We start from the raw sequence: 42,376 nt of genomic DNA on the forward strand, positions 1-42,376 counted from the left end.
GGCGGCTGCCATAACTCATGTCCTGCCACTGGCGAACCATACCCAGTACACCGTTATTCAGAATGACGATCTTCACCGGCAAACCGTATTGCAGGCAGGTCGACAGCTCCTGAATGTTCATCTGGATGCTGCCCTCGCCCGTTACGCAGGCGACGTCGTCATCCGGGAAGCTCAGCTTGATGCCCATGGCCGCCGGAAAACCGAAGCCCATGGTGCCCAGGCCACCGGAATTGATCCAGCGGTTTGGCTTGTTGAACGTGTAGTACTGAGCGGCGAACATTTGGTGCTGACCCACGTCGGAGGTCACAAAGGCGTCGCCCTTGGTCACTTCGCACAGGGTTTCGATCACGGTCTGTGGCTTGATGACGCTGCCGTCGCCCTTGTCGTAAGGGAACAGGCCACGGTCACCGCGCCACTCATCGACTTGCTTCCACCAGCTGGCAACGGACTCCTTGTTCGGGGTCTCGCCGATTTCCTTGAGGATCGCGACCATTTCGGTCAGGACACTCTCGACCGGACCGACGATAGGCACGTCTGCCTTGATGGTCTTGGAGATCGAAGCCGGGTCGATGTCGATGTGAATGATCTTGGCATTCGGACAGAACTTGGCCGGGCCGTTGATCACGCGATCGTCGAAACGTGCGCCGACTGCAAGGATGACATCGGCATGGTGCATCGCCAGGTTGGCGGTGTAGCTGCCGTGCATGCCGAGCATGCCAATGAACTGACGGTCGGTGCCAGGGTAGGCACCCAGGCCCATCAGGGTATTGGTCACTGGCAGGTTGAGCATCTTTGCCAGTTCGGTCAGCGGCGCGGAGCCACCACCGAGAATCACCCCGCCGCCTGCATAAAGCACAGGACGCTTGGCCGCCAGGAGCATTTCGGCTGCCTTGCGGATTTGCCCGGAGTGACCGCGAACGGCCGGGCTGTAGGAACGCAGCTTGGCTTTTTTCGGGAAGATGTATTCGAACTTCTCGGCCGGGTTGGTCATGTCTTTCGGGATATCGACAACGACCGGACCAGGACGACCGGATTGCGCCAGGTAGAACGCCTTCTTCATGACTTCCGGGATTTCCGACGCATGCTTGATCATGAAGCTGTGCTTCACGATCGGCCGGGAGATACCAATCATGTCGGTTTCCTGGAATGCGTCGGTGCCTACCATGGTGCTAGGCACCTGGCCGGAAATGATCACCATCGGAATGGAGTCCATGTAGGCCGTGGCAATACCGGTGATGGCGTTGGTTGCGCCCGGACCGGAAGTCACCAGTACCACGCCGGCTTTACCGGTGGCACGGGCATAACCGTCGGCCATATGGGTCGCAGCCTGCTCGTGACGAACCAGGATGTGGGTCACTTCCGGTTCTTTGAACAGGGCATCGTAGACATGAAGAAGAGCACCGCCCGGGTACCCGTAGATATATTTGACGCCTTCGTCACGCAAAAAGCGGACGAGCATCTCACCGCCAGATAAAAGCTCCACGTTGTTCACCTCTAAAACGCCAGAATACCGTCCACATACATGAGGACGGGTCTTAATAGGTTTACTTCTCGGCAGAGCATGAGCGACGGTGGTCGCCGACTACGTCAGCACTGACTGAGCAAGTATTGGGAACGTCCCAAGTGTTGCGGGCCTTTCCCACCCAGCGCGAGGTAACGCGTTGCGGGTGTAACAGGTCGGCGCGGATGTGCGCCTCATGATCTACCGAGTGGGTCTGCTTCTGGCAGTCCCTCTACAGCGGACTTTGGATTCTTCTGTTTCGCCCATCGCAAGTCAAGCCGTCAATGTGCTTTATTCGAACTAAGCGCATGAGAACGCAAGAAAAAACCTTTAAACCGCAACTGTGTTAGCTTCGATTGCGCACCCATGACAAGGAAATGGCATGCGAACGTTCTTCTTCACCGCCGGCTTGCTGATCAGCCTGAGCCCTTTGTGCATGGCGGGTCAGATCTATAAATGGGTCGATGCCCAGGGCGTCACTCATTTCGATGCGCAACCACCCCCAGGCCAGGAGCCCACCCTCGTGGTGACGCCCGCCCCGCCCGTCGGCAAACCGAGCGCGCCGCCGCGCAGCAACGTCATAGGCGATCAACGGGCTATCGACAACAAAGTGAAAAAGCAGGTCGCCGAGCAGCAAGACCAGCTAAAAGTATTCTGCGAACAGGCCCGAACGAACCTGGCTCAACTGCAGAATAATCCGCGACTACGGGAGGATGTCGAGGGTGAGATGCGCCGCCTGACCGACCAACAACGTCAGGAGCGCATCACCGAAGCACAGAAACAGATTGCGAAAAACTGCCAATAGAAGGAGTCAGCGGGAGGCGGTGATCAACAGATCGAACTCTTTGAGCAAGACCTGAAGCTGCCGGTCCTTGCCCTGGACGTTGCGGGCGGCGAAGACCATTTCGGCCATCTCCTGAATACCCGACGCGTTCGGCAAGGGCAGATCCTGCTCCAGGATCGCTTTCATGCGCGGCAGGAAAATCCATTGCAGCCATTGCTCGAAATCCAGCGTATCCACCGAAAATGGCTCGACACTGGATAGCGCGTCAGCAGACGGCGCGACTTCGTCCCACCAGCCCTGGACACGCAGTTCGCGCTCGATCAACAGCAACTGCTCGGCAATCTTCGGGAAGCGTGCATCCATCACAGCGAGACCTTGGCCTTCTGACGAGCCAACGCTGCACCGGCGGAGTCACCCTGCTTCTCACGAGCCTGGGCGATCAATTCCCACAGGCTGGCCTGAAGGGCCGGACGACCACTGGCGAACGTCAAACCACGACGAGCGAATTGCTCGGCCTGTGCCGCATCGCCTTGGGCCATACGCACCTGGGCCAGGCGATAAAGCACTTGCGGCTCACGCGGCGCGACACGTTGGGCGCGTTCCAGACTCGAAGACGCACCATTAAGGTCGCCGCTGGCCTGTTGCTGCTGGGCAGTGGTCAACAACGCCAGGACCGGGCCGTCCAGTTGCTCATCGGCAGACAGGCCGCCGGAACTCGAAGGAATCCCGCTCGGCGTCGACGGCATGCTGTAGCTGCCCTGATTGATCGGTGCAGACTGAACCGGCGAGGTATCGATCGGCCCCGGAGTGATCGGGCCTGGGGTAATCGGCGAAGTGCTGATCGGCGCCGAGGAAACCGCGCCACCACCCGGTACCATCACGACAACGCCAGTGTCACCTTGCGGGATCGCCTGAGTCTGGGCTTGTGCAGGACGTTTTACCGTCGTCTGACGGTAACCGCCATTCGCCTGTATCCGTTCACTGTTCGAAACGGCGCTGCCGGCATCCACAACCGGAATTGAACCACGCTGTACGGTGGAGCAGCCGCTGAGCAAAGCCACGACGGTCACCGCTGGAATCAACCACTTGTTCACTTGAAACCCTCTTCGCTTAATTCATCCAGCCCTTGACCCAATCCATCACCGATTCAGCAGGGCTTTCGCCACCGCAAGCAGCACCGGGAGGCGGTTCGCTGCCGCGAATATACGGCATCTGCACCGCGCCTGGGCAGCTGCCTTCAGAACCTTGCCCGGTCCGCGAATCGACCCAGGCCTGAACAATGTTGTCCGGCTGCGGCATGTCCAGCGGCAGCGGATCGGCCTTGCGCATGAAACTGGTCCAGACCTGCAACGCACCGGTGGCACCGGTGAACGGCGTCTTGCCGTTATCATCGCGCCCCAGCCAGACCACTGCCAGCAGATCCTGACTGAAACCGGCGAACCAGCTGTCCCGCGAATCGTTACTGGTACCGGTCTTGCCGGCCAGGGTCAGGGTTTTTGGTAACACGTTGTAAACCGAACTGCCCGTACCTTCACGCATGACCCGTTGCATGGCGCTCTGGATCAGGTAAATGGACGCCGGATCGAATTGCTGCTGAATCTGGAACGGATAACGCTTGAGCGGTTCGCCCTCGGCAGTCAGCACGCTGCGAATCCCGCGCATCGGCGTATTGAACCCACCATTGGCGAGCGTCTGGTACATGGTCGCCACTTCGATCGGGGTCATACCGCCGGCACCCAGCAACATCGACGGGAACGCCGGGAATTCCCGCGTCACACCCAGGCGCGCCAGGGTCTTCAAGACATTCGGTACGCCCACCGCCAAGCCAAGGCGCGCGGTCGACAGGTTGTAGGAATGCGCCAACCCTTGATACAGGAACACCGTACCGTGGGAACGGCGATCATAGTTCTGCGGTTTCCAGACCTGACCGTCCGCGCCTTTGACCGAGAAGTAGTCGTCCGACAGCCAACTGGTCAGCGTGTACTGGCTCGGCTTCTCAAGGGCTGTCAGATAAACCGCAGGTTTGATCAACGAGCCGATCGGTCGTACCGCGTCCAGCGCCCGGTTGAAGCCGGCAAAACTCGCCTGACGACTACCGATCATGGCCTGGACTTCGCCGGTTTCCGGGTTGGTCACGACCATGGCCGCCTCAACCTCATCGGAACCCTTGCGCCCGGACAGACGCTTGAACGTGTCATTGACCGATGCTTCGGCCTTCATCTGCAGGATCGGGTCGAAACTGGTGAAGATCCGCAGACCTTCTTCGGTCAAGTCTTCGTCGCGGTAGTCTTCGCGCAACTGACGTTTAACCAGGTCGAGGAAGCCCGGGAACGAGCTGTCGGCCAACTTGCCGCGAGTGGTCACACCCAGTGGCATTTTCTTCGCCGCCTCAACCTGCTCGGCGCTGGCAACGCCTTGTTCCGCTAGAACATCGAGCACCAGATTGCGCCGTTCCAGCGCCCGCTCCGGATTGCGACGCGGGTTGTAATAGGATGGCCCCTTGACCATACCCACCAGCAAAGCGACTTGATGCAGTTTCAGCTCGGACAATGGCTGCCCGAAGAAGAATTGGCTGGCCAGGCCGAAACCGTGCACCGCGCGCTGACCATCCTGGCCGACGAACACTTCATTGAGGTAAGCCTCAAGAATTTCGCGCTTGTCGTAATGCAATTCAAGCAACAACGCCATCATGGCTTCGGTGAGCTTACGGGTCAGGCTGCGTTCGCTGGTGAGGTAGAAGTTCTTGACCAACTGTTGCGTCAGTGTACTGCCGCCCTGGGTCATCTTGCCGCCCGAGGTGTTGACGTAGATGGCTCGGGCAATCGACTTCGGCGACACGCCCCAGTGGCTGTAGAAATCCCGGTCTTCTACGGCAACCAGGGTTTCGAGCAGGTACGGCGGAACCTGATCGATCTTGATCAGGATGCGGTCTTCAAGGTTTTTCGGGTAAATCCCGCCGATCAGCAGCGGCTCCAGTCGCACCACAGAAAGCTTCGAACCGTTGGTCGCCGAGAGCTCGGCCACATAATCGCCGGAGAACCGCACGCGCACGGGCTGAGCCGTCTCCATGCCTTCATAGAACTGGAAGCCCCGGGTATTCAAGTCGACGGTATTGCCATTGACCGCCGCCGCACCGGGGCCGTTGCTGACGGCTTCGCGTCGGTAGCCCAAGGCATCGAGCTCGGTGAGGAAGTCTTCCTTGCTCAGCTTTTGGCCAGTGAACAGTTCAAGCGGGCGCGCGTACACCTTGGCCGGAATGGTCCAGCGCTTGCCGGAGAACTTCTCCTGGACCACTGCGTCGAGGTAAACCGCGAACCCGGCAAGCACCACAAGGCCGACCAGGCTGAGTTTAAGGGCCCAGCCCAGCCAGGGGCGCATGCCTCTGGAAGGTGGTTTTTTTGGGGTGCGGGGGGATCGAGTTCGAGTCATGGCGGCGGATTATACGCACTTTATTCATACTCAACAGAAGCCCGCCGAGGTTTGCGTCGGGCGGACTTGCGGCCATAATGGCGGCCTTGAAATTTCCCCAGACTCTGAAGGATCGCCTGTGAGCCAGTCCCTGATCGCTGCCCTGCAAAACCCGGCCCTCTACCCGCATCCCGTAGAAGGGTTCCAGGTCATCGAGACCCATATTTCCTGGGTGCTGCTCACCGGCCCCTATGCTTATAAAGTGAAGAAGCCAGTGAATTTCGGTTTCCTCGATTTCACCAGCCTCCAGGCGCGCGAGCATTTCTGCGCTGAAGAGCTGCGCCTGAACCAACGCCTGACCCATGATTTGTATCTTGAAGTGTTACCGATTACTGGCAGCGCCGAGGCGCCACAACTGGGTGGCGAGGGCCCGGTTGTCGATTACGCCCTGAAAATGCGTCAGTTCCCACAAAGCCAATTGCTCAGCACCTTGCAAGCCAACGGCGAATTGACCACCACGCACATCGACGAGATGGCCGCGCAGATCGCCCAATTCCACCTCAGTGCGCCGAAAGTGCCTGCCGAACACGAAGCCGGCACGCCGGACAGCGTGATGGCACCGGTACGGCAGAACTTCGAACAGATCCGCCCGTTCCTCAGCGATAAGGCCGACCTGCTGCAACTCGATGCATTGCAAGCCTGGGCCGAAAGCAGCTTCGAACGCCTCAAGCCACTGTTCGCCCAGCGCAAGGCCGACGGTTTCATTCGTGAATGCCACGGTGACATTCACTTGGGCAACGCTACCGTGATCGACGGCAACGTGGTGATCTTCGACTGCATCGAGTTCAACGAACCGTTCCGCTTCACTGACGTTTACGCCGACACCGGCTTCCTGGCCATGGACCTGGAAGACCGTGGCCTCAAGAGCCTGGCCCGCCGTTTCATCAGCCAATACCTGGAGCTGACCGGCGACTATCAGGGCCTGGAGCTACTGAACTTCTATAAAGCCTACCGCGCACTGGTTCGCGCCAAGGTCAGCCTGTTCAGCATGCCCGCCGAGGCCGATCCGGTGCAGCGCGCCACTACTCTGCGTCAGTACCGCAACTACGCCAACCTGGCGGAAAGCTACAGCACCATTCCTTCGCGCTTCCTGGCAATTACCCACGGTATTTCCGCCGTCGGCAAGAGTCACGTGGCCATGCGCCTGGTGGAAGCCCTTGGCGCCATTCGCCTGCGTTCCGACGTCGAGCGCAAGCGTATGTTCGGCGAGCAAACCGTACCGAACGACCCGCAGGCCGGCATTTATAGTGCTGACGCCAGCGCTGCCACCTACAGCCGCCTGCATGAAGTTGCCGATGTCATTCTGCGTGCCGGTTTCCCGGTGGTGGTCGATGCCACGTACCTCAAGCGCGACCAACGCGACGGCGCGGCAAAAATCGCCGAAGCCACGGGTGCGCCGTTCCTCATCCTCGACTGCGAAGCACCGCAAGCGGTGATCGAGAGCTGGCTGAAGCAACGTCAGGCAGACAATAACGATCCGTCCGACGCTAATCTGGCCGTTATCGCCGCCCAGCAAGCCAGCCGCGAGGCCCTGACGCCTGCAGAAATCCTGTGCAGCAAACGCGTCCAGACCAATGAAAGTGGCACGCTCGATACCGTCGTTGCGCAGATTCGCCAACGTCTGCCAGGTCTGTAAGAAACTATTTCAACCGTGAAGCCTTCATCGGCTTCACGGCTGTCAAATAGTGGCACTATACTGGCGCCATAAAACCATCAGGTGATGTGACATGAGCCAGCCGAAACTTCTCGACACCCCGCTTTATGCCTTGCTGCACAAAGACGACATCACAGGCTTTAACAACGAACGCCCGAAAGACGGACCTATCGACATGGTCGGTGGCGACTTCCGTGGTCTCGATCTGCGTGAACTGAACGCCGACGGCGTCGACTTCACCGATGCCTATTTCCGCTCTGCCGACTTGCGCGGCATCGACTTTCGCAACGCTTCCCTGGAAGGTGCGAGCCTGGCCCACGCGCAGATCTCCGGCGCCTACTTCCCGCCAGAGCTGAGTGCCGATGAGATTCTGATGTCGATGAATTTCGGTACGCGACTGCGTTATCGCACCCGCTAAAAGCGACGTTCTACCAGGTCCGGCGCCCCTGCTTTGCGCTGGACTCTGTACTTTTTTTCTACCCTGAAACTCAATCCTCCGCCCTTCTTCCGACTGCACTCGCAGCATTTTCACGCCCCTTCTTGAGCCTGTTTCTTAGAAGCTTTTGCGTCGAAACCGACCAAACAATCACGCTTTTCCTACTGATGGCTACACTGCTGAGAGGCTCGCCCACGCACCGTTCGGCTGTCGCAAGGAGGCTTGATGAATGATGAACTGCAACACCTGAAAAATCTTGGCAAGACGTCGGCGCAATGGCTGCACGCCGTGGGCATCCACAGTGCCTCGGACTTGCGTCGGCTGGGAGCTGTGGATGCTTATCGGGCCGTGCGCACGCGCGGTTTTCGGGCTTCCAAGGTGTTGTTGTATGCGATCGAAGGCGCACTGATGGATGTTCACTGGAACGACATTCCCGCCGAACGCAAGGAAGCCCTGAACAAACAGCTGGACGCTATCTCGTCACGCCACAAGATTTGAACGGGTAATTACGCTTACGCACACAGCCTGAAGACCAATGATTGCAGGGCCTTCACCAAGGGAACTGGTGAGATCCACAGAAATTGAAAATCAGCGGTTGACTTGGTAATGAGAATCGCTATGATTATCACAACTGGTCGCGAGACTGGTCGATATTCTGAAAAGCCCTTGGTTCGGACTCTCAGATTATCTCCTCATCAGGCTAATCACGGTTATTTGACCCGGCTCTTGCCGGGTCTTTTTTTGCCTGTGGAAAACTCGACAGGTTTTACTGCCCTGACTGCTTGCCGAACTGTTTACGCATTTGCGCGCAGTAATCCTGCGGTGGCGTGGCGGGCGTATACCAGACGTAATCGGCCATGGCCGGAGTGACCTCAGCGCCCTGCTCCGCCAGCATCAATACCATCGGCGCTTCGGGCTCATCCAGATCCAGCACATGGATCGGCACCCCCACATCCTTACGCGCGTGGTACGCGCCGGCAAACAGCAGTGAAGGCGTTGGTGCGGCCAGTAATCGCTCGGCCATCCGCCTATCACGCTGCTGCTGGACGGCCAGCATCGCGGGCATTTGCGATGTGGGCAGCAAGCCACAATGGGAATCGCTGATTTGTGCCAGCAACGTCTCTTTGACCATCGGGGCGTTGGAACGCGAACCGCTCAATGTCGGCGGTTTGGCATAGACAGTACGGATTTCAAGCGTATCCAGATTGGCCGCCAGCAACGGGTACGGCTGAGTCAGGGCAAAACCAACGATCGGCCCGTACAGACTCCACTCCCAACCCGGTTGCCAGGCCAATGCATTGGGCAAGTCAGCGGGTAGCGGTGAAGAGTGCTTAACGTGATCGACTCGCATTTGTTGATCCGGCGTGAGCATTTCCAGCAGTAGACTGCCTTGGGGCCGCCGCTCACCCAGCGCCTGTAATAACCACAATTGCAGTTGATGGTGATCACGATTGTCATGCTGCTCGCCGACGATCAACCGTGAAGGCTGGGCTAACCGTGCAAGCAGTTCCTGTGCTGTCAGTGTTTGACCGCTGCGCAAGTCCCGGATCTCGCCGCTGACCGGTGGTGGCACCGGCACATGCTGGCAGGCACTCAGTAACAGCACAGCCAGGATCACCATCACACGCATGTTCTCACCTCGATGAAATGCTCAGCGGGCGATGATCAGCGGATGCCCACGCTCCGGGTGCGGCTGCACCAGTACTTCCAACCCGAACACAGCCTTGAGCGGTTCCGGGCGCAGCACCTGCTCCGGCGTATCCAGCGCCACGGGACGCCCACCTTCGAGCAGTAACAGACGATCACAATAGCGTGCCGCCAGGTTCAGATCATGCAGGATCACCAGCACCGCAGCGCCACGATCGGCGAATTCGCGCACCGCTTGCAGCGTGGTGTGTTGATGCAGCGGGTCGAGCATCGATGTCGGCTCATCGAGCAACAATGTTTGCCCCGCCTCCCCCGGCCAGAGCTGCGCCAACACCCGCGCCAGATGCACCCTCTGACGCTCACCGCCAGACAACGCCAGATAGCTGCGTCCACTCAGGTGCCGCGCATCAGCCGCGTGCAGCGCGGCGGCGACGATTTCGTCATCCCGGACCCGGCCGCTTTGATAAGGCAAACGGCCCATGCCGACCACTTCTTCGACGCGAAAGGCAAAATCCAGGGTCGACACCTGCGGCAACACCGCCAAACGCTGGGCTCGCTGCGCCCCGGCCCAATGACTCAGCTCGCGCTCATCGAGCCAGACACTGCCGTGGTCCGCAGGCAATTCGCCGCAGAGGGCACCGAGCAATGTGCTTTTGCCAGCCCCGTTGGGGCCCAGCACGCCGAGGACTTCGCCCGGTTTAAGCTCAAGGGTGATGTCGGTGAGAACAATCTTTCGACCGCGGCGGATTTGCAGGTTCTGCGTTCGTAACATCAGGCACGCCCTCTGAGCAGTAGATACAGAAAGAACGGTGCGCCGATGAAGGCCGTGACGATCCCGATCGGCAACTCGGCCGGCGCCAGGGCCAGTCGCGCAACCAGATCAGCAAACAATAAGAGACTGGCGCCCGCCAATACCGACGCCGGCAACAGCACCCGATGATCGGGGCCGGCCAGCAACCGCACCAGATGCGGCACCACCAGGCCGACAAACCCGATCATCCCCGCTGCCGCTACCGCCGCGCCGACGCCCAGTGCCGTGCAGAACACCAGTTCGCGCTTAAGCCTTTCGACATCGATGCCCAGGTGTCCGGCCTCCGACTCCCCGAGCAACAATGCATTCAAGGCCTTGGCCCGACGCGGCAACCACAGCGCCACACCGATGCTCACCAGTAGCAACGGCCAAAGTCGCGAATAACTGGCGCCGTTAAGGCTGCCCAGGTTCCAGAACGTCAAGGTGCGCAGGGTCGCGTCATCCGCCAGATAGGTGAACAACCCTACCGCCGAGCCGGCCAGGGCAGTCAATGCAATACCGGCCAGCAGCATGGTGGCGACGTTGGTCTGGCCATTGCTCCGCCCCAGTCGATAGACCAGCGCCGTTACACCCAGCCCACCGAGAAACGCGCACACCGACAACAGATAAGGCCCGAAGGATTCAGGCAGACCGCCGAACACCGAACCGCCGACAATCGCGATCGCAGCGCCCAATGCCGCGCCACTGGAGACCCCCACCAATCCCGGATCGGCCAGCGGATTGCGAAACAGGCCCTGCATCGCCACGCCGGACAGCGCCAGTACGCCCCCCACTGCCAAGCCCAGCAAGGTTCGTGGCAAGCGAATCTGCCCAAGGATCAGCTCGGCCTGCTCCAGCCCATCGGGAGCGATCGGTACACCGATCAGCCGCAACGCCGCACGCAAGGTATCGAACAACGGCAAACTCACCGGCCCCAGCGCCAAAGACAACCAGATCGCCAGCAAACACAACAGGCTCAGGCCAATGAATAGCGCACGGGGTTTAACCAGAAAAGTCATTGGCCGGTCGTACCGGGATAGAACTCGTCAGACAGCCTGATCAGACTTTCCGGCAACCGTGGCCCCAGCCCCCCCACCAACAACGTCGGGTCCAGCTCCATGACTCGCCCGTCCTTGGCCGCGCGGGTGGACGAGAGGATCGGATTCTCCTTGAACAGCGCCGCCCGCGCCGCATCGCCCGTCAGCGCACGGTCGGCAAACACCAGCACTTCGGGATTGAGACTGGCCAGGGACTCTACGGAAAACGGTTTGTAGCCAGTATGGGTTGCCAGATTGTGGCCACCGGCCTGTTGCAGCAACCAATCGGCGGCGGTGTCTTTACCGGCAATCAAGGGTTTGCCGCCCGCGTGGCCCAACAGCAGCAATACGCCCGGTGCTTTATGTTTGAGTTGCGCCTGACTGACCCGCGCTTGTTGCTGATCGAGTTGCTGTTGATAAGTCAAAAACACTTGCGAAGCCCGATCTTCAGCCCCCAGCAATTTGCCCAAATGCTGCAAGTTACCCTGCAATGTGGGCAAATCTGGCTGGGTCGAGAACAGTTCGACCTGAACGCCCGCGCTGCGAATCTGTGAAAGTACCGGTGGCGGGCCCATTTCTTCGGTGCCCACCAGAATCTGCGGGCGCAGACTCAGGATGCCTTCTGCCGAGAGTTGCCGTTGATAGCCGATGCTCGGCAGTGCCTTCAACGAATCGGGATGCTGACTGGTGGTATCGACACCCACCAGTTTCGACTCACCGCCCAGTGCGCTGACCCATTCCGACAAGGCACCACCAGCACTGACCCAACGTTGTGGCAACTCGGTTGCCAAAGCCTGGTGGCTGACGAGCAGTCCGACACAGAGCGCAGCAACGCGGGTACTCAGGCGCATAAACAGCTTCCTTTAAAGGGTTTCCCGGGCATCGAGATGACAAGCCAAGTATCCTCGGCATCCGGCAATCGCCCCGTGGGTGAGCGGCCATTTGATAATTGTTTGCATTTGAACGTCAAGCTCGGACATATCTGGTCACGAGCTGTGGGATTTGAGGATAGACATGAAGCTTCTTTGCACAGGCGTCGAATTGGCTGACGCCAGCAGTCGCGGTTTCGACGTCGACGGTCAGAAGCTCCTGGCCGTGCGCCGGGGTGGCCGGGTGTATGTGTATGAAAATCGCTGCCCGCACCGGGGTGTCGGACTGGAATGGAAGCCCGACCAGTTTCTCGACCCCAGCAACAGCCTGATCCAGTGCGCCACCCACGGCGCATTGTTTCTGATCGAAGACGGCGAATGCGTCGCCGGCCCGTGCGCCGGGCAATCCCTTACAACCATCCCCTGCCACGAAGACGAGCAAGGGATCTGGGTCACGCTCTAACCGTTTAACAGCACTTCCAGCCGCCGATCGACCACCATCTCTTCGTGGGTCAAGTGCACGCCATACGCCAGCACTTCGACCCCGCACGCCACCGCTTCGCGTAACGCCGCCGCGTAGGCCGAATCGATTTCTTCGGCAGGACGCACGGAGTCGATGCCGGTCAGATTCACGCAATACAACTGCACGGCACGAACCCCGTCCCGGGCCAAATGCGCCAACTCCCGCAAATGCTTGGCCCCGCGCTGGGTCACCGCATCGGGAAACGCCGCCACCAACGAGCCATCGAAGCCCAGGGTGACGCTTTTGACTTCCACATACGCTGGCCCGCTCGGGTAGTCGAGACGGAAATCGATGCGACTGTTTTCCTGACCGTAGGCCACTTCGCGCTTCAGTTCGGTAAAGCCGTTCAGCTCGGTGATGACATTGGCCCGCAACGCCTCCTCGATCAAACCGTTGGCACGCCCGGTGTTTACGCAGAACAACCGCCCTTGCGGGGTTTCCCCGACTTCCCAGGTGCCGGGCAATTTACGTTTGGGGTCGTTGGAACGACTGAACCAGACCTGCCCGCCTTCAACCTGGCAATTGAGCATCGAACCAGTATTGGGGCAGTGGATGGTCAGCAACTCGCCGCTAACGGTTTCGATATCGGCGAGAAAACGTTTGTAGCGACGAATCAAGCGACCTTCTTCGAGGGGAGGATGAAAGCGCATCAGCCTTGCCAGCTCTTCAAACCGCGAGCGATCCGTTCGACCGCTTCTTGCAAGCGTGGAAGACTCTGGGTGTAGGCAAACCGCACATGATGCCCGGCCTGATAACGACCGAAGTCCAGGCCCGGCGTAATCGCCACGTGCTCGGTTTCGAGGAAATGTCGGCAAAACGCGAAGGCATCGCCGCCGAACTTGCTGATATCAGCGTACAAGTAGAAAGCGCCTTCCGGCTCTACGGCAATACCGAAGCCCAATTCACGCAGGGCTGGCAGCAGGAAATCACGACGTCGTCCGAACTCGGCGCGGCGCTCCTCGAAAATTTGAATAGTGGCGGGTTCGAAGCAAGCCAATGCAGCGTGCTGGGCCATGCTCGGCGCGCTGATGTAGAGGTTCTGGGCGAGTTTTTCCAGCTCACCGACCGCCGCTTCTGGCGCTACCAGCCAACCGAGGCGCCAGCCGGTCATGCCGAAATACTTGGAAAAACTATTGAGGACGAAGGCGCTGTCGTCGACTTCCAGCACGCTGGCCGCGTCCGTGCCGTAAGTCAGGCCATGGTAGATCTCGTCGACCACCAAGTGGCCGTGGCGGGCCTTGATCGCTGCAGAGAGCCCGGCCAACTCGTCGCGGGTCAGGATAGTCCCGGTCGGGTTGGCCGGCGATGCCACCAGGGCGCCGACGCTATCGTGGTCCCAATGACGCGCAACCAGGTCCGGGGTCAGCTGATAACGCACGTCCGGGCCGACCGGCACCAATTGCGCCGCGCCTTCCACCAACCGCAGGAAGTGCCGGTTGCACGGGTAACCCGGGTCTGCCAGCAGCCAATGCTTGCCTGGGTCTACCAGCAAGGCACTGGCCAGCAGCAATGCGCCTGAACCGCCGGGCGTGATGAGAATTCGTTGCGGATCGATGTTCAGCCCGTAACGTTGCTGATAAAAGCCCGAAATGGCTTCACGCAGCTCAGGGATGCCGCGAGCGGCGGTGTAACGAGTCTTCCCCGCCGTCAGCGCGGCCTGGCCGGCCTGGATGATCGGCTCGGCGGTGGTGAAGTCCGGCTCGCCGATTTCCAGGTGAATCACGTCGTGGCCGGCTGCTTGCAGCTCGTTGGCCCGCGCCAGCAGGGCCATAACGTGAAATGGTTCGATAGCGCGACTGCGCGCACTGTAGGACAGAGCCATTAGCCTTCCTTACAACGGGGAAAAGAATCGATTCTACCCAAGCGCAGGAACGAGCGAGAACCTAAAGCGGTCAGAGCCCATATAACGCTGGTCTCAAACGGTTCAAGCGTATGCTCCAGGTTTGACTAAAATCAATAATTGATCAGGTCTCCAGAGCCACCAGGCAAGGCTTTGCAATCTTTTGCAAGCGCCACGGGCCGCGGGCTCGACATCCGGGAGTAGCGCGGTCCGATTTGATCTGGTAAGTTCGCCCGCTTGCAGCCGCAGGGCCGGCAGGTGTCGGTGATGGAGCAATCCTGCGCAATGGATTACAAGAGTAGAGGCGGTCCATTTCATGCCCACCCAAGCAAAGCAGCAAAATCAGTCGATCAGCGGCTTCGAACCCTACAAAGAAGTGAAGGGCGAAGAGTACATGGGCAAGCCCATGCGCGCTCACTTCACCAAGATCCTGAACAAGTGGAAACAGGACTTGATGCAGGAAGTCGACCGTACTGTTGATCACATGAAAGACGAAGCGGCCAACTTTCCTGACCCGGCAGACCGTGCCAGCCAGGAAGAGGAATTCAGCCTCGAATTGCGCGCCCGCGACCGCGAGCGCAAGCTGATCAAGAAAATCGACAAAACACTGCAATTGATCGAAGACGAAGAATACGGCTGGTGCGAGTCCTGCGGCGTCGAAATCGGCGTCAAGCGACTGGAAGCCCGCCCTACCGCCGACATGTGCGTTGACTGCAAGACCCTGGCGGAAATCAAGGAAAAGCAAGTCGGCAAGTAATTTTTGCGACTTGAACGAAGAACGGAGCGTGCGAACGCTCCGTTTTTTGTTTCTGACATTTGCTGATTTGTTGCGTCTTTAAAATTGCCTTCGCGAGCAAGCTTCGCTCCTACAAAGGCAGCGCAATTTCCTGTAGGAGCTGAGCTTGCTCGCGAAGGCGGCTTCAAGCCATGCTCAAAACGATTGAACAGCCTGACATCGCCCTTATGACCGTCATCGCCTCCCCCGCCTACATCGGGCGTTTCGCCCCCACACCCAGTGGGCATCTGCACTTCGGTTCGCTGGTCGCAGCGTTGGCCTCGTACCTCGACGCCCGTTCGGTCGGCGGCCACTGGCTGGTGCGCATGGAAGATCTCGATCCGCCACGGGAAGAGCCTGGCGCTCAGGCGGCGATTCTCAAGGCGCTGGAAAGCTACGGGTTCGAGTGGGATGGCGACATGGTCCGACAGAGTGACCGGCACGCGGCCTATGACGAAGTCATCAATCGCCTGTTCAATCAGGGCCTGGCCTACGCTTGCACCTGTTCGCGCAAGCAATTGGAGCCGTATCACGGCATCTATCCCGGGTTCTGCCGCAACGCGGGGCACGGCACCGAGAACGCGGCGATCCGCCTGCGTGTACCGGAGCTGGAATACCACTTCATCGACCGGGTGCAGGGCGAATTCCGTCAACACCTGGGCCGGGAAGTCGGTGATTTCGTGATCCGCCGTCGCGACGGGCTCTACGCCTATCAATTGGCGGTGGTGCTGGACGACGCCTGGCAAGGCATCACCGATATCGTGCGCGGCGCCGATCTGCTGGATTCCACGCCGCGCCAGCTCTATCTGCAAGAACTGCTGGGCCTGCCGCAACCGCGCTACCTGCACATCCCGCTGATTACCCAGCCGGACGGCCACAAACTCGGCAAATCCTATCGCTCGCCGCCGCTGACTGAAGATCAGGCCACGCCGCTGTTGCTGCGCGCATTGCGGGCGCTGGGGCACAAACCCGCGACCGAACTGAATGACGCCACGCCACGGGAAGTGCTGAACTGGGGGATTACCCACTGGGATGCATCGCTGATCCCGCGCACACTGACGTTGCCTGAAGCGCAACTGCAGTGATGCCACTTGCAGTGGCGCGCCCATCCGTTACCATCGCCGCACGTTTTCGGGCACGCGCATAAAAAAGAGAGGCCGGGATGTACATCTATCGCTTGGTCCTGCTCCTGGTAGTGGGGATTTATCTGTTCTCCCCGGCCATCATGGATTGGTGGATCGACGCCACGGGCGCTTGGTATCGCCCTTATTTGCTCTGGCTGATTCTGATTGTCGTGACCTTCATCCTGCAGAGCCAAAAAGATGCCGATGAGCTTTAGCCTGACCCAGATGATCCTGATCAGCGCCGCGTACCTGGCGGTGCTGTTCGGCGTGGCCTGGATCAGCGAACGGGGGATGATCCCGCGGGCGATCATTCGCCACCCGCTGACGTACACCCTGTCGCTGGGCGTCTACGCCAGTGCCTGGGCGTTTTACGGCACGGTGGGCCTGGCCTATCAGTACGGCTACGGTTTTCTGTCCAGCTACCTCGGGGTTTCCGGGGCCTTTCTGCTGGCGCCAGTGCTTTTGTACCCGATCCTGAAAATCACCCGCACTTATCAACTCTCGTCCCTGGCCGACTTGTTCGCGTTTCGCTTCCGCAGCACCTGGGCCGGCGCACTGACGACAATTTTCATGCTGATCGGCGTGCTGCCGTTGCTGGCGTTGCAGATTCAGGCAGTGGCCGACTCCATCAGCATCCTCACCCGCGAGCCGGTGCAGCATCGCGTGGCCCTGAGCTTCTGCGCACTGATTACCCTGTTCACGATTTTCTTCGGCTCACGCCACATCGCTACCCGCGAGAAACATGAAGGCCTGGTGTTCGCGATTGCCTTCGAGTCGGTGATCAAACTGATCGCGATTGGCGGCGTCGGTCTGTATGCGCTGTATGGCGTGTTTGATGGCCCGCAGCAGCTGGAACTGTGGCTGCTGCAAAACCAGACCGCCCTCGCCGCCCTGCACACGCCATTGCAGGAAGGCCCGTGGCGCACGCTGCTGCTGGTGTTCTTCGCCTCGGCGATTGTGATGCCGCACATGTACCACATGACGTTTACCGAGAACCTCAACCCGCGCTCGCTGGTCAGTGCGAGCTGGGGTCTGCCGCTGTTTCTGCTGTTGATGAGCCTCGCGGTGCCGCTGATTCTCTGGGCCGGGCTGAAACTCGGCGCCACGACCAATCCGGAATACTTCACCCTGGGCATCGGCATCGCCGCCAACAACAAAGCCCTGGCGCTATTGGCCTATGTCGGCGGATTGTCAGCGGCCAGCGGTTTGATCATCGTCACCACGCTGGCGCTCTCCGGGATGGCGCTGAACCATCTGGTGCTGCCGCTCTATCAGCCGCCGGCTGAAGGCAATATTTACCGTTGGCTGAAATGGACCCGCCGGGCGCTGATCGTCGCGATCATTATGGCCGGTTACGGTTTCTACCTGATGCTGGGTGCCGAGCAGGACCTGGCCAACCTCGGCATCGTCGCCTTCGTCGCCACGTTGCAGTTCCTGCCGGGGGTGTTGTCGGTACTGTACTGGCCGACCGCCAACCGTCGCGGCTTCATCGCAGGCCTGCTGGCGGGGATTCTGGTGTGGATGGTGACTATGCTGCTGCCGCTGGTCGGCAATCTGCAAGGCTTCTACATTCCACTGCTGAACATGATTTATGTGCTGGACGACACCAGCTGGCACATGGCAGCAATCGCCTCGCTGGCCGCCAACGTGCTGATGTTCACGCTGATTTCGTTGTTCACCAATGCCAGCCCCGAAGAGGCCAGCGCCGCCGAAGCCTGCGCGGTGGACAACGTTCGCCGCCCGCAACGCCGCGAACTGCACGCGGCCTCGCCCCAGGAATTCGCCACGCAGCTTGCAAAACCATTGGGTGCCAAGGCTGCACAGAAGGAAGTCGAACAGGCCCTGCGTGACCTCTATCTGCCGTTCGACGAGCGCCGGCCGTATGCCTTGCGTCGTTTGCGTGACCGTATCGAAGCCAACCTTTCCGGCCTGATGGGCCCGAGCGTGGCGCAGGACATGGTCGAAACCTTCCTGCCCTACAAGGCCGGTGGCGAAAACTACGTCACCGAAGACATCCACTTCATCGAAAGCCGTCTTGAGGATTACCACTCGCGCCTCACCGGTCTTGCCGCCGAACTCGATGCCCTGCGCCGCTACCACCGCCAGACCTTGCAGGAACTGCCGATGGGCGTGTGCTCGCTGGCCAAGGATCAGGAAATCCTCATGTGGAACAAAGCCATGGAGGAGCTGACCGGGATTGCCGCGCAGCGTGTGGTCGGTTCACGCCTGAGCACCATTGCCGACCCTTGGAAAGAGCTGCTGCAAGGCTTCATCAATCTGCCGGACGAGCATTTGCACAAACAGCACCTGGCCCTCGACGGTCAGACGCGCTGGCTGAACCTGCACAAAGCGGCAATCGACGAGCCGCTGGCGCCGGGTAACAGCGGCCTGGTGCTGCTGGTGGAAGATTTGACCGAAACCCAGATGCTCGAAGACAAACTGGTGCACTCCGAGCGCCTGGCCAGTATCGGTCGACTGGCGGCCGGCGTGGCCCATGAAATCGGCAACCCGATCACCGGCATTGCCTGTCTCGCGCAAAACTTGCGCGAAGAGCGTGAAGAAGACGCCGAACTCACGGAAATCAGTGGGCAGATCCTCGAGCAGACCAAACGCGTGTCACGCATCGTTCAGTCGCTGATGAGCTTCGCCCATGCCGGCAGTTATCAGCACAGTGACGAGCCCGTCTGTCTGGCGGAAGTGGCCCAGGATGCCATCGGCCTGCTGGCCTTGAACCGGCGCAATTTCGAAGTACAGTTCTATAATCTGTGCGATCCCGACCACTGGGTCGAAGGTGACCCGCAGCGGCTCGCCCAGGTATTGATCAACCTGCTCTCAAACGCCCGCGACGCCTCGCCTCCGGGCAGTGCGGTACGAGTCAAGAGCGAAGCCGGCGAACACACGGTCGATCTGATCGTCGAAGACGAAGGCAGCGGTATCCCCTCGAGCATCATGGACCGATTGTTCGAACCTTTCTTCACCACCAAAGACCCTGGCGAAGGCACCGGTCTGGGCCTTGCACTGGTCTATTCCATCGTTGAAGAGCATTATGGACAAATCACCATCGACAGCCCGGCTGATGTTCAAAGCCAACGCGGCACCCGTATCCGGGTAACTTTGCCGCGTCATGTCGAAGCGACGTCCGCTGTGAACTGAGACCGTCGAGAGTATCGAATCAATGCCGCACATTTTGATCGTCGAAGACGAAACAATTATCCGCTCCGCCTTGCGCCGTCTGCTGGAACGTAACCAGTACCAGGTCAGCGAAGCCGGATCCGTGCAGGAAGCACAAGAGCGTTTCAGCATCCCCACATTTGACCTGATCGTCAGCGACCTGCGTCTGCCGGGCGCGCCTGGTACCGAGTTGATCAAACTTGGCCAGGGCACTCCGGTGCTGATCATGACCAGTTACGCCAGCCTGCGTTCGGCCGTCGACTCCATGAAGATGGGCGCGGTGGATTACATCGCCAAGCCTTTCGATCACGACGAAATGCTCCAGGCCGTCGCGCGAATCCTGCGTGACCGGCAATCGGCGCAAGCCAGCGGTGAACCGGTCGTCGGCAAAACGAGCAATGGCGCCGCGAAAAACGGTGTCGACAACAGCAACGGCGAAATCGGCATTATCGGCTCCTGCCCTCCGATGCAGGACCTGTACAGCAAGATCCGTAAAGTCGCGCCAACCGATTCCAACGTCCTGATCCAGGGTGAATCCGGTACCGGTAAAGAACTGGTAGCACGCGCCCTGCACAACCTGTCCAAACGCGCCAAGGCGCCGATGATTTCGGTGAACTGCGCGGCCATTCCGGAAAGCCTGATCGAGTCCGAATTGTTCGGCCACGAAAAAGGCGCGTTTACCGGCGCCAGTGCCGGGCGTGCCGGGTTGGTGGAAGCAGCGGACGGCGGCACCTTGTTCCTCGATGAAATCGGTGAACTGCCACTGGAAGCTCAGGCCCGCCTGCTGCGTGTGTTGCAGGAAGGGGAAATCCGCCGGGTCGGCTCGGTGCAGTCGCAGAAGGTTGATGTACGCCTGATCGCCGCGACCCACCGGGACCTCAAGAGCCTGGCGAAAATTGGCCAGTTCCGTGAAGACTTGTACTACCGCCTTCACGTGATCGCCTTGAAGCTGCCGGCCCTGCGCGAGCGCGGCGCCGACGTCAACGAAATTGCCACTGCATTCCTCGCGCGGCAGAGCGCACGGGTCAACCGCACCGATCTGAAATTCGCCCTGGATGCCGAACAGGCCATTCGGCATTACTCCTGGCCGGGTAACGTTCGCGAATTGGAAAACGCGGTCGAACGTGCGGTGATTCTGTGCGAGAGCCCGGAAATTTCTGCCGAGCTGCTGGGCATCGACATCGAACTGAGTGATCTGGATGACGATGACTTCATCGGTCTGGCGCCCCAGCAGGGCAACGGCGCCGGTAACACCAGCCACGAACCGACCGAAGATTTGTCCCTGGAAGACTACTTCCAGCATTTCGTTCTCGAGCATCAGGACCACATGACCGAAACCGAGTTGGCCCGCAAACTCGGGGTCAGTCGCAAATGCCTGTGGGAGCGCCGTCAGCGCCTGGGCATTCCGCGGCGCAAGACCGGGGTGGCCAGCGAGAGCTGAACCGCACCTGTCGGATGTGCGGGTAACACATGACATTGTGAAAAAACTGTTACCTCAGCTTTTTCGCGTAACAGAAGCCGGGGCTTACGGTAACGAAGCCCCGGTTTTTTTGGGCCTCGAAAAACACCATCAGCCCGCCTAACCCCTTGTTTTACTGGGCTTCACAAAAGTTGGCACGCACCCTGCTATATGTTCAGTACAAGAACAATAACAAGCAATGTACAAGACAATAAAAATAAGACGAATCGACTCACGCACAATAAAAACAAGACGGCGAGAGGCGTAGCTAACTGATTCTTTTGGAGAGGCGTTGCATTTGGGGCTTGCCCCACGACCAGGCCGAGAATAATAAAAAACTGTCCCAAGACAGTGCCTGAACTGGTTGGATCGAACGATCACAGCAACACAGCGACCAAAGCAATCCGTTTGCTCTTGGCTCCCGATTGGGAGGGTCATGAAGGAAAACTTCATGGCGAGGGCACTCAACAAAAACAAGAAGCCCGAAACCAATAATAAAAATAGAGCATGCAACTACTTCTTGGGGAGCTTCGGCTCCCCTTGTGGTTTCTGGCGTTTGCCCCTACTGCCGACATCCCCTTCACACGCTTGCGCAGCTTCCTACACCATCCCCCGACTAAATGCTAGAATCCCCGCCCATCATGCGGTCATTCTTCGTTATGGCCGAACATTCCTTCAAACAGTGCATCCCATGCTGAAGAAGTTGTTCCAGTCATTCCGTTCTCCCAAGCGTCATACGCAACACATTCGCAGTACGCCTGAAGTGCTCAACAGCGGCCAACATTCGCTGCAAAAGGCACAATTCAGCCGTTACGCGGTGAATATCGTCGAACGCCTGCAGAACGCCGGTTACCAGGCTTACCTGGTCGGCGGCTGTGTGCGTGACATGCTGCTCGGCATCACGCCGAAAGATTTCGACGTCGCCACCAGCGCCACGCCTGAACAGGTACGCGCCGAATTCCGCAACGCGCGGATCATCGGTCGGCGTTTCAAACTGGTGCATATCCACTTTGGCCGCGAAATCATTGAAGTCGCGACCTTCCGCGCCAATCACCCGCAAAACGACGAGGACGAAGACAGCAACCAATCGTCTCGTAATGAAAGCGGGCGCATTTTGCGCGACAACGTCTACGGCACTCTGGAAGAAGACGCGCAACGCCGCGACTTCACCATCAACGCCTTGTATTACGATCCGGTCAGCGAGCGCATTCTCGACTACGCCAACGGCGTACACGACATCCGCAATCATCTGATCCGCCTGATCGGCGATCCGAAGCAACGCTACCAGGAAGACCCGGTGCGGATGCTGCGGGCCGTGCGTTTCGCCGCCAAGCTGAATTTCGGCATCGAAAAACACAGTGCCACGCCGATCCGCGAACTGGCGCCGTTGCTGCGCGAGATCCCGTCGGCTCGTCTGTTCGAAGAAGTGCTCAAGTTGTTCCTCTCCGGCTATGCCGCGGACACCTTCGAAATGCTCGTCGACCTGCAGTTGTTCGATCCGCTGTTCCCGGCCAGTGCGGCAGCGTTGGAGTACAACCCGACCTACACGCACACGCTGATCAGTGAAGCGCTGATCAACACGGACCTGCGGATCAAGCAGAACAAACCGGTCACCCCGGCGTTCCTGTTTGCCGCCCTGCTCTGGCCTGCCCTGCCGGCCCGTGTGTTGCGCCTGCAAGAACGCGGCATGCCGCCGATTCCGGCAATGCAGGAAGCTGCTCACGAGTTGATCGCCGAACAGTGCCAGCGCATCGCCATTCCGAAACGCTTCACCATGCCGATCCGCGAGATCTGGGACATGCAGGAGCGTCTGCCACGGCGCAGCGGCAAACGCGCCGACCTGTTACTGGACAACCCGCGGTTCCGCGCCGGTTACGACTTCCTGCTGCTGCGTGAAAGCGCCGGTGAACAGACTGATGGCCTGGGCGAATGGTGGACCGATTATCAGGACGCCAACGACAGCGAACGCCGGGACATGATCCGCGACCTCAGCGGCAAGGACGACGGTACCGGTGCTCCGCGCAAACGTCGCCGTAGCGGCGGCGCCAAGCGCAAGCGCGCTGCCGGCGCACCGAGCGCTACAGGCGAATAAGCCATGGAGCGCATCTACATCGGCATGGGCAGCAATCTGGCTGACCCCGCCGAACAGTTGCGCAGTGCTGTCACAGCGCTGGCGCAATTGCCGCAAACCGAACTGGTCGGGGTTTCCGGGTTTTATCAAAGCGACTCGCTGCTGCCCGGTCAACCGCGTTACACCAACGCGGTCGCCGCACTCGACAGCCACCTGGCGCCGCTGGACCTGCTGGATGCGCTGCAAGCCATCGAGAACGGCCAAGGCCGCGAGCGCCTTGAACGCTGGGGTCCGCGCACGCTGGACCTGGACATCGTGCTGTTTGGCGATCGGTTGATCAACGAGCCTCGCCTCAAGGTGCCTCATTACCACATGCAAGAACGAGCCTTCGTTCTGTATCCGCTGGCCGAACTGGCACCTGCTGATTTGCGCCTGGCCGACGGCCGCACCCTCACAGAATTACTCGCCGCCTGCCCGTTCGTCGGGTTGGAACGCATTTCTCACGCCTGACAAATATCCCTGTGGGAGCGAGCCTGCTCGCGATGACGGACTGACATTCAACAATGATGTTGACTGAATGACCACTATCGCGAGCAGGCTCGCTCCCACATTGGTTTTTTGTCGGACAAAAAATCTGCAAATCATCCCTGCCACCTGCTGAATCGCATCAGTAACGCCGGTAACACCCCACGCGTAACAACCCGGTAACACACGCAATTGACTTCCCGGGTTCTCCTCACGACTATAGGCGTCCCGCTGCCGCCAACGCGGCGCCAAAGGGCGCAATCCAGGCCTTACAAGCACCACGAAAGAAGGTGCGCCTGTATAAATGACGAATCACGCGCGTTACTCGCAGTAGTTTCCATAGCGCCTGTAATGAGGATTTTTTTCATGCCAGCCATCACCCTGACCACGCTCCAGAGCCTCAAGCAGAAAGGTGAAAAGATCACCATGCTGACCTGCTATGACGCGACCTTCGCCCATGCCTGCAATGAGGCCGGGGTTGAAGTGCTGCTGGTGGGCGACTCCCTCGGCATGGTCTTGCAAGGTCACGACAGCACACTGCCGGTGACCACCGCTGAAATGGCCTACCACGTGGCAGCCGTCAAACGCGGCAACACCGATGCCCTGATCCTCGCCGACCTGCCTTTCATGGCCTACGCCACCATTGAACAAACCATGACCAACAGCGCTCTGTTAATGCAGGCCGGTGCACACATGGTCAAGGTTGAAGGGGCATTGTGGCTCGCGGACTCGATCCGTCTGCTGGCCGAACGAGGCATCCCGGTGTGCGCGCACATGGGGCTGACGCCGCAATCGGTCAACATCCTCGGCGGCTATAAAGTCCAGGGCCGCAACGAGAACCAGGCGCGGCAAATGCGTGCCGACGCGATTTCCCTGGAACAGGCCGGCGCGGCCATGCTGCTGCTCGAATGCGTGCCCAGCGAACTGGCTGAAGAAATCTCCCAGGCGGTGAAGATCCCGGTGATCGGTATCGGCGCCGGCAGTGGCACCGACGGCCAAGTGCTGGTCCTGCACGATATGCTTGGTTTGTCCATTACCGGTCGAGTGCCCAAATTCGTGAAGAACTTCATGACCGGCCAAACCAGCATTCAAGCCGCCTTGAGCGCTTACGTCACTGAAGTCAAAGCGGTGACTTTCCCTGGCATCGAACACGGATTCTCTGCATGAACACCGTAAAAACCGTACGCGAACTGCGGGCCGCCGTGGCCCGTGCCCGTAGCGAAGGCAAGCGCATCGGCTTTGTGCCGACCATGGGCAACCTGCACAGCGGGCATATCGCGCTGATTACCAAAGCCACCCAACGGGTGGATTTCGTGGTCGCGAGCATTTTCGTCAATCCGCTGCAATTTGGTGCCGGCGAAGACCTCGACAAGTACCCGCGGACCCTGGCCGCCGATCAGGAGAAGCTGCTCCAGGCCGGTTGCCATCTGCTGTTCGCACCAACCGTCGAAGAAATGTACCCCGACGGCATGGCCGGTCAGACCCGCGTCAGTGTTCCGCAACTCTCCGAAGGCCTGTGCGGCGCCAGCCGTCCGGGGCATTTCGAAGGGGTGGCGACCGTGGTCAGCAAGCTGTTCAACATGGTCCAGCCGGACCTGGCGATCTTCGGTCAGAAAGACTTCCAGCAACTGGCGGTGATTCGCGCCCTGGTGCATGACCTGAACATGCCGATCCAGATCATCGGCGAACCCACCGTGCGGGCCGCCGACGGTCTGGCGCTGTCGTCGCGCAATGGTTTCCTCAGCGAAGAACAGCGCGCCGTCGCGCCAGTGGTCTATCGCACCCTGAGCCATATTGCCGATGCAATTAAACAGGGTGAGCGGGATTACCCGACGTTGATCAACGAGCAGATCAAACAGCTTGAAGCCGCTGGCCTGCGTGCGGATTATCTGGAAATTCGCCATGCGCTGACCTTGCGTCCGGCGACGGCCGAAGATCGGGATCTGGTGATTCTGGTAGCGGCGTTCCTGGGCACGACACGGTTGATCGACAACCTGCATCTGAACCTCGACGCGCCCGCCTGAACACCGCAAAACCAATGTGGGAGCAGGCCTGTGGCGAGGGGGCTTGCCCCCGTTTGAGTGCATAGCACTCACAAGATCTTTGGTACATCAGAGATTTTGGGGCTTCTTCGCAGCCCAGCGGGGGCAAGCCCCCTCGCCACAGGCCCGCACACATTAGATCTACGTCGTTTCCAGACTGTATTGCCGCCCACAAAGCCTTCGGGCAAACTGCCCGCCGTTCGATTCCGACCTGGGAAAACACTCATGCACGCCATCATGCTCAAGGCCAAGCTGCATCGCGCCGAAGTCACCCATGCAGTACTCGATTACGAAGGCTCTTGCGCCATCGACGGCGAATGGCTGGACCTGTCCGGCATCCGTGAATACGAACAGATCCAGATCTACAACATCGACAACGGCGAGCGCTTCACCACCTACGCGATTCGTGGTGAAGAAGGTTCGCGCATGATTTCGGTCAACGGTGCCGCGGCGCACAAGGCCAAGGTCGGCGACCGCGTGATCATCTGCGCTTACGCCCACTACAACGAAGCCGAGCTGCTCAACTTCAAGCCGCGCATGCTCTACATGGCGCCGGGTAACGAGTTGAGCCACACCAGTAATGCCATTCCGGTTCAGGTCGCCTGATCGAGCCGACGCCCCTGTCAGCCTTCCGTTTGTCGGACCGCTCCCTGTTTAAATGTTAAAAAAGTACCGGGAGCAGGTCAGACAAAGTCAAGACAGATTGCAGCGCGAGGTTTACTGTATTCGCCCTGCGCCATGAAATCGTGTCGACGCAGTTGACCGGACGCCCACCCACAGCGCTCCGGGATTTTTAGTGTTCAAAAGGCCGTTCAAGTAAAAAGGAAAACCGCAGCGATGGCGTATTACCGCACTCCTCACGACGTTACCGCTCTGCCCGCCTGGCAAGCGCTGAATGACCACCGCCAAGCCATGCAAGATTTCAGCATGCGCGAAGCGTTTAATGCCGATCCGCAGCGCTTTACTCAATTCACCCTTAGCAGCTGCGGCCTGTTTCTCGACTACTCGAAAAACCTGATCAACGCCGAGACCCGCAATCTGCTGGTGGGCCTGGCCAACGAAGTCGACCTCAAAGGCGCGATCAAAGCGCTGTTCGATGGCGAAATCGTCAACTCTTCCGAAGGCCGCCCCGCGCTGCACACCGCACTGCGCCGCCCGGTGGGCGACAAGCTGTCGGTCAACGGCGTCAACGTGATGCCCGATGTACACAAAGTGTTGAACCAGATCACCGACCTCGTGGGCCGTATCCACGATGGTTTGTGGCGCGGTTACACCGAGAAGCCGATCACTGACGTGGTGAATATCGGCATCGGTGGCTCGTTCCTCGGCCCTGAGCTGGTGTCCGAAGCGCTGCTGTCCTACGCCCAGAAAGGCGTGCGCTGTCATTACCTGGCGAACATCGACGGCAGTGAGTTCCACGAACTGACCATGAAGCTGCGCGCCGAGACCACGCTGTTCATCGTCTCGTCGAAATCCTTCAACACCCTCGAAACCCTGAAGAACGCCCAGGCCGCACGCGCCTGGTATCTGGCTCAGGGTGGTTCGGAAGCCGAGCTGTACCGTCACTTCATCGCCGTTTCCAGCAACAATGCTGCTGCGGTGGCGTTCGGTATTCGCGAAGAAAACATCTTCCCGATGTGGGACTGGGTCGGCGGGCGTTACTCGCTGTGGTCGGCTATCGGTCTGCCGATTGCACTGGCCATCGGCATGTCGAACTTCAAGGAGTTGCTGTCCGGTGCCTACACCATGGACCAGCACTTCCAGAGCGCGCCATTCGAACAGAACATGCCGGTGCTGCTGGCGTTGCTCGGCGTCTGGTACGGCAACTTCTGGGGCGCGCAAAGTCACGCGATCCTGCCGTACGACCACTACCTGCGCAACATCACCAAACACTTGCAACAGCTGGATATGGAATCCAACGGCAAGAGCGTGCGCCAAGACGGCACGCCAGTGTCCACCGATACCGGTCCGGTGATCTGGGGCGGCGTAGGTTGCAACGGTCAGCACGCTTACCACCAGTTGCTGCACCAAGGCACCCAGCTGATTCCGGCTGACTTTATCGTGCCGATCGTCAGCTTCAACCCGGTGTCCGACCACCACCAGTGGCTGTACGCCAACTGCCTGTCGCAAAGCCAGGCGCTGATGCTGGGCAAGACCTTGGGCGAGGCCGAAGCCGAACTGCGCGACAAGGGCTTGAGCGAAGAGGAAGTACAAAAAGTCGCGCCGCACAAGGTGATCCCGGGCAACCGTCCGAGCAACACCTTGGTGGTCGAACGCATCAGCCCGCGTCGTCTCGGCGCACTGGTGGCGATGTACGAACACAAAGTCTTCGTGCAAAGCGTGGTCTGGGGCATCAATGCCTTCGACCAGTGGGGCGTGGAACTGGGCAAGGAACTGGGCAAAGGCGTCTACAACCGCCTGGTCGGCAGCGAAGAAACCCCGGCCGACGATGCCTCCACCCAAGGCTTGATCAACTACTTCCGCGGTCGTCACCGCGGGTGATTTGACGCCACACAGCTGCCCTTGTGGGAGCGAGCCTGCTCGCGATAGCGGTCTGCCATTCAAATTGATGTTGAATGTCATGCAGCCATCGCGAGCAGGCTCGCTCCCACATTGGTTTACGGTGGCCACAAATTTTGCGGCCGGCACCTTCCACACCGATCGGCATCTGACTTGAACCCTTTCCCCACTCGGCGCATCTTTATTACTTGTCGTAACAAGAATAAGGAACCGTCATGTTCGATATCAGCACGTTCCCCAAAGCCGATGCCGTCCGCCGGGCTGCACAGTTAAGTCAAGACGACTACCAACGCCTGTACCGCCAATCCATCGAGCACCCCAGTACCTTCTGGGCCGAACAGGCCGCACGCTTTCTCGACTGGAGCGCGCCGTGGCAAACCGTCCAGCGTTATGACCTGAAAACCGGTGAGGCGAGCTGGTTCGCTGGTGGACAGTTAAACGTCAGTTACAACTGCATCGACCGTCACCTGGAAAAACGCGGCGATCAAATCGCGATCATCTGGGAAGGCGATGACCCCGCCGAATCCGCCCGGATCACCTACAAAAAACTCCATCACAATGTCTGCCGACTGGCCAACGTGCTCAAAAGCCGTGGCGTGAAGAAAGGCGACCGCGTGTGCATCTACATGCCGATGATCCCCGAAGCCGCCTACGCCATGCTCGCCTGCGCGCGAATCGGTGCGATTCATTCGGTGGTGTTCGGCGGCTTCTCTCCGGACTCGTTGCGTGACCGGATTCTCGACGCCGATTGCCGCACCGTGATCACTGCCGACGAAGGCGTGCGCGGCGGTAAATTCGTGCCGCTCAAACAGAACGTCGACACCGCGCTGCAAAGCTGTCCCGACGTGAACACCGTGATCGTGGTCGAACGTACCCAAGGCCAGGTTAACTGGGTCGACGATCGGGACATCTGGTACCACCAGGCTTTGCGCGACGTCAGCGACGACTGCCCGCCAGAGCCGATGGACGCCGAAGACCCGCTGTTCATCCTCTACACCTCCGGCAGCACCGGTAAACCCAAAGGCGTGCTGCACACCACCGGCGGCTATCTGTTGCAAGCGGCCATGACCTTCAAGTACGTCCTCGACTATCGCGACGGTGAAGTCTTCTGGTGCACCGCCGATGTCGGTTGGGTCACCGGCCATAGCTACATCGTCTACGGGCCGCTGGCCAACGGGGCGACCACGCTGATCTTCGAAGGTGTGCCGAGCTACCCCAGCACCTCGCGCTTCTGGCAGGTGATCGACAAGCATCACGTGAATATCTTCTACACCGCTCCGACCGCGTTGCGTGCGCTGATGCGTGAAGGCCCCGAGCCGTTGAAGGAAACGTCCCGCGAGAGCCTGCGGTTACTCGGCACCGTCGGTGAGCCGATCAACCCGGAAGCCTGGGAGTGGTATTTCAATACGGTCGGCGAGCAGCGCTGCCCGATTGTCGATACCTGGTGGCAGACCGAAACCGGCGGCATCATGCTCAGCCCGCTGGTCAGCACCCAACGGATCAAACCCGGTTGCGCCACCCAACCGATGTTCGGCGTGCAACCGGTATTGCTCGACGAACACGGCAAGGAAATCAAAGGCGCTGGCAGCGGCATACTGGCCATCAAGTCCAGCTGGCCGGCGCAGATCCGCAGCGTCTACGGCGACCCGAAACGAATGGTCGAAACCTACTTCAAGCCCTACCCCGGCTACTACTTCACCGGCGATGGCGCGCGTCGTGACGAGGACGGCGATTACTGGATCACCGGGCGCATCGACGACGTGATCAACGTCTCCGGGCACCGCATCGGCACGGCCGAAGTGGAAAGCGCGCTGGTGCTTCACGACAGCATCGCCGAGGCCGCCGTGGTCGGTTATCCCCATGATGTCAAAGGCCAGGGCATCTATGCCTTCGTCACGCCCATGAATGGCACCGAACCCAATGACGAACTGAAGAAACAATTGCTCGCGCATGTCAGCAAGGAAATCGGCAGCTTCGCCAAACCGGACTTGATCCAATGGGCTCCGGCCCTGCCGAAAACCCGTTCGGGCAAGATCATGCGAAGAATTCTGCGCAAGATCGCCTGCAACGAACTGGACAGCCTGGGCGACACCTCGACCCTCGCCGACCCGAGCGTGGTGCAAGGGCTGATCGATCAACGCCTGAACCTGTAGGAGCGAGGCTTGCCCGCGAAAGCGGTGTGTCAGGCGACATTAATGTTGACTGTGCCGCCGTCTTCGCGGGCAAGCCTCGCTCCTACAGGTACAGGTACAGGTTCTTCATCGTCCAAGCTGTTAAACTCCCGCGCCCCAATTCCCTCCTGCAAGGCGCCCAGCATGTCTTCCTTGAATCAGGCGCTGTGCGCCGCCCTTGATCGTCGCCAGGATTTGCTCGCCGAGCTGCATCAGCAAGGCACCGATTGCTATCGCCTGTTCCATGGCAGCCAGGAAGGCGCCGGCGGCCTGACCATCGACCGCTACGGCCCGCAACTGTTGGTGCAAAGCTTTCATCAGGCGCTGGAGCGTGACGCCCTGCTGCAACTGCACGAGACCGTCAATCAACAGCTGGGCCTCGACACCCTGCTGGTCTACAACGACCGTTCCCGTGGCAACTCGCGCATCGACCGCGAAGACACCGTCTACCGCGCCGACGAAGCCGCCCTGCAAGATTTGATCGGCCACGAATGGGGACTGAACTACCGGGTTCGCGGGCGCCACGCCGGCCAGGATCCGTTGCTGTTTCTCGACCTGCGCAACGCTCGCGGCTGGGTCAAGGCGCACAGCAAAAACAAAAGTGTGCTGAACCTGTTTGCCTACACCTGTGGCGTCGGCCTCAGCGCGGCGGCGGGTGGTGCGAGCGAGGTGTGCAACCTGGACTTTGCCGAAGGCAATCTGGCGGTCGGCCGCGAGAACGGTCTGCTCAACCCGCAATTGCCGACGATGGAATTCATCCAGTCCGATTATTTCCCGGCGATTCGTCAATTGGCCGGCCTGCCAATCAGTCAGCGTCGCGGCCAGAAACTGCCGAGCTATCAACGTCTGGACCCGCGTCAGTACGATCTGGTATTGCTCGATCCTCCGGCCTGGGCCAAGAGTGCCTTCGGCACGGTCGACCTGTTGCGTGACTACCAGAGCCTGCTCAAACCGGCGCTGCTGACCACCGCCGATGATGGCGTGCTGATCTGCTGCAACAACCTGGCGAAGGTCAGCATGGACGATTGGCGCGAACAGGTTCTGCGCTGCGCAGAGAAGGCCGGGCGCCCGGTGCGTGAGTGGACAGCGCTGACACCGGGTAGTGATTTCCCGTCGATGGACCAGCAGCCACCGCTGAAAACGCTGATCCTGCAGCTCTGAAAATCCACGCCGATGATCAGATAAATCCTGTTAAGCGTGGTTGCTTCGGAACCGCAAACGCATGCCATACTCCAAGGCACTCCGATTCCGACAGATGAAGCCGCACATGCCCAAAGGATTGATTCGCGCTATCGGCGCCTTGTTGACTGCCCTGGCTCTTTATAGCCTGCTGGGGTTTCTGATTTTACCGGGCATCGCGTTGCGGATTGCCAATCAACAATTGGCCAATTACGCCACGACACCCGCGACGATTCAGCGGATCGAACTCAACCCGTTCAGCCTTGAAGTCACCCTTTGGGGCTTGGTCATCGGCGAGCCGGGCAAGGAGCAAGTGGGCTTCGAACGTCTGTACGCCAACCTGCAGATCGACAGTCTTTGGACCAAGGCATTGCACCTGTCCGATATCGAACTGGACAAATCCAAGACTGAAATCCTCTTCAGTAAGGACGGCAAACTCAATCTGCTCGGGCTGTTCAAAATCCCCGCCAGCGAACCGACCCCGGTCGATCCGGACGCCAAACCATTCCCGCTGCGCGTGGAGCGAATCAAACTGGCCAGCGGCTCCTTGCATTTCGAGGATGCACGGCCCAGCGAACCCATCGAATTCCTCTACGACAAACTCGACTTCGAACTGAAAAACCTCAGCACCCTGCCCGAAGACAGCGCCGACATGACGTTGGTGGCCGTCGGCCCGGCAGGTGGACAGATCGACTGGACCGGTAACTTCAGCCTGATCCCGATCGCCTCTGAAGGTAAGCTGAAAATCACCGACGGCAAGATGAAATCCTTTTGGCCTTATGTGCGCGATGCTGTGCCACTCGCACTCGAAGATGGCGTCGTCAGCCTCAGCACCGATTACAAACTCAACCTGGCCAAGGAAACCGAACTGCTGCTGAGCAACGTTGCCGTCAGCATTGCACCCTTTGCCATCAAGACGTCGGACGGTCGACCGCTGGCGAAGCTCGAACGGTTGGACATCAGTGAAACCACCGTGGATCTGGCCAAACAGCAAGTAGTGGTCGGCAAGATCCGCAGCCAGAAACTGGAAACCTGGGCCGCCCTCGAAGCGGATGGGCAACTCGACTGGCAAAAACTGTTCGCCAGTCAGCCGTCCAAAGCGGCCAACAAAGCCAATGCCGAGCCAGCCAGCACACCGGCAGCAGCCGATTCGCCGAAGCCTGAACCGACCGCGCCGAGCAAGCCTTGGCAGGTGCTGCTCAAAGACGTGCAGCTACGCAATTATCAGGTGCACCTGGCCGACCGCAAGGCACAACCGGCGGTGGCGCTGGAGCTGGGTCCGCTGAACCTGGACCTGCAAAATTTCGACAGCCTCAATGGCTCACCTTTCAACCTCAAGCTCGACACCGGCGTGGGCAAGCAAGGCAAGATCACCGCGGACGGCGTGGTCAATCTGGCCCCGATCAGCGCCAAACTGAACGTGCAGACCAAGGACATCGACCTGCGCGTCGCCCAGTCCTACATCAACCCGTTCATTCGTCTCGAACTGCGCAGCGGCATGCTGGGCAGTGATCTGGCGGTCGACCTGAAAAGCACCGAGCCGCTGGCGTTCAGCGTCACAGGCAAAGCCCAGGTCGATCAACTGCATACCCTCGACACCCTGAAAACCCGCGACTTCCTCAAGTGGCAACAGGTGGTGCTCGAAGGCCTGAACTATCAGCATGGCGACAGCTTGTCGATCGACAGGATCAACCTGTTCCAGCCCTATGCACGCTTCATGATCAACGATGACCGCACCACCAACATCGATGACCTGCTGATCCCGCAACCGGCCGATGCCGGCGCAAAAACCGTCGCGGCCAAACCGGCAGCCGGAAAAGAAAAACCGCTGGGCATCCACATTGGCGGCATTGCCATCAATGACGGTTCGGCAAACTTCGCCGACTTCAGCCTGACCCCGAACTTCGCCACAGCCGTTCAACAGCTCAACGGGAAGATCGGCACCATCGACAGCCGACAGGCAAAACCGGCCAGTGTTGACGTCAAAGGCAAGGTCGACCGCTATGCGCCAGTGACCATCAAGGGTTCGGTCAACCCGTTCGACCCGATGGCCAGCCTCGACATCGCCACCAGTTTCAAACGGGTGGAACTGACGACGTTGACGCCCTACTCCGGCAAGTTCGCCGGTTACCGTATCCGCAAGGGCCGGCTCAATCTCGACCTGCATTACAAGATCACCAACGGCCAGCTCCTGGCCGAAAACAAAGTGGTGGTCGAGCAGCTGCAACTGGGTGAAAAGGTCGACAGCCCGGACGCGGTGAGCCTGCCGCTGAAGCTGGCGATTGCCTTGCTCAAGGATGTCGACGGCAAGATTTCCATCGAGCTGCCAGTGAGCGGCGACCTGAACAACCCGCAGTTCAGTGTCATGCCGATTATCTGGCAGACCCTGCGCAACCTGATTGTGAAAGCGGCCGCAGCGCCATTCAAAATGATTGGTGGTCTGGTCAGTGGCGGTGGTTCGGAAGACTTGGGCACCGTGGCATTCGCACCGGGTTCAAGCGACCTGAGCAAAGACGCCGAAGCGGCGCTGGTCAAATTGTCCCAGGCGCTCAAGGAACGTCCGGCCCTGCGCCTGGAAATCGAAGGCACCGCTGCCAAGAGCAGCGATGGCCCGCTGATTGCCGAGCAACGCCTGGAGCGGGAATACCAGTACAACTACTACAAAATGCTCCAGCGTCGCGGTGACAAGGTGCCGGCCCAGGCCTCATTGCTGCAAGTGCCGGACAGCGAGAAAGGCCCGCTGCTCGAAGGGATCTACCGCACACGCCTGAAGACCCAGCCGCCCGCCGAATGGAAGGACTTGGGCAAGGAAGAACGCAGTAAAAAAATGCGTGAAGACGTGATTGGCTTCTGGAGTTCCAGCGAGGTGCTGTTGCGTCAACTGGGGCAAGAACGGGCCAGCAGCATCAAGGATTATCTGGTGGACAAGGGTCAATTGGCCGATGACCGCGTGTACTTCATCGATGCCAGCCTCGGTGAGGCAGAAAGCGATGGCCGCGTTATCACCCCCATGCATCTGGATGCCGAGTGATGGGCGCACGATGGCTTCTGAGCCTGGCGCTGTTACTGGTTGCCGGCCAGGCAGCGGCGGCCGATACCTTGCGTTGCGGCAGTCAATTGATCAGCGTCGGGGACAGGTCCGGCGAAGTGCTGCAAAAATGCGGAGAGCCCGTTGCCCGCGACTTGTTGGGCTACAAACGCAGCGCCAATCGGCGGGAAGAGTTTCAGGTCGAGGAATGGACCTACGGGCCCAACAGCGGGATGTACCAGTACCTGCGCTTTGAAGGCAACCGGTTGGTTCGAATCACCAGCAAGCGTGGGAATTAAACAATCGAGCTTGCCCCACTTCCCTGTAGGAGCCAGGCTTGCCGGCGAACCAGCCGCCTCGGTCCATCAGGGATACCGCGTAATCGTTCTTCGCGGGCAAGCCTCGCTCCTACAAGTGCTGCGTTGCTGCAAATAGAACAGGCCCCGACACGAATGCCGGGGCCTGTAATGGCCACGTCCTTGTGGCCTTCGCATGAACTCTCAAGTAGCGGCAGACGTATGACTCGGCCCGTCTACCGCACCTTCTCCCGGTCCAGGCGAGAAGCCTTGTCTTACTCGGATTTCAGGCCGTCAGCGGACACCGCTTTGACGCCTTTGATTTTCTTGGCGATAGCCACGGCGGTTGTTTTCTGAGCGTCTGTCAGAACGGTCATGGAAGACAGGGAAACAACGCCTTTGTTGGTTTCGACTTTGATGTCGGTGCCTGGGATGCCTTTTTCGGTGACCAGGTCTGCTTTGACTTTGGTTGTGATCCAGGTATCGGAAACATCCTCTTTCGCTTCAGTGACTTCACCGGCGGCCAGCATCATGGGTGCCTGAGTCGCTTGAGTGGTCTGTGCGAATGCAGCGTTGGCCATGGTCAGGGTCAACGCGGTAGCAGTAGCGGCAGCGATAGCGAACTTCTTCATACGAGTAACTCCTGTATTTCTGGAAAGTCTGCTGCGTGTCTTGTCAGCAGGGTTACTAGAGAGAGTGCGAACGCTGTGCCAACTGTCAGATTAAAAATAAACAGATATAAATCAATATGTTAGACAAAACTGTAATTTTCGAAATCATGCAAATTGCATGACTTCGAAATTATCTACATGCAACTTGCGGGTTTTAGCGCAGGCCTAAGGCCATGAATTGTCGGGGGTTTTCGTGATCATCCAAATCGCCCCCAAATGACCAACAAAAAAATGCCCCGCGTCGTGAGAAGCGGGGCATTGTTTATGCCGGGTGATATGGATCAGGTACCGGTGCAGCCTTTAGGTGCGTACTCTTGTAGAGCCGTCGTAGCGCAAGTCCAGCCACCGGCGAGGGTACGCGAAAGCGTAACGGTTTTGCCGAGCACCGGCCCCGGTGCGTTGAGAATCGTGCAACCAATACTGCCCACACCGGTAGAGGCGGTACCTGTCGCTGTAATCGTGCAATTACCCGTGGGGGTCGTCGCGCCGATCCCGGCGGGGGCGGCAATATCGGTGCCTTGATTAATAACGTCTTCGAAAGGCACCTTCAGTGCCGAGATTTCTGCAACCGCAGCGGTGACCTTCGCCCGTGATTGGTATTTCGAATACTGCGGCAACGCAAACGTCGCCAGAATCCCGATGATCGCAACCACGATCAGCAGCTCGATCAGAGTAAAACCATTTTGATTTTTCATAGACAGGCTCCATGCATGAGTCGAAATCTCATGATCTGAACAAGGCACAGCACAGGTCATGCCAAGCCGCGCGCGCCCCTGCCTGCGGGGCGCGAGATCGCGCTAAAGACCTTTCCTGCTCCAAGGATCCGCACTATCTGACACTTTTTGTCACCTAACCCCGGCTGGTTTGGTTCCACTGCTTGACTAGGCTATAAGTCATTAACTGTCTGACGTCGGTATCCCAATGAATGACATTGCCCTTAGCGGTCTGGCCAAGCAATTGGTGCTGGCCGAGCTGATCACTGACCAAAGTGCGCAAGAGGCGTATCAGCAAGCCCAGCGCAATCGAATCTCGCTGGTCAGCTATCTGGTGCAAAACAAACTACTGAAGAGCTGGCAAGTCGCCGAAGTGGCCTCGGAGCACTTCGGTATGGCCTTGCTGGACCTCAATTGCCTGGACAAGGACACCCAACCTCGAGGGCTGGTCAGCGAGAAGCTGATCCGTCAGCATCACGCCCTGCCCCTCTGGCGGCGTGGTAACAAGCTGTTCGTGGGGATTTGCGACCCGACCAATCATCAAGCCATCAACGACATCCAGTTCAGCACCGGGCTGAGCACCGAAGCCATTCTGGTGGAGGAAGACAAGCTCAGCGACGCCATCGAAAAATTCTTCGACAACCACTCCACCGGCCTGGAAGACATGGCCGATGTCGACCTCGACGGGTTGGACATCGAGTCGGTCGATGAGCAGAAACAGGATGCCCTCGTGGGGCAAGATGCCGATGATGCCCCCGTCGTTCGCTTCGTCCACAAGATGCTGCTCGACGCGATCAAGAGCGGTTCTTCCGACTTGCATTTCGAGCCCTATGAAAAAATCTACCGCGTGCGGGTGCGCACCGATGGCATGCTGCGGGAGGTCGCCAGGCCGCCGACACAACTGGCCAACCGCATTGCTTCGCGGCTGAAGGTCATGGCCAGCCTCGACATCTCCGAACGGCGCAAACCCCAGGACGGGCGAATCAAGATGCGCCTGTCCAAAAGCAAGTCCATCGATTTCCGGGTCAACATCCTGCCAACCCTGTGGGGCGAGAAGGTGGTGATCCGGATCCTCGACCCGTCCAGTGCCCAAATGGGCATCGATGCCCTCGGCTACGAACCCGACCAGAAAGAGCTGTACATGGCCGCCCTCAAGCAGCCACAGGGAATGATCCTGGTAACGGGCCCCACCGGCTCGGGCAAGACCGTATCGCTCTATACCGGGCTGAACATCCTCAACACCGTCGACATCAATATTTCCACTGCCGAAGACCCGGTAGAAATCAACATCGAAGGTATCAACCAGGTCAACGTCAATCCCAGGCAAGGACTGGATTTCGCCCAGGCGCTACGCTCGTTTCTGCGTCAGGACCCGGACGTGATCATGGTCGGTGAAATCCGCGATCTCGAAACCGCCGAAATCGCCATCAAGGCTGCCCAGACCGGGCACATGGTGCTTTCCACCCTGCACACCAACAGCGCCGCGCAAACCCTGACCCGCTTGCACAACATGGGGATTCAGGGGTTCAACATCGCGACCTCGGTCAGCCTGATCATCGCCCAGCGCCTGGCGCGCAAACTGTGCAGTCATTGCAAAAAGCCCATCGAGATTCCCCGCGAGGCGCTGATCAAAGAAGGCTTTCCCGAGGAACGCATCGGCTCGTTCACGATCTATGAACCGGTCGGTTGCGATCAGTGCAACAACGGTTACAAAGGGCGAGTAGGGATTTATGAAGTGGTAAAGAACACCCCAGAACTGCAACGGCTGATCATGGCTGAAGGCAATTCACTGGAAATCGACATCCAGATGCGTAAGGACGGCTTCAACGACCTGCGTACTTCGGGCCTGCTCAAGGCCATGCAAGGCATCACCAGCCTTGAAGAAATCAACCGGGTCACGAAGGACTGAACATGGCGGCCAAAGCAGCGAAAATCAGCGTATATGCCTGGGAAGGCACGGACAAGAAGGGCTCAAAAATGACCGGTGAATTGACCGGCCAGAATCCCGCGCTGATCAAGGCCCAGTTGCGCAAGCAAGGGATCAACCCGGGCAAGGTGCGGAAAAAAACCGCGTCCATTTTCAGTGCCGGCAAACGCATCAAGCCCCTGGACATTGCCCTGTTCACCCGGCAGATGGCGACCATGATGAAAGCCGGTGTACCACTGCTGCAATCGTTCGACATTATCGGTGAGGGCTTCGATAACCCGAACATGCGCAAGCTGGTGGACGAGGTGAAACAGGAAGTCGCGGCCGGCAACAGCTTCGCCGCAGCCCTGCGCAAAAAGCCCCAATATTTCGATGAGCTGTACTGCAACCTGGTGGATGCCGGCGAACAGGCCGGCGCCCTGGATACCCTGCTGGAACGGGTGGCGACCTACAAGGAAAAGAGCGAAAGCCTCAAGGCCAAGATCAAGAAAGCCATGACCTACCCGCTGGCGGTGGTGTTCGTCGCGATCATTGTGACCGGGATTCTGCTGGTCAAGGTTGTGCCGCAATTCGAGTCGGTGTTCTCGGGGTTTGGCGCCGAGCTGCCGGCCTTCACCGTGATGGTCATCGGCTTGTCGGAATTCATGCAGGCCTGGTGGTGGATGATGCTCGGCATGCTGGGTGGGGCGATCTTCGGCGTACGTCACGCCTTTAAAAAGTCCCCGGGTTTCCGGGACCGGATGGACACCTGGCTGCTGAAACTGCCGTTGGTTGGCGCGCTCATGTACAAGTCCGCCGTGGCCCGTTATGCCCGCACCTTGTCGACGACGTTTGCCGCCGGGGTGCCACTGGTCGAAGCCCTGGATTCAGTGGCGGGCGCGACCGGCAACATCGTGTTCAAGCGAGCGGTATTACGCATCAAGCAGGATGTTTCCACCGGCATGCAGCTGAATTTTGCCATGCGTACCTCCGGCATCTTTCCGAACATGGCGATCCAGATGACGGCCATCGGCGAAGAGTCTGGCGCTCTGGACGACATGCTCGACAAGGTCGCGAGCTTCTATGAGGACGAGGTCGATAACATGGTCGATAACCTGACCAGTCTGATGGAGCCTTTCATCATGGTGGTGCTGGGGGTTATCGTCGGTGGCCTGGTGGTTGCGATGTACCTGCCCATCTTCCAACTCGGCTCAGCGATCTGATATGTCCTTGAACGAATTTTTGAGTCTCAACCCGCTGGCCTTCACGATCACCGCATGGGTGATCGGCTTGGTTATCGGCAGTTTTCTCAACGTGGTGGTCTGGCGCCTGCCGAAAATGCTTGAGCGTGAATGGCGCCTGCAGGCCCATGACGTACTGGATTTGCCACCCGAAGCCCCTGGCCCGGCTTACAACCTGATACTGCCTCACTCCGAGTGCCCCGACTGTGGCCATCGGATTCGAGCGTGGGAAAACATTCCCGTGCTCAGTTATCTGTTTTTACGTGGGCGATGCTCGAACTGCGCGACGCCGATCAGCAAACGTTACCCGCTGACCGAACTGGCCTGCGGCGTGCTGTCGGCGTTCGTCGCCTGGCATTTCGGTTTCGGCTGGCAAGCCTGCATGGTGCTGGTCCTGAGCTGGGGCCTGTTGGCGATGAGCCTGATCGACGCCGAACACCAGCTGTTGCCGGACGTGCTGGTGCTGCCGTTGATATGGCTGGGATTGATCGTCAACAGTTTCGGGCTTTTCGTCTCATTGCATGACGCGCTTTGGGGCGCGGTGGCCGGCTATATGGCGCTGTGGACGGTGTTCTGGCTGTTCAAGCTGATCACCGGCAAGGACGGCATCGGCTACGGTGACTTCAAGCTCTTGGCGATGCTCGGCGCCTGGGGCGGCTGGCAGATCCTGCCGCTGACCATCCTGCTGTCATCGCTGCTGGGCGCCGTCATCGGGGTGATTTTGCTGCGCCTGCGGGATGCGCAAACCTCGACTCCGCTGCCCTTTGGCCCCTATCTGGCTATTGCCGGCTGGATTGCCTTGCTCTGGGGTGGTCAAATAACCGGCTTCTATTGGCTGTTTGTCGGTTTGAAATGAATACCCCTGTGGAAAAACCCTGGATTCTCGGCCTGACTGGCGGCATCGGCAGCGGCAAAAGCGCGGCAGCCCAGCACTTCATCGATCTGGGCGTGCACGTGGTAGACGCCGATCATGCGGCGCGCTGGGTGGTCGAACCCGGTCGCCCGGCACTCGCGAAGATCGCCGAGCACTTTGGCCCCGGCGTGCTGCAAGCCGACGGCCAACTGGATCGTGCGGCGCTGCGCAAGCTGATCTTCGAAGTGCCGGATGAACGCCGCTGGCTCGAAGCACTGCTGCATCCGCTGATCGCCGAAGAAATCGTCCACCATCTGGCCAAGGCACAATCGTCTTACGCGATTCTGGTTTCGCCGCTGCTGATCGAGTCCGGGCAGTACGCCATGACCCAACGGGTCCTGGTGATCGATGCCCCGGAACAGTTACAGATCGAACGCACCCTGCAGCGTGACCAGACCAGCGAACAGCAGGTCCAGGCGATCCTCAAGGCCCAGTCCAGCCGACAGGACCGCGTGAACCATGCCGACGATGTGGTGGTCAACGACCGCGACCTCGCCTGGCTGCACAGCGAGGTCGAACGCCTGCATCACTTTTACCTTACTTTGCGTGGAGGCCAGTCATGAGCCAAACCCCAACCGTCGATTGCCCAACCTGCGGCGCCCCTGTCGAATGGAGCCCCGAAAGCAAGTTCCGGCCATTCTGTTCGGACCGTTGCAAATTGATCGACCTGGGCGCCTGGGCGTCGGAAGAACACAAGATCCCGGTGCCTCCCGATGCCGAGGACGAGATGTTCAGCGGCGACTTCGACCCGCGCCACTGATCCCGCCCCTCAGGGCCGCATAAAGCCATAGTCCTGGCCCTCGTCGAGGTTCTCGGCGAGAAACCGCAACTCATCGGCCAGGTCTTCGACATTGCGTACCGCCTTGCTCTGCTGCACCACCGCACTGAGCAAGGCGCGCAGGCTCAATCCCGGATCGAAGCCCACCTCTTGCGCCACATCCAGACTCTGACGCAGCTCCTGCCTGGCCCATTCGTAGACACTCATTTCCATACTCCTGAAGGTTTTCCAGAGCATGGATTCGGCAACGTTTTTTGGATTTGATGTGGATCAAGATTTGGGATCGTCGTCCTTCCAGGGCGCTGAAAGGTAGCGGGTGCGATTGAACGTCTCCAGCCATTCGGGGCAGAACACCACCAATGCGCTGACCACCATGCCGTTGATAAACGCTTCGGGGAAGATGAGCAACCACAGATAGCCGACAAAATCTTCCAGCCAATACGGCATGGCGAAACGTTCGTCGTACCACAGCAGCGTGAGCGCCAGAATCAGGCACAACAGGGCCGACAACGCAGCGGCAAAAAAACCGGAACAGAAGATGTACACAAAGGGATTACGCGGCTGCGCGCGTTCGACCAGGATGGCGCAGCACTCGGTGACCAGCACCGGCAGCAGAATCAGCAACGCGCCGTTGACCCCCATGGCCGCCATGTCCTGCCGACCGAGCAGCACCAATCCCGCTTGCGCGACCAACCCGCCGACAATCGCCAACGGCCAATCCAGCAGTAACGTCACCGCGGTCATACCGATGAAGTGATAGGACACGCCGGTGTCGAAGTCCCGTCGTACCAGCCAGAGCATGAACAGCGCGAACACCGTGCCGAACAATAGATGCTGGCGGCGGCTATCGCTGAACAGTTCGACCCAGGGGGCTCGTGCAATGGCCCAGATCAGCACCGGTGCATAGATCAGCCACCCCACCGTCAGGGTTTCGGATGACAGTAACTCGGCACCGATCATGGCTGGGCACACTCCCTTGTCTTGCCGAAAGAGGACAGGGCCTCAGTCTACACCGCCCTTCGTATGCCCTTCGACTTCAGGTCGGCACACACGCGGCATTCTACGATTGGGGTACATATCCGTTTTTGCGGTAACGGCTGCTGGCGGTTTCGCTCTTACAGCGAGTCCCTTTTCCAAACGCCGAAAAGGAACCAAAAGGCTTTGCCCCTCCATTCGGTGCCTCGCTCAGGCTCGGCATGCCCTCACTCCGGCATTACTCCGGGGGCCCGCCGCCATCGGCCATC

Annotated in this window: 39 protein-coding genes; 25 read left to right on the top strand and 14 right to left on the bottom strand. The window is 59.3% G+C overall.

Annotated features, from left to right (window positions below; all coding sequences use genetic code 11):
• Positions 1–1,483 (bottom strand): acetolactate synthase 3 large subunit (locus tag PMI30_RS00755; RefSeq protein WP_008015070.1); only part of this gene is annotated, 1,483 nt, incomplete at its 3' end.
• 400 nt (positions 1,484–1,883) lie between these two features.
• Between PMI30_RS00755 and PMI30_RS00750 the strand changes: the two genes are divergently transcribed.
• Positions 1,884–2,306 carry a DUF4124 domain-containing protein gene (locus PMI30_RS00750; protein WP_008015072.1) on the top strand — a complete coding sequence of 141 codons (423 nt, stop codon included), beginning with the start codon at positions 1,884–1,886 and terminating at the stop codon, positions 2,304–2,306.
• A gap of 6 nt (positions 2,307–2,312) precedes the next feature.
• Here PMI30_RS00750 and PMI30_RS00745 read toward each other — a convergent pair whose 3' ends face one another.
• Genes PMI30_RS00745 through mrcB form a run of 3 tightly spaced genes read right to left on the bottom strand, consistent with a single transcriptional unit; the run spans position 2,313 to position 5,714 of the window.
• Complete coding sequence (locus tag PMI30_RS00745; protein ID WP_008015074.1) at positions 2,313–2,648, bottom strand: YqcC family protein; 336 nt, start codon at positions 2,646–2,648, stop codon at positions 2,313–2,315.
• Positions 2,648–3,379, bottom strand: a complete 732-nt coding sequence (locus PMI30_RS00740) for a tetratricopeptide repeat protein (RefSeq protein ID WP_008015076.1) — start codon at positions 3,377–3,379, stop codon at positions 2,648–2,650. The genes PMI30_RS00745 and PMI30_RS00740 overlap by 1 nt, the downstream gene beginning before the upstream one ends.
• Before the next feature lie 16 nt (positions 3,380–3,395).
• Positions 3,396–5,714 (bottom strand): penicillin-binding protein 1B, encoded by a 2,319-nt coding sequence (mrcB, locus tag PMI30_RS00735; protein WP_032836309.1) that lies wholly within the window; start codon positions 5,712–5,714, stop codon positions 3,396–3,398.
• A gap of 118 nt (positions 5,715–5,832) precedes the next feature.
• Here mrcB and PMI30_RS00730 point away from each other — a divergent pair, with 118 nt between their 5' ends.
• The 3 genes from PMI30_RS00730 to PMI30_RS00720 all read left to right on the top strand — a co-directional run bounded on the left by PMI30_RS00730 (position 5,833) and on the right by PMI30_RS00720 (position 8,341).
• The gene (locus PMI30_RS00730) at positions 5,833–7,389 is read left to right on the top strand and encodes a bifunctional aminoglycoside phosphotransferase/ATP-binding protein (protein WP_008015078.1); all 1,557 of its coding nucleotides are present in this window, start codon (positions 5,833–5,835) and stop codon (positions 7,387–7,389) included.
• A gap of 91 nt (positions 7,390–7,480) precedes the next feature.
• Positions 7,481–7,825, top strand: a complete 345-nt coding sequence (locus PMI30_RS00725) for a pentapeptide repeat-containing protein (protein ID WP_008015079.1) — start codon at positions 7,481–7,483, stop codon at positions 7,823–7,825.
• Positions 7,826–8,068: 243 nt separating this feature from the next.
• The gene (locus PMI30_RS00720; protein ID WP_007902045.1) at positions 8,069–8,341 is read left to right on the top strand and encodes a TfoX/Sxy family protein; all 273 of its coding nucleotides are present in this window, start codon (positions 8,069–8,071) and stop codon (positions 8,339–8,341) included.
• Positions 8,342–8,609: 268 nt separating this feature from the next.
• Here the strand turns inward: PMI30_RS00720 and PMI30_RS00715 are convergent, their stop codons facing one another.
• From PMI30_RS00715 to PMI30_RS00700, 4 genes are read right to left on the bottom strand one after another with little or no spacing between them, the layout of a single operon-like run.
• Positions 8,610–9,473 carry a ChaN family lipoprotein gene (locus PMI30_RS00715; RefSeq protein ID WP_008015080.1) on the bottom strand — a complete coding sequence of 288 codons (864 nt, stop codon included), beginning with the start codon at positions 9,471–9,473 and terminating at the stop codon, positions 8,610–8,612.
• 21 nt (positions 9,474–9,494) lie between these two features.
• Positions 9,495–10,262 carry a heme ABC transporter ATP-binding protein gene (locus tag PMI30_RS00710; protein ID WP_008015081.1) on the bottom strand — a complete coding sequence of 256 codons (768 nt, stop codon included), beginning with the start codon at positions 10,260–10,262 and terminating at the stop codon, positions 9,495–9,497.
• A complete protein-coding gene (locus PMI30_RS00705) occupies positions 10,262–11,245 on the bottom strand; it encodes a FecCD family ABC transporter permease (RefSeq protein WP_177318866.1) in 984 nt (327 codons plus the stop codon). Before PMI30_RS00705 ends, PMI30_RS00710 begins: the two co-directional genes overlap by 1 nt.
• Positions 11,246–11,295: 50 nt before the next feature.
• Positions 11,296–12,168 (bottom strand): heme/hemin ABC transporter substrate-binding protein, encoded by an 873-nt coding sequence (locus PMI30_RS00700; RefSeq protein ID WP_008015084.1) that lies wholly within the window; start codon positions 12,166–12,168, stop codon positions 11,296–11,298.
• Positions 12,169–12,331: 163 nt separating this feature from the next.
• On the opposite strand from PMI30_RS00700, the gene PMI30_RS00695 reads away from it, so the two are divergent.
• Positions 12,332–12,649: a Rieske (2Fe-2S) protein gene (locus PMI30_RS00695; RefSeq protein WP_008015087.1), complete on the top strand. Its 318-nt coding sequence runs from the start codon at positions 12,332–12,334 to the stop codon at positions 12,647–12,649.
• On the opposite strand, the gene sfsA is transcribed toward PMI30_RS00695, so the two are convergent.
• Both sfsA and PMI30_RS00685 read right to left on the bottom strand, forming a co-directional pair.
• On the bottom strand, positions 12,646–13,359 hold the full coding sequence (gene sfsA / locus PMI30_RS00690; RefSeq protein WP_008015089.1) for a DNA/RNA nuclease SfsA: 714 nt from the start codon (positions 13,357–13,359) through the stop codon (positions 12,646–12,648). The genes PMI30_RS00695 and sfsA overlap by 4 nt on opposite strands.
• Complete coding sequence (locus PMI30_RS00685) at positions 13,359–14,531, bottom strand: pyridoxal phosphate-dependent aminotransferase (protein ID WP_008015090.1); 1,173 nt, start codon at positions 14,529–14,531, stop codon at positions 13,359–13,361. The genes sfsA and PMI30_RS00685 overlap by 1 nt, the downstream gene beginning before the upstream one ends.
• Before the next feature lie 334 nt (positions 14,532–14,865).
• Between PMI30_RS00685 and dksA the strand changes: the two genes are divergently transcribed.
• The 15 genes from dksA to PMI30_RS00610 all read left to right on the top strand — a co-directional run bounded on the left by dksA (position 14,866) and on the right by PMI30_RS00610 (position 34,913).
• Positions 14,866–15,306 carry an RNA polymerase-binding protein DksA gene (gene dksA, locus PMI30_RS00680; protein ID WP_007902025.1) on the top strand — a complete coding sequence of 147 codons (441 nt, stop codon included), beginning with the start codon at positions 14,866–14,868 and terminating at the stop codon, positions 15,304–15,306.
• Positions 15,307–15,512: 206 nt separating this feature from the next.
• Positions 15,513–16,409, top strand: a complete 897-nt coding sequence (gluQRS, locus tag PMI30_RS00675; RefSeq protein ID WP_032836311.1) for a tRNA glutamyl-Q(34) synthetase GluQRS — start codon at positions 15,513–15,515, stop codon at positions 16,407–16,409.
• 77 nt (positions 16,410–16,486) lie between these two features.
• Positions 16,487–16,663 (top strand): hypothetical protein, encoded by a 177-nt coding sequence (locus PMI30_RS31180; protein ID WP_003176118.1) that lies wholly within the window; start codon positions 16,487–16,489, stop codon positions 16,661–16,663.
• Entirely contained in the window at positions 16,647–19,601 is a 2,955-nt protein-coding gene (locus tag PMI30_RS00665) for a sensor histidine kinase (protein ID WP_008015095.1), read from the top strand. Before PMI30_RS31180 ends, PMI30_RS00665 begins: the two co-directional genes overlap by 17 nt.
• Positions 19,602–19,623: 22 nt before the next feature.
• Positions 19,624–21,060: a sigma-54-dependent transcriptional regulator gene (locus PMI30_RS00660; RefSeq protein WP_008015096.1), complete on the top strand. Its 1,437-nt coding sequence runs from the start codon at positions 19,624–19,626 to the stop codon at positions 21,058–21,060.
• Between the two features lie 709 nt (positions 21,061–21,769).
• Entirely contained in the window at positions 21,770–23,170 is a 1,401-nt protein-coding gene (locus tag PMI30_RS00655) for a polynucleotide adenylyltransferase PcnB (RefSeq protein WP_008068509.1), read from the top strand.
• 3 nt (positions 23,171–23,173) lie between these two features.
• Entirely contained in the window at positions 23,174–23,659 is a 486-nt protein-coding gene (gene folK / locus PMI30_RS00650; RefSeq protein WP_008015098.1) for a 2-amino-4-hydroxy-6-hydroxymethyldihydropteridine diphosphokinase, read from the top strand.
• A gap of 381 nt (positions 23,660–24,040) precedes the next feature.
• Positions 24,041–24,841: a 3-methyl-2-oxobutanoate hydroxymethyltransferase gene (panB, locus tag PMI30_RS00645; RefSeq protein WP_008015100.1), complete on the top strand. Its 801-nt coding sequence runs from the start codon at positions 24,041–24,043 to the stop codon at positions 24,839–24,841.
• Positions 24,838–25,698: a pantoate--beta-alanine ligase gene (panC, locus tag PMI30_RS00640; protein WP_008015101.1), complete on the top strand. Its 861-nt coding sequence runs from the start codon at positions 24,838–24,840 to the stop codon at positions 25,696–25,698. Before panB ends, panC begins: the two co-directional genes overlap by 4 nt.
• A 243-nt stretch (positions 25,699–25,941) precedes the next feature.
• The gene (gene panD, locus PMI30_RS00635) at positions 25,942–26,322 is read left to right on the top strand and encodes an aspartate 1-decarboxylase (protein ID WP_008015102.1); all 381 of its coding nucleotides are present in this window, start codon (positions 25,942–25,944) and stop codon (positions 26,320–26,322) included.
• Between the two features lie 231 nt (positions 26,323–26,553).
• Positions 26,554–28,218: a glucose-6-phosphate isomerase gene (pgi, locus tag PMI30_RS00630; protein ID WP_008015103.1), complete on the top strand. Its 1,665-nt coding sequence runs from the start codon at positions 26,554–26,556 to the stop codon at positions 28,216–28,218.
• A gap of 233 nt (positions 28,219–28,451) precedes the next feature.
• Positions 28,452–30,389, top strand: coding sequence for an acetate--CoA ligase (gene acs, locus PMI30_RS00625; protein WP_008015106.1), 1,938 nt, complete (start codon positions 28,452–28,454; stop codon positions 30,387–30,389).
• 162 nt (positions 30,390–30,551) lie between these two features.
• On the top strand, positions 30,552–31,568 hold the full coding sequence (locus tag PMI30_RS00620) for a class I SAM-dependent rRNA methyltransferase (RefSeq protein WP_008015108.1): 1,017 nt from the start codon (positions 30,552–30,554) through the stop codon (positions 31,566–31,568).
• Between the two features lie 61 nt (positions 31,569–31,629).
• Positions 31,630–34,617, top strand: a complete 2,988-nt coding sequence (locus PMI30_RS00615; RefSeq protein WP_008015111.1) for a DUF748 domain-containing protein — start codon at positions 31,630–31,632, stop codon at positions 34,615–34,617.
• Positions 34,617–34,913, top strand: a complete 297-nt coding sequence (locus tag PMI30_RS00610; protein ID WP_008015113.1) for a DUF2845 domain-containing protein — start codon at positions 34,617–34,619, stop codon at positions 34,911–34,913. Before PMI30_RS00615 ends, PMI30_RS00610 begins: the two co-directional genes overlap by 1 nt.
• A 272-nt stretch (positions 34,914–35,185) precedes the next feature.
• Here the strand turns inward: PMI30_RS00610 and PMI30_RS00605 are convergent, their stop codons facing one another.
• Both PMI30_RS00605 and PMI30_RS00600 read right to left on the bottom strand, forming a co-directional pair.
• Positions 35,186–35,542 carry a BON domain-containing protein gene (locus tag PMI30_RS00605; RefSeq protein WP_007901973.1) on the bottom strand — a complete coding sequence of 119 codons (357 nt, stop codon included), beginning with the start codon at positions 35,540–35,542 and terminating at the stop codon, positions 35,186–35,188.
• A gap of 320 nt (positions 35,543–35,862) precedes the next feature.
• A complete protein-coding gene (locus PMI30_RS00600; protein WP_008015115.1) occupies positions 35,863–36,276 on the bottom strand; it encodes a pilin in 414 nt (137 codons plus the stop codon).
• Positions 36,277–36,502: 226 nt separating this feature from the next.
• On the opposite strand from PMI30_RS00600, the gene pilB reads away from it, so the two are divergent.
• From pilB to yacG, 5 genes are read left to right on the top strand one after another with little or no spacing between them, the layout of a single operon-like run.
• Positions 36,503–38,203 carry a type IV-A pilus assembly ATPase PilB gene (pilB, locus tag PMI30_RS00595; RefSeq protein WP_008015117.1) on the top strand — a complete coding sequence of 567 codons (1,701 nt, stop codon included), beginning with the start codon at positions 36,503–36,505 and terminating at the stop codon, positions 38,201–38,203.
• A gap of 2 nt (positions 38,204–38,205) precedes the next feature.
• Positions 38,206–39,423: a type II secretion system F family protein gene (locus PMI30_RS00590; RefSeq protein ID WP_008015119.1), complete on the top strand. Its 1,218-nt coding sequence runs from the start codon at positions 38,206–38,208 to the stop codon at positions 39,421–39,423.
• A gap of 1 nt (position 39,424) precedes the next feature.
• Complete coding sequence (locus tag PMI30_RS00585; protein ID WP_008015120.1) at positions 39,425–40,297, top strand: prepilin peptidase; 873 nt, start codon at positions 39,425–39,427, stop codon at positions 40,295–40,297.
• The gene (gene coaE, locus PMI30_RS00580; RefSeq protein ID WP_008015123.1) at positions 40,294–40,917 is read left to right on the top strand and encodes a dephospho-CoA kinase; all 624 of its coding nucleotides are present in this window, start codon (positions 40,294–40,296) and stop codon (positions 40,915–40,917) included. Before PMI30_RS00585 ends, coaE begins: the two co-directional genes overlap by 4 nt.
• Positions 40,914–41,114, top strand: a complete 201-nt coding sequence (gene yacG, locus PMI30_RS00575) for a DNA gyrase inhibitor YacG (protein ID WP_008015124.1) — start codon at positions 40,914–40,916, stop codon at positions 41,112–41,114. Before coaE ends, yacG begins: the two co-directional genes overlap by 4 nt.
• A 9-nt stretch (positions 41,115–41,123) precedes the next feature.
• Here yacG and PMI30_RS00570 read toward each other — a convergent pair whose 3' ends face one another.
• Both PMI30_RS00570 and PMI30_RS00565 read right to left on the bottom strand, forming a co-directional pair.
• A complete protein-coding gene (locus tag PMI30_RS00570; RefSeq protein WP_008015127.1) occupies positions 41,124–41,339 on the bottom strand; it encodes a hypothetical protein in 216 nt (71 codons plus the stop codon).
• 63 nt (positions 41,340–41,402) lie between these two features.
• The gene (locus tag PMI30_RS00565; RefSeq protein WP_008015129.1) at positions 41,403–42,092 is read right to left on the bottom strand and encodes an energy-coupling factor ABC transporter permease; all 690 of its coding nucleotides are present in this window, start codon (positions 42,090–42,092) and stop codon (positions 41,403–41,405) included.
• Positions 42,093–42,376: the final 284 nt, after the last annotated feature.

Origin of the sequence: Pseudomonas sp. GM50 (assembly GCF_000282375.1) — a bacterium.
In the GTDB taxonomy this organism is placed as follows: Bacteria; Pseudomonadota; Gammaproteobacteria; order Pseudomonadales; family Pseudomonadaceae; genus Aquipseudomonas.

Coding starts and splice junctions, on each gene's coding strand:
- PMI30_RS00615 (WP_008015111.1), top strand. CDS start 31,630: ATGCCATACTCCAAGGCACTCCGATTCCGACAGATGAAGCCGCACATG.
- sfsA (WP_008015089.1), bottom strand. CDS start 13,359: ATGCGCTTTCATCCTCCCCTCGAAGAAGGTCGCTTGATTCGTCGCTAC.
- PMI30_RS00620 (WP_008015108.1), top strand. CDS start 30,552: ATGTCTTCCTTGAATCAGGCGCTGTGCGCCGCCCTTGATCGTCGCCAG.
- yacG (WP_008015124.1), top strand. CDS start 40,914: ATGAGCCAAACCCCAACCGTCGATTGCCCAACCTGCGGCGCCCCTGTC.
- PMI30_RS00725 (WP_008015079.1), top strand. CDS start 7,481: ATGAGCCAGCCGAAACTTCTCGACACCCCGCTTTATGCCTTGCTGCAC.
- PMI30_RS00585 (WP_008015120.1), top strand. CDS start 39,425: ATGTCCTTGAACGAATTTTTGAGTCTCAACCCGCTGGCCTTCACGATC.
- dksA (WP_007902025.1), top strand. CDS start 14,866: ATGCCCACCCAAGCAAAGCAGCAAAATCAGTCGATCAGCGGCTTCGAA.
- PMI30_RS00710 (WP_008015081.1), bottom strand. CDS start 10,262: ATGTTACGAACGCAGAACCTGCAAATCCGCCGCGGTCGAAAGATTGTT.
- PMI30_RS00695 (WP_008015087.1), top strand. CDS start 12,332: ATGAAGCTTCTTTGCACAGGCGTCGAATTGGCTGACGCCAGCAGTCGC.
- PMI30_RS00610 (WP_008015113.1), top strand. CDS start 34,617: ATGGGCGCACGATGGCTTCTGAGCCTGGCGCTGTTACTGGTTGCCGGC.
- PMI30_RS00700 (WP_008015084.1), bottom strand. CDS start 12,168: ATGCGCCTGAGTACCCGCGTTGCTGCGCTCTGTGTCGGACTGCTCGTC.
- folK (WP_008015098.1), top strand. CDS start 23,174: ATGGAGCGCATCTACATCGGCATGGGCAGCAATCTGGCTGACCCCGCC.
- panD (WP_008015102.1), top strand. CDS start 25,942: ATGCACGCCATCATGCTCAAGGCCAAGCTGCATCGCGCCGAAGTCACC.
- PMI30_RS00660 (WP_008015096.1), top strand. CDS start 19,624: ATGCCGCACATTTTGATCGTCGAAGACGAAACAATTATCCGCTCCGCC.
- pilB (WP_008015117.1), top strand. CDS start 36,503: ATGAATGACATTGCCCTTAGCGGTCTGGCCAAGCAATTGGTGCTGGCC.
- PMI30_RS00605 (WP_007901973.1), bottom strand. CDS start 35,542: ATGAAGAAGTTCGCTATCGCTGCCGCTACTGCTACCGCGTTGACCCTG.
- PMI30_RS00655 (WP_008068509.1), top strand. CDS start 21,770: ATGCTGAAGAAGTTGTTCCAGTCATTCCGTTCTCCCAAGCGTCATACG.
- mrcB (WP_032836309.1), bottom strand. CDS start 5,714: ATGACTCGAACTCGATCCCCCCGCACCCCAAAAAAACCACCTTCCAGA.
- PMI30_RS00600 (WP_008015115.1), bottom strand. CDS start 36,276: ATGAAAAATCAAAATGGTTTTACTCTGATCGAGCTGCTGATCGTGGTT.
- PMI30_RS00745 (WP_008015074.1), bottom strand. CDS start 2,648: ATGGATGCACGCTTCCCGAAGATTGCCGAGCAGTTGCTGTTGATCGAG.
- PMI30_RS00570 (WP_008015127.1), bottom strand. CDS start 41,339: ATGAGTGTCTACGAATGGGCCAGGCAGGAGCTGCGTCAGAGTCTGGAT.
- panB (WP_008015100.1), top strand. CDS start 24,041: ATGCCAGCCATCACCCTGACCACGCTCCAGAGCCTCAAGCAGAAAGGT.
- PMI30_RS00715 (WP_008015080.1), bottom strand. CDS start 9,473: ATGCGTGTGATGGTGATCCTGGCTGTGCTGTTACTGAGTGCCTGCCAG.
- PMI30_RS00685 (WP_008015090.1), bottom strand. CDS start 14,531: ATGGCTCTGTCCTACAGTGCGCGCAGTCGCGCTATCGAACCATTTCAC.
- pgi (WP_008015103.1), top strand. CDS start 26,554: ATGGCGTATTACCGCACTCCTCACGACGTTACCGCTCTGCCCGCCTGG.
- panC (WP_008015101.1), top strand. CDS start 24,838: ATGAACACCGTAAAAACCGTACGCGAACTGCGGGCCGCCGTGGCCCGT.
- PMI30_RS00565 (WP_008015129.1), bottom strand. CDS start 42,092: ATGATCGGTGCCGAGTTACTGTCATCCGAAACCCTGACGGTGGGGTGG.
- PMI30_RS00720 (WP_007902045.1), top strand. CDS start 8,069: ATGAATGATGAACTGCAACACCTGAAAAATCTTGGCAAGACGTCGGCG.
- acs (WP_008015106.1), top strand. CDS start 28,452: ATGTTCGATATCAGCACGTTCCCCAAAGCCGATGCCGTCCGCCGGGCT.
- PMI30_RS00665 (WP_008015095.1), top strand. CDS start 16,647: ATGCCGATGAGCTTTAGCCTGACCCAGATGATCCTGATCAGCGCCGCG.
- coaE (WP_008015123.1), top strand. CDS start 40,294: ATGAATACCCCTGTGGAAAAACCCTGGATTCTCGGCCTGACTGGCGGC.
- PMI30_RS00750 (WP_008015072.1), top strand. CDS start 1,884: ATGCGAACGTTCTTCTTCACCGCCGGCTTGCTGATCAGCCTGAGCCCT.
- PMI30_RS31180 (WP_003176118.1), top strand. CDS start 16,487: ATGTACATCTATCGCTTGGTCCTGCTCCTGGTAGTGGGGATTTATCTG.
- gluQRS (WP_032836311.1), top strand. CDS start 15,513: ATGACCGTCATCGCCTCCCCCGCCTACATCGGGCGTTTCGCCCCCACA.
- PMI30_RS00590 (WP_008015119.1), top strand. CDS start 38,206: ATGGCGGCCAAAGCAGCGAAAATCAGCGTATATGCCTGGGAAGGCACG.